The following is a 50822-nucleotide window of genomic DNA, read 5'->3' on the forward strand; positions in this document are numbered from 1 at the left end:
AGATTTCAAAGATTGACTTTAAGATTTAAAATAACAATACTAAATTATAAAGAACGAAAACAAAAAATTGTTTTTATTAAATTTGCAAAAAATCATTATTTAAAAGAAAAGTTTAAATTAAAAAACAAGATTTATAACAAGCTTTTAGCTTTTAAATTAATTTTAAGCTAAAAAGCCAAGTTTATAAAATCTACTAGACTGGTGAAACTTTATAATTTAAAAGATTTTAAGTCCTTTTTTAGAAAAAGGAAATGAAAGTATAACTAATTAAACTTAAATGGGGATTAAAGTGGGGGATTTTTTAATTTCTCTCATACTTGATCTATAGATTTTAATGCTAAAAAATATTAATATTTTAGAAAATATTCTTGAATTTTTTTAGGATCTTTAGTTTTTGTAAGCGCTAACATCAACAATACCCTAGCTTTTTGCGGATTTAAATCTTCAGCACTAATAAAGCCTAATTTTTGATCTGCTTCACTTATAGCAACGCGTCCTGCCATAACTCTTGAGCTTACTACTACATCTAGTCCTTTTTGCATAAGTTCTTTTAAAACATTTTTTTGATCTTGATGTATGCTTCCTGCACCGCTTCCTGCGACAACTATGCCTTTAGTTCCATTTTCAAATAAAGCTTTTGCTGCAATGCCACTGCCATCGTTAGAATAAGTATATAGTATGTCTACTTTTGGCAAATTTGTAAGTTTTGTCACATCAAAAGGAACATTTTTTGTATGTGTTTTAATAATCTTATTATAGAAAAATACTTTTCCATCCACAATATAACCTAAATCTCCAAAATCAGGAGAAGAAAAAGCATCAACATTTAAACTATGAGTTTTCACTACACCCCTAGCACTTAAAATTTTATCGTTCATCGCTACCATAACGCCTTTAGCTTTAGCTTCTTTACTCGCAGCTAATGCTACAGCATTATAAAGATTTTTTGGACCATCAGCGCTTATAGCACTTGAAGGACGCATAGCACCTACTAAAACAACAGGCTTATCACTTTTAATGGTTAGATTTAAAAAATAAGCAGTTTCTTCCATAGTATCTGTTCCATGAGTGATAACTACTGCATCTATTCCATTAGCAAAAAGTCTATTGATTTCTTTAGCAAGTTTTAACCAAATTTCATCATTCATGTTTGAACTATCGATATTGGCAATTTGTTCTCCAGTAATATTTGCCAAATCTTGGATTTGTGGAACTGCTTTTATTAAAGCTTCTACACCAACAACCCCCGCTTGATAACCCGTTGTAGCAAGGGCACTGTCAATAGAACCTGCTATAGTTCCTCCTGTTGCTAAAATAGCAATTTTTGGTTTAGCTTGCACCATACATGCTCCTATAGATAAAAATGCAAATATACATAATAATAACTTTCTCATGATCCCTCTTATATTGAATTGAGTTTCATAATGAAACTTATATATTATATAAATAAATAATAAATATTTATAAAATCTCTTTAATGATAAACTGTGGAGTTAACAATCCTCTAAATTCATTTTTAGAAATGCTTCCAAGTAGATTGATATTTTCGTTTAATTGCGGTTCTTTATCAAAATTAAAAAATAAAGCTTCTATAGTTTTATTATCTTTAATGAGTATAAGCTTTAAATGTTTTTCATCCTTGCCTAAAAGCTTTTTATTTTTAACACAAAGATCTTCTAAAACAAAAAAAGGGCGTGGATTTTTATGCCCAAAAGGTTCGAAAGATTCCAAAATTTCAAGCATTTCAAAATCAATTTCACTAGGTTCTAAAATACCTAAAATTTCATCTGTATCCAAAAATTCACTTTGAGAAATCTGAGAACATTCTTGCTTGATTTTATCTTTAAACTGTTCAAAATTTTCAAGTTTTAAACTGATTCCAGCAGCACCTTTATGACCCCCATAATTACCCAATAAAGAATTTGCCTTAGAAATTAAAGCTAAAATATCTATTTTGCCTACACTTCTAGCACTACCTTTTAAATGATCTTCATTTTGGGAAAATACAAAACTAGGCTTATTAAAATGTTTTGCTAAGCGACTTGCCACTATCCCTAAAACTCCTTCATGCCAATTTAATCCAGATACTATAACACAAGAATCTTTTTCATCGATTTGGCTTAAACTGTATTCAAAAAGTTGTTTTTCTTCATCCTTTCTGTTTTCGTTAAAACTGACAATTTGTTCTAAATATTCTAAAGCTTTATTAAAATCTTTAGCATGCAAAAACTCATAAGAAACACTCGCATCATGCATTCTACCAGCACTGTTAATAAGAGGAGCAATTAAAAAACCTATATTATCAAGTGCGAATTTATCTTTTTGATAATAATGCTTAATAGCCTTAAAAGCAGCTCGTTTGGATTTATTAATACATTCTATTCCACGCCTTACTAAAGCACGGTTTAAATCTCTAAGCTCCATCATATCAGCCACAATAGCAATGGCTAATAGTTCTAAAAATTTACTCATATCGTATTTTAATTTGCAAACTTCTTTTAAAGCTGCAAGCAAATACCAAGCTACTTGTGCTCCACAAATTTCAATTTCTGGAAAATCACAATCTTTTTGCTTAGGATTAACAATAGCAAAAGCATTAGGTAAAATATCCTGGGGTGTATGATGATCTGTAATGATTAAATCAATGCCTTTTTCTTTGCAAAGTTTAGCAGCTTCAACCGCTACTATGCCATTATCCACTGTAATGATTAAATCCACATCAAGCTCATTAATAATCTCTGTATTTAAGCCGTAGCCATCTTTAAAACGATTGGGAATTTTTACTATATAGTCAAAACCAATATCATCAAAAAATTCTGCCATAATTACACAAGAAACAATACCATCAACATCATAATCACCTACTATGGCAAGCTTTTGATTTTTTTCTATAGCCTCTTTAATACGATTTGCTGCCTTATAAGCATCTTTTAAACAACACGGCAAAGGCAAATCACAAAGCTTTGTATGCAAATCTTTCTCAAAACGTAAAGCTAAAATTCTCTTAATTTCATTTTTATCAACTTTTTTCATATCCGCACGCTGCCTTTATAAAATCGCAAATTACAGGATTTACACATTCAAGACGGGAAGTAAACTCAGGATGAAATTGAACGGCTAGAAAAAATGGATGAGTATGTAACTCAATGGCTTCTATAAGTCCTTGCGACTCTCCTGAAACAATCAATCCTTTATCTTCAAAGTCTTTTCTGTATTTTGGATTTGCTTCATAGCGATGACGATGTCTTTCTTTAACACTTTTTGCACCCTTATAAACCCTGGCTAAAAGCGAATTTTCTTTAATATCGCATTGATATGATCCTAAACGCATAGTGCCTCCAAGTGGGGTTTTTGCGGTGCGAATTTGCTTTTGGCCATTAGTATCCATAAATTCATCGATTAAATAAACCACAGGGTTTTTGCACTTATTATCAAATTCAGTTGAGTTAGCATCTTCTAATTTTAATACATTTCTAGCAAATTCTATTAAAGCTAGCTGCATACCTAAACAAATTCCTAAAAAAGGAATTTTATTTTCTCTTGCATAATTAATGGCTTTAATTTTACCTTCTACACCACGATGTCCAAAGCCTCCTGCAACCAAAATTCCACTCACGTCCTTAAATACCTCATCGCTTTGCATATCTTCAAGTTTTTGACTGTCTATCCATTTAAGCTCTATTTTGGTATCTAGCACCGCACCTGCGTGGATGATAGCTTCTGTAAGGCTTTTATAGCTTTCTTTTAAATCCACATACTTACCCACAAAAGCGATTTTTACTTCATTGCTTGGATCAATTACTCTTTTTACCAAACTATTCCAATTTTCCATATTTGGTTTTAAATTTTTTAAATCTAAAATTTCAGCAATAGGATTTAAAATATCTTGTTTTAATAAATTAAGTGGGATTTGATAAATACTTTGTGCATCAATACTTTCTATAACGCAATTTTTCTCTACTCCACAAGAAACTGATATTTTATCTTTTAACTCTCTATCTAAGGCCTTTTCACTACGACAAATTATCATATCAGGACTAATCCCTATGCGTCTTAATTCTCCTACACTGTGCTGAGTTGGTTTAGTTTTTAACTCTCCTGCAGCTTTAATAAAAGGCACTAGAGTTAAATGGATATTCATAGCATTGTTTTTACCTACTTCCAAACGCAAAGCACGTATAGCTTCTAAAAATGGTAAACCTTCTATATCTCCAACTGTTCCACCTATTTCTACAATCAAAACATCCTGACCCTCTCCTGCTTTTTGAATGCGATCTTTTATCTCACCTACAATATGAGGAATCACTTGTATGGTTTTTCCCAGATATTCTCCACGCCTTTCTTTTTCAATAACACTTTGATAAACACGTCCTGTGGTAAAGTTATTATCTTGAGACAAACTTTCATCCAAGAAACGCTCATAATGACCCAAATCAAGATCTGTTTCAGCACCATCATCAGTAACAAAAACCTCTCCATGTTCAAAAGGACTCATAGTACCAGGATCAACATTAATATAAGGATCTGCTTTTAAAATGCTTACTTTAACCCCTGAGTTTTTCAAAAGCGCTGCAATCGAAGCAGCCGCTATGCCTTTACCCAAAGAACTCAAAACCCCGCCTGTTACAAATATATATTTTGTTCGTTTCATTTAATAATAAGCCTTATTTTTTCTAAATTATAACTCAACAAAACTTTTTATTTCATTAGAATTTTAAGTAAAAAAATGCAATAATTATAAAAATATTTCATTAACATAAGGAATAACTATGCAAATCACTTTACTCTTTCACACTCCAATTTCGGTTTGCTCTCATGCTATAAGAACTTGTTGGCAAAGCTTTGATAAAGGCGATTGCGGTGGAGAAAAAGATAAAGAACTCATCGATCGCGTAGGGAACAAATTCAAACACGCTTCTACTCTAGAACACTTAAGCTATACCTTTTACATACAAGGCATTTCAAGAGCTTGTCTGCAAGAAGTTTCTAGACATCGCCACACAAGCCCTAGCGTAAAAAGCACGCGTTATACCTTAAAAGAATTGCGCAAAGAAAATGAATTTAAAACCGAAGACTTTGAAAATGCAAAACGCTATCTTGTTCTTTGCGGGAATAAAGAAGTAGACAATGCAAGCATTAAAGCTTTAGAAAATCTACGATCCATTTTGCAAAAAAATATAAGCTTAGATATAGCAAAATACTGTCTGCCTGAAAGCTATAAAACCGAACTCACCCTTACAATCAATGCAAGAAGTTTACAAAATTTTATTTCTTTACGCAGCTCAAAATCTGCCCTTTGGGAAATTAGAAAGTTGGCAAATGCTTTATTTGAAGCTTTGCCTCAAGATCATAAATTTATCTTTGAACACTGTTTACATATAGAATAAACATAGTTTTTCTGTCTTGATTAAATATTTTTATGCTATTATTTAAAAACCAAGCTTAAATACAAATATATTTTCATATATTTCGTGCTTGATTATAGTTTCTTACTAAGGACTTATTATGAATAAACAATTTTTTCAAGACTTTCTAATGCTATCGCAAATTCAAACTGCGATTATCTTATTTATACTTTTAGTTGTTTTTTATATGTTAAAAAAAATGCGAGATATTAAAATCAACTTTTCTTTTAGAATGCTTTTTGCTCTTTTCTTAGGTTTAGGTTTTGGTTTTGTTTTGCAATATCTTGCTAATTTTCCAGATAGCAAAGAAATTAACTCTATTGTTTGGTATAATGAAACAAAACATTGGTTGGGTTTTATAAGTTCTATTTTCGTTGGATTTATAAAAATGTTAATTGTTCCTCTTATTAGCGTATGTATTATTAAAGTACTTATAGAAATTGATAAAAATATCAAAATTTCTTCTTTGCTCAGCATTAGTTTATTTTGGATACTTTTAAGCACAACCATAGCAGCAAGTTTAGGTATATTCTTAGCATACAGTTTTCATTTAGGAAGCGATTTTGCCATGCTTAAAGGAAAAGCAAGCGAACGTGAAATTCAAACCTTTTCAAATATAATATTAGATTTAATACCTAGCAATATTGTCACAGCCATAAATCAAGAAAATATCATAGCCGTTGTTATTTTTTCTTTTTTTGTAGGAATTAGTGCTAAAAAAATTGCAAAAAAAGAAGAATATGAACAAGCTTTTAAAAGCTTTGAAAACTTCATTATGACTTTTTATAATATTATGATGAATATGACAGCCACAGTGATTAGATTTATGCCCTATGCTGTAGTATGTATGATGAGTAATGTAATATTAAGCAATGGCTTTGAGGCCATTAAAACAGCTGGGCTTTTTATCATGCTTATTTATATGGCTATGTTTATAATGTTTGGAGTACACTTTTTGCTTCTTGCTTCTCAAGGATTAAATCCTATAAAATACGCAAAAAAAGCCTTTCCTGTATGGCTGTTTGCATTTAGTTCAAGATCTTCTTTAAGTACCCTACCTATGACAACTTCAACTTTAGAAAATCAATTTGGAGTAAATTCAGCTGTTGCTAATTTTGTAGCTTCTATAGGCACAACAGTAGGACTTAATGGTTGTGCAGGATATTTTCCTGCTATGGCAGCAGTCTTTGTAGCCTTTGCTACACATACGCCCATAGATTTTAGCTTTGCTTTGATGATAGTTTTAATAGCTGTGATTGGATCTTTGGGTATTGCTGGAGTGCCTGGGAGTGCAACTATGGCTACTTCTATCATGCTAGCAGGAATTGGATTTGGCAATAATTTTGTTATGCTAAGTTTGATTTTAGCCATTGATCCTATTATCGATATGGCAAGAACAGCAAGCAATGTTTCAGGAAGCATGACTTCAGCACTTTGTAGTGCAAAAAATTTAAAAGCCTTAAATAAGAAAATTTATAATTCTTAAATCTAAAAAACCTAATGATTTTACATTAGGTTTTTAGCACGATTATTGACAACCTTCACATTCTACACTGCGGTCTGCGACATTAACCTTCTCACTATCAGGGCTTTCACTTCTTAAATAATAGGTTGATTTAACCCCAAGCTCCCAAGCAAGCTGGTAAATTTCATTTAAATATCCTCCACTTGCTTTATCAAGTGATAAAAAGATATTTAAACTTTGTCCTTGATCTATCCATTTTCCACGTACAGCTGCAGCTTTTACTAAAATTCTTTGATCAAGTTCATAAGCTGGGGTATAATACTGCCAAGTTTCAAGACTTAAATTAGGCACAACTACAGGAATCATTCCACTTAAATTTTGTTCAAACCATTTGCGTTTATAAACAGGTTCTATAGTCTGGGTAGTTCCAACCAAAATAGAAATAGAAGAAGTAGGTGCAATGGCCATTAAATAACCATTTCTCATACCGTCTTTTTTAACTTTTTCTCTAAGTTTAGCCCAATCACACTCGCTTTGATCAAACAAACCCTCTCTTAAAGTCAAGGCTTTAGCTTTAGGATTTGCCACATCAATAGGAAAAATTCCTTTACTCCAATTTGATCCTTGAAAATCCTCATAAGATCCTTTCTCAAGTGCTAAATTAGAACTCGCATTGATAGCCTCATAGCTAATTTGTTCCATAATTTCATCAATTTTATACAAGTGTTCATCACTTCCCCAATGAATTTTTGCTTCAGCTAACATTTGTGCTTCACCCATAACACCAAGTCCTATGGAACGCGATTTTAAATTCGTATCTTTGACCTTTCTGTGTGGGTAGAAATTCAAATCAATCACATTATCAAGCATACGAATAGCCGTTGGCACGACACGTTTTATATCTTCTTTTAAATACACCTTGCTAAGATTGATACTTGCAAGATTACAAACTGCAGTGCTTCCGTCGTTTTTGTATTTTTCCACTATATAAACTTTATTGCCATTAATGCTGTCTAAAGTGGAAATTTTTTTAGCTGGTTTTTCATAACCTCCATCAACTACTATTTTTTGCTCTTCATCAAAATGCATTTCATCGCCATTTTGAAAAACCACTTTAATTTGATAATAATTTGGCTGTGTATTTTGAAAAATTTCTGTGCATAAATTCGAACTCCTAATAATACCTGCATGGGCATTAGGATTTGCTCTATTAGCACTATCTTTAAAACACAAAAATGGTAAACCTGTTTCAAAATAATTAAGCAATATTTTTTTCCAAATTTCTTTAGCTTCTACGATTTCTTTGACAATGCTTTCATCTTTTTCATATTCTTCATAACGTTTTTCAAAGGCTTCACCATATAAATCACATAAATCAGCCGTATCTGCCGGATCAAAAAGAGTCCATTTATCATTTGATCTAACTCTTTTCATAAAAAGATCATTAACCCATAAAGCAGGAAAAAGTTCATGCGCACGGCGTCTTTCTTCCCCTGAATTTTTACGCAAATCAATAAAATCGCCTATATCCATATGCCAAGGCTCTATATAAACTGCAATGGCTCCTTTTCTAGTGCCAAGCTGATCTACAGCCACAGCAATATCATTAGTGATTTTTAAAAAAGGTATAATACCTCCAGCAGCATTTTTATGTCCATCTATACTCCCGCCCATTGCACGTACTTTAGACCAATCCCAGCCTATACCGCCACCAAATTTAGAAAGCAAAGCCATTTCTTGATAAGAATCAAAAATGCCTTCTATATTATCAGGAGTTGATCCTATATAACAAGAACTCAGCTGATGGCGTGTTGTTCTTGCATTAGACAAGGTTGGTGTTGCAAGCATGAGTTCGAATTTAGAAATAAGATCATAAAACTTCTTTGCCCATTCTTGAGGATTAAACTCATTTTGTGCTAAAAACATAGCAATAGCCATAAACATTTGTTGAGGAAGTTCTATAGGCATTCCTTTACTATCCTTAATCAAATATCGATCATATAGGGTTTTAATTCCTAGATAAGTAAATTGCATATCGCGTTCAGGTTTAATATAAGCATTTAAATCCTCTAAATCGTACTTGTCTTTAAGACCGAGTAAAATCCTGCCTTCTTTTTCACCTTTATCAAAATACTCACGCAAATGATTATAACGGTTTATGCCATTGACTTTTTTATACAAATCAAATAAAAAAAGTCTAGCCGCAACAAAAGTCCAATTAGGACAGTCAATGTCAATCTTATCAACTGCGGTCTTAATTAAAGTCTTTTGAATTTCTTCGGTTGAAATTCCATCACGGAATTGAATTTTTGCATCCAACTCAAGCTCGCTTAGACTGACTCCTTCTAAGTCTTTGACAGCATCAAAGGTACATTTTTTAATTTTAGAAATATCTAATTCTTCCGTGCGACCATTTCTTTTAATAACTTTCATTGACTTCCTTGCCTCTTATTGAAATACTCTTGCAAAAATTGCATCAATGTTTTTAGTAAAATAACTATAATCAAAACATCTTCTTATATCTTCTTCACTTAAACTCTTTCTTAATTCTTCATCATTTAAAAGAGCAAGTAAGAACAAACTTTCATCTTTTTCATTCATAGCAGCTTTGCCTTTTTGTAAATCTGCCCAAACTTTCATTGCATTCCTTTGGACTATCTTATAAGCATTTTCACGACTAATCCCTTTAAATGGAAGCTCTAAAAGCACTCTTTGAGAAAATACAAGCCCTCCAGTAAGATTTAAATTTTTCATCATATTTTGAGGATAAACCAAAAGCTTATCAATCAAATCAGTAAGACGGGTTAACATAAAATCAGCTGTGATAAAAGCATCTGGCAATATAAATCTTTCTACACTTGAATGGCTAATATCTCTTTCATGCCAAAGTGCTACATTTTCTAAAGCAGGAGTCACAAAAGATCTTAGCACGCGACACAACCCTGTAATATTTTCACTCAAAATAGGATTTCTTTTATGGGGCATAGCCGAACTTCCTTTTTGTCCCTCGCTAAAATACTCCTCTGCTTCATACACTTCTGTCCTTTGAAAATGCCTTATTGCCACAGCAATTTGTTCACAACTTGAAGCTAAAATAGCTATGGCAGAAATAACTTGTGCATAACGATCTCTTTGGATGATTTGATTTGAAATAGGAGCGAATTTAAGATTTAAATTTTTACAAACTTCTTCTTCAAATTCTAAAGGAGCATGGGCGAAATTCCCCATAGCACCACTAAGCTTTCCATATGCTATGAGTTCCTTTGCATGCATTAAAAGTTCCTTTGCATGTAAGATTTCATCATACCAAAGAGCTAAAACCAAACCAAAAGTGATAGGTTCTCCATGAATCCCATGACTTCGACCTACCATTAAAGTATTTTTATGCTCTAAAGCACGTTTTTTAATAGTTTCTAAAAGCAAAAAAAGATCTTCTAAAATTAAGTCCAAACTTTCTTTTATTTGCAAAGCTACAGCAGTATCGATACAATCAGAACTTGTCATAGCATAATGCACAAAACGACTTTCTTCACCTAAGTTTTCACTTAAATTTGTAAGAAAAGCAATAACGTCATGTTTGGTAGTTTTTTCTATTTCATGTATTCTTGATATATCAAATTTCGCATTTTTAAGAATTTTTTCACAATCTGCATCATTAATAAGACCTAATTTATTCCAAGCTTTTACAGCAGCTAATTCTACTTTTAGCCATGCATCGTATTTTGCTTGCATGTCCCATTTTTTAGCCATGATTTCTCTGCTATATCTTTGAACCATCTTTGAAGCCTTTTTAGCTATAATTTTAAATTAATGATTGAAATTCTATCCAAAAATTCTAAAAAGGAGTTAAAATGGCTTATATAAAAATAAAACTTTCAAATAATGAAAAAAAGGCATTTCAAGTCCTTATGGATGATTTAAAAATCACTATAAATGAAGCACAAAAACTCATAGACAAAAAAAGACTTTTTTGCAATGGGGAAGTAGTAAAAGAAAAAAATAAAATTTTAAAAGGTTTAGTAGAACTCATTGTTTATCAAAACAATCCTAAAGGAGTGAAAATTGTTTTTGAAAATGAAGATTTTGCCGTGCTTGAAAAAGAAAGTGGGGTTTTAACCCACCCTAATGGTAGGCATTGTAATTATAGTCTGAGTGATGAAATTGGACACCTTTGGGGAAGGCAAGCGTGCGTAGCACACCGGCTTGATAAAGAAACAAGCGGAGTTATACTCGTAGCAAAACACAAAAAAGCCCAAATTGAGCTTAAAGCCCTATTTGAAAAAAAACTCATACAAAAAGAATATTTAGCTTTAGTAAAAGGAGAAATTAAAGAAAATTTTAGAGTAGATAAGGCTATGGATTTAGTAAAAAATTATGATGATGTGAAAACTAGAATGCAAATTTGCGAACAAGGTAAAAAAGCTATCACAGATTTTGAAGTTTTAAAATATTTCCCTCTATTTAATACCACTCTTTTGCTTTGTAAGCCCCTCACAGGAAGACAACACCAAATCAGAGTGCATTTACACCACAAAAACCACCCCATTTTAGGCGATCCTCTCTATGGACTTTCAAAAGATCAAATCAAAAGCATACTCGATCAAACTCTAAGTCCAAATCAACGCCTAGAACTTACCAAGGCCAAGCGCTTATGCTTACACTCTTATAGCCTAAAATTCCAATACAAAGGCGAAAATTTCAATATCATTTCTAAAACAAATATAAAAAATGATTTCATTAAAGCATTAAAAAAATAAAATTCCTACAACAATACCTGCAAACAAGTCATATAATATACATCATAAAATTCTAATATCTAAAACTAATTGATCTTTTGTAAATTAAAATGTTTAAAATTAATAAAAGTTATATGAAAAAATAATTAAAGATAAAAAATAAAATAATCATTATTAAAAATTTATTATGACTTAAAAGAATAAATATACAAATATTGTCACTAAAAATAATAATACTTATCAAAATTTACGAAAAATAAGGCTTGTATTTTATAAAAAAATTAAGTAGCTTTCAGTAACCTTTTCCCTAAACAATATAAATTAATATAAAAATTATATAAAAAATTTATTTTCAATTTATATTTTTAAGGTAAAATTGAAAGTTTTTATTTCATAAGGAGATACTATGGAGTTTCTTGAGCTTTTATTAGTTTTAATCGCCTTGATATTAATTATCAAAAAACCAGAAAAAGAAAACCTCGCTTTTGGTTTGGTAATGATAGCTTGGCTTTTAATGGTTTTTTTCTATGTTGGCCACAAAACAGGCGCGCTTTTAACAATAATGAATCTGTAAGAAAGGGCTAAAATGAACGAAATCAACAAAGCAAAAAATTTTTACACACTAATGTGTTTAGCAGGCTTTTTAATCATACTTTTGCCTGTGGGTATTGCAAATTTTATATTTGGGTATATGTTGGGTGATAGCCCTTGCGTACTTTGCTGGGGACAAAGAGAAGCTATGATTTTTATCGGAGTGATAGCACTTTTTATTGTTCGTTATGGTATAAAAGGCAAATATCTTGCAGCCCTTTTAATCATGACAGCCTTAGGCCTTTATCAGTCTTTTGCACATTATGGTAATCATGCTCACAGAGACTTAGATCAAGGTTTTGGTTTAGCAATATTTGGCATTCATACTTATTTTTGGGCCGAAATAATATTTTGGAGTGTGGTATTGCTTTTAGGCGTGATTTTTGTATTCGCTCCTAAATTTAATGCTTTTGAAATGGAATTAAACGGTCAAAAATTTAGACAATATACTAAATTTTCTTTTACAGCAGTAATTATTAGCACTATTATAGTAGCTTCAAACGTTTTTCAAGCTTTAGTTAGTACAGGCTTTCCTCCTTATGTAGGACAAAGCGATCCTGCAAGATTTAGCCTAAATCCAAAATACATCATTTGGAGTACACAAGGCTGGAATGGTCTATGGCAAAATATCTCTTTCTTAGGCAAACGCGATGTGAAAGCTCCTGATTATGCTTTTGCACCTGCTAGCGAGGCATTAAACATAAAATTTGACAATGATGTTAACAATGCTCCTTTTGCAAAAATTAATGAAGATCTTAAAATCACAAATGAACAAGACATTAATTTTGATAAAGCTATCAATACTATTGATTTTATAAATGGAGAATTTGTAGTAAGCTCTCAATGGGATGTGGCTTTCTTAGATGATAATTTTAATGTTAAAGAAAGCTTTGTATTAGATCCTTATTTTTCAGCTACTATTGATCCTATTATTGGAATCATTCCTTATATGGATGATAAATTCCTTCTCATGGGCTCTAACAAATCCTTTTTAAGATTTGAAAAAAATCCTAATCCTACTGAAGAAGATATCGCTAAACAATACGCTGATTTTATCAAAGGCAATGATAAATTCAAAGGCCAAGGCGAAGGCTTAGGTAGAGGAAGATTAGACACAATAAGATCTAAATTCAATCATGTAGCTAGTATAACTACAGATGGAAATTATTTTTATCTTGCAACCGTTCCTAACAATAAAGACACTAAAAATTTTGTAATTTCTAAATTTCCTTTAACAGATCGCATTCTTTCAAGTGAATTCACTCCAAAAGCAAATCTTAAAGAAGGCAAAACTTTAGGAGATCTTTATATAACTTCTATGGCTTTTAAAGACGGGGAAATTTATGCTTTAAGCAAAAATCACAATGTAATCATGGTCATTGATCCGCTTAAAGAAGAAGTGATAAAAACCATGTCTTTTCCAAGTTCTATCACTAATGCAAGAAGTATATTCTTCAAAGATGGAAAAATCAACATACTTTCTTATCAAGATGGAGTTAATAAACTTTACACTTTAGATTGATTAAAGTCCTAGTTCATACTAGGACTTTAATTGTTTATATTTAATCTTATCTTTAAATCCTGCTTTTTCAAAACCCTTCAAACGCAACAAGCAACTATCACATTCCCCACAAGCTTCATGTTCATCTTCATAACAAGACCAAGTTAATTCTAAAGGTATTTTTTCCTCTAAAGCAAGGGCAACGATTTGAGTCTTATTCAATCTTATAAGTGGGGTTTTTAATTCTACTTTAAATTGCTTGCTTGTGCCTTCATTGATAAATTCTTGTGCCTTTTGTATAAATGCACTTTTACAATCAGGATAACCGCTGCTATCTTCTTCTACCACACCTATAAAAATACTTTGGCAATTTTCTTTTTCAGCCAAGGCTCCTGCTATGCTTAAAAAAATCCCATTACGAAAAGGTACATAGGTAATAGGTACATCACTTAGATGCAATTGATTTTTGGGGATATTGATGCTTTTATCTGTTAAAGCACTGCCTCCTATATTTTTAATAAAACTCACATCTAAAATATAAGATTTTTTTACCTCCAAAGCTTTGCAAATTTGTTCAAAACACTTTCTTTCTTTGTTTTGAGTGCGTTGTTCATAATCAAAATGCAAGGCAATAATTTCATAGTTTTGTTTTTTAGCTAAATAAGTACACACCGTACTATCCATACCACCGCTAAGAATACAAAGTGCTTTTTTATTCATCTTTATCCTTAAAATTTGCTATAATTTAGCAATTTTAACGAATTTTTTTAAATTTAAATTACAAAGAAGGTAAAACATGATAAACATAAAACTTATAGAACATATTTTCAAAGCTGCTTCCATCAGCCGTTGGAATGATTACCCAAGAATGGCAAATTTAGTCGAGCTTGATAAACAAGCGCATAAATTCATCATAGCATATTTTATTGCGAAGATAGAAAAAGATGTCAATATGAAAGTCATTATTGAAGGAGGAATTTTCGAGTTTTTAAGCCGTGTAGTAGTCACTGATATACGCCCTGATGTGTACCATGAAATCGTGCGTCAAAAAAAATCTCAAATAAATGCTTGGGTATTAAGCAAAATTGAACCCATGATAGAAGATATAGAAAATGGGGCTTTTTTAAAGCGCTTTGAAGAATATCTAAAAGGCAATAGCTATGCTAAAGAAAGACTTATATTAAAAGCGGCATCTTATTTTGCAACCAAATGGGAATTTAATATAGTCTATCAAACCTCAGCTTTTTTAAATGATATTGAAGAGATAAAAAATAAGGTTGAAGAAGAATTAGAAGATTACTATGAACTTGTAGGAGCTAGAAAAATAGCATTAAATCAAAAAATAGCTAAAATCATTGATTTAAGCGGGAGATTGCGTTTTCAAAAGCGTTGGGCACAAACTCCACGCATACCTGAGACTGCGGTTTTAGGACACATGCTTGTAGTGGCAATCTTGGCATATTTTTATTCTTTAAAAATCAAAGCTTGCGATAAAAGACTTGAAAATAATTTTTATTGTGCTTTGTTTCATGATTTGCCAGAGTCTTTAACGCGTGATATCATAAGCCCTGTAAAATACGGCATAGATGGACTTCATGATATTATTAATGATTATGAAATGAAACTTATCAATGAAAGAATTTTGCCTTTTGTACCAGAGGGTTTAAGACCCGAATTTTCTTATATATTAGGCATTAGAGAAGGCAGGAATGAAGAAGCGAGTTTTGTTAAAAATGAATTTGAAAACCGTACTTATAAGAATGCTAAAATAGAACTTTGTAGCGGAAGTTTGAGTTCTTTTAATGAAGATGAATTTAATGCTATTGATGGTAAGGCTTTAAAATATTGTGATAAAATTGCTGCCTTTATAGAAGCAGGGCTTAGTATAAGTTATGGAGTAAAGTCTAAAGAACTTGAAAGCGGCTTTTTAGGAATGTATGATTTTTTCAAAGAAAATCCTACTATAGATGGGGTAAATTTCTTTGAAATTTGTAAAGAATTTAAAGAATACTTTACAATATAAAATAAGATTTATATTGTTTTTAATATATTTTAAATAAAAATATTATAAAGTCTGATTTTATTTTTATAAAACATAAAGGAATTGCTATGAATCAAAGTTCTCAAAAGCATTATACTCTAGCCTTTTTTATAGGCATATTAGCAGGTATTTTTGGAGCTATTGTTAAATGGGGTTGGGAAGTGCCTTTTCCTCCTAGGAATCCTAATATTTTTTGGCCAATAGATGCATTAGAGCGCCTTACTCCGCCTAAAATTTTCCTAGACCAACTCCATTTGCCTAGTGATTGTACCTATATATTTTCAGGCATGCAGCTGCCTTTATCGATTTTTATTGTGCATGTGGGTTTTTCTATTATTTTTGGCATAATTTATTGCATGATGGCAGAAAAATGGCATAGCATTACTATGTGGCAAGGTGCGGTTTTTGGCTTTTTCGTTTATCTTTTTGCTCATGTTATTTTAATGCCTTTAATAGGACAGTTGCCCCCGCTTTCTGAAATTCCTTTTGATGAACATTTATCTGAATTTTTTGGCCACATTATCTGGCTTTGGAGTATAGAAATAATCCGCCATGACATAAGAAATCGTATCACTAAAGAAATACAAGAATGAAAGAAAAATCTTTCATTGCATGTCTAAAACTGCACCTTTGCTAGCATTGGTGACAAGTTTTTGATACATTTTAAGCCATCTTGAAGGCACTTCTTTTTTAACCAAACTAAATTCCTTTTGACGCTTAGCAATTTCTTCTTCACTTAAAAGTGCTTTAATAGTATAAGCATCCACATCAATTTCTATTTCATCCCCATCTTTTAAAAGCGCTATTAATCCTCCTTCAGCCGCTTCAGGTGAAATATGACCTACGCTTAAACCCCTTGTAGCACCGCTAAAACGCCCATCGGTAATCAAAGCCACATCAGCACCCAAGCCCATTCCCACTAAAAGCGAAGTAGGACTTAGCATTTCTTGCATGCCTGGACCACCTTTTGGACCTTCATAGCGTATGACACATACATTTCCTTTTTGCACCTTGCCTTTGATAATACCTTTAATAGCTTCATCTTGAGAATTAAAACAAACTGCCTTACCTTTAAATTTCCTTTCTCCAATAATACCTGCAGTTTTTATAACACAGCCTTGCTCAGCTAAATTTCCAAATAAAATAGCAAGTCCACCTACTTGTGAGTAAGCATTGCTGACTTTGCGAATGATGTGCTCGTCTTTGATTTTGATATTTTTTAAACGCTCTTTTAAACTTTCGCCTGTAATAGTAAGCGCATCAAGCTCTAAAATATGCCCTTTTACACTTGCAATTTCAGCCATTACCGCACTAACCCCACCGGCTTTATGGATATCTTCCATATAAACTGTGTTTAACGAAGGTGCGATCTTAGCAATATGCGCAACCTTACTTGAAATAAAATTAAGCTCTTTAATATCAAGTTCCACTCCTGCTTCACGTGAAATAGCAAGCATATGAAGAACAGTATTTGTACTTCCTCCCATAGCCATATCCACTACCATAGCATTATGAAGGGCTTTTTTAGTAATGATATTGCGAATTTTAAATCTTTCATCTAAAGCAATTTCACAAATACGCCTTGCAGCCTTTTTTAAAAGCTCTTCTCTTTCCTTGCTTAAAGCCAAAATAGTTCCATTGCCTTCTAAAGCTATGCCCATAGCCTCACATAAAGTATTCATAGAATTTGCTGTAAACATTCCCGAACAAGATCCCCCACTAGGACAGGCTGAACATTCTATATCTTTAAATTCTTCTTTAGTGATTTTATTAGCTTCATAAGCCCCCACAGCTTCAAATACAGAACTAAGGCTGATTTTTTCACCCTTTTTACTTATACCCGAACGCATAGGTCCACCACTTACAAATACAGTTGGAACATTTACCCTTAAAGCTCCCATAAGCATACCAGGAGTGATTTTATCACAATTAGGAATGCAAATTAAAGCATCAAGTTGATGAGCATTCATGACAGTTTCAACAGAATTAGCAATAAGCTCACGGCTTGGCAAAGAATAAAGCATACCATCATGTCCCATGGCTATACCATCATCCACACCTATGGTATTAAACTCAAAAGGAATGCAGCCGTTTTTACGGATTTCATCTTTGATGATTTTAGCGTATTTATTTAAAAAATAATGCCCTGGAATTATATCTATATAGCTATTTGCTACACCTATAAAAGGTTTATTAAAATCCTCATCTTTTAAACCACAAGCCCTAAGCAAAGAACGATTAGGCGCTTTTAAATGCCCTTTTTTTATGGCATCGCTTCTCATTGTAACTCCTGATAATAATTTTTTAATATTATATTTAGCAAAACTTAATTTTTGTACAAGTTATTTTAATATATCTTGCAAGAAATAATGAAATATTTTTAGACTTAATTTTAAAAAATATTGATTTTTTTAAGATATTATTTTATTTTAATATAATATATAAATACTAGACAATGGCTTTTTATAAAAATCATGAAAACTTTATTTAACACAGATGAACTTTTAAACGAATTTGATATGACTTTAATAGGAATTGATGAAGCAGGACGAGGTGCCTTAGCAGGACCTATGACAATGGCAGCTTGCAAACTTCATAAAAGACTTAACAAACTGTGTGATTCTAAAAAACTCAATGAAAAAAAACGCGAAGAACTCTATGAACTCATCTTAAAAAACTCTACTTATCTTATACTTGCTTTTTCTTCAGAACAAATTGACAAATTAGGACTTAGTGCTTGTTTAAAAACAGGTTTGATACTCATTAAAAAACATTTTCAAAAAGAAAACAACTTTTTATACGATGGCAATACGAACTTTAGCATCAGCACAATTAAAACACAAATTAAAGCCGATGCAAACATCATGCAAGTTAGCGCAGCTAGCATACTTGCAAAAGTGAGCAAAGATAGGATAATGAATTTTTTAGCCACAGACTTTCCTGATTATGAATTTGAAAAAAACAAAGGCTATGGCACTAAAACTCACAAAGAATTAATAAAAAAACTAGGAAGCTGCAAACTTCATCGCAAAAGCTTCAAACTTTTATAATTCTTTTTCTAAATTTTGATGCAAGTTTAAAGCGCATTCTATGCCATCTTTTATAGCCCAAACGACCAAAGATTGTCCTTTTCTAGCATCACCGCAAGCAAAGATTTTTTCATGTGTGGTTTGGAAATTTTTTGTACTTATATTGTTGTTTTCATCCAATGTAACCCCAAAATTTTTAGCAATATTATCTTCACTACCACTAAAACCCATGGCTAAAAGTACCAAATCAGCTTTATAACTTTTTGTAGAATTTGCAACCTCAACATTTATGGCTTTTGTTCCTTGAAATTCACGTTTTAAATCATTTAGCTCAACGCCTTCTACATGAGTTTTGCCTAGGAATTTCTTTGTCATTTTTTGATATTGCCTAGGATCTTTACCATATACAGCAAAGGCTTCTTCTATGCCATAATCAGTTGTAAAAACATCTGCTTTTAAAGGCCAAGGATTGCTTTGACTTCTTTGTAAGGGTCTTTTTGGACTTCTTTCTAAACGTATTATGGATTTAGCCCCTTGCCTTGTTGCTACAGCAATACAATCAACGCTTGTATCCCCACTTCCTATAACCAAAACATTCTTGCCCTTAGCCGTATTTGCACCTTGATGCGTTTTTAACAAGCTCTTAGTATTTTGGGTTAAAAAATCAAGTGCAAATTCAATGCCTTTTAATTTCCTTCCCTCTATATCCAAATCTATAGGCTTGCTAGCCCCAGTACAAAGGACTAAAGCATTAAATTCTTTAAGAAGTTTTAAAACCTTATCTTTGCTATCTATATTTTCATTCACCTTAAATTCTATCCCGGCTTTTTTAAGCAAATCAACACGTCTATTTACTATACTTTTATCAAGCTTCATATCAGGAATTCCATACATCAAAAGCCCGCCTATTTTATCGCTTCTTTCAAAAACACTTACTTTATAGCCCATAGAATTTAAAGTATTTGCACAAGCAAGCCCAGAAGGTCCACTTCCTATAATAGCAATTTTTTTTCCATTATATTTTTTAGGCTTATTAACGTTTACTAAATTTTCTTTAAAAGCATTTTCTATAATGGCTAGTTCATTATTTTTAATACTCACGCTATTGCCATTGATCGCACACACACAAGAATCTTCACAAGGTGCAGGACAAACACGGCCTGTAAATTCAGGAAAAGGATTAGTAAGTTCAAGCCTTTCATAGGCTTCTTTCCATAAAGATCGGTAAATTAAATCATTCCATTCTGGGATGAGATTATTTAAAGGACAGCCCACATCCTTGCCTTGAGTTAACACACCAGTATGACAAAAAGCCACCCCACAATCCATGCAACGCCCACCTTGAATTTCTTGTTCTTTTTTATCTAAAAATCTTATAAATTCTTTGAAATTCAAAACCCTTTCTTTAGGATCAAGCTTTTTAAAATCTACCCTCTTAAAATCTAAAAAACCTCTTGGATTTCCCATATTCTACTCCTTATTTTTGTGTAATTTTTAAAAAAGCTGCTAAATTTGGATCTTTTTCATTTTTACAAAGTTCAAGCATTTTTAGCATCTTTTCATAATCCCTTGGCATGACTTTAAAAAAGTCTTTTTTGTCAAATTTTTCTAATATATCTTTAGCCTTTTTAGAATTAGTATAAACTATATGCTTTTCTATCATACTTTTTAATTCTTTTTCATCTTTAGCATTAAGATCTTTTATATCAACAAGTTCAGTATTAACATGGGTTTGATTATGCCTTCCAAAAATATAAACAACACCCCCACTCATACCTGCAGCAAAATTCGCACCCACATCGCCAAGCACCACAACAAGTCCTCCTGTCATATACTCACAACCATGCACACCCGTACCTAAAACCACAGCATTAGCTCCTGAATTCCTTACACAAAATCTTTCTCCAGCTATACCATCTAAATACACCTCGCCCTCAGTAGCCCCATACAAACAAGCATTTCCTGCAATGATATTTTCTTCAGGCGAAAAAGTGATTTCATTTGAAATTTTAGCAATGATCTTACCCCCACTTAAACCCTTGCCTAAATAATCATTACTATCTCCTATGATTTCAAGTTTAATACCCTTTATCAAAAACGCTCCAAAACTATTGCCCGCATTGCCTATGGCTTTTATATGGATGCTATCAGGTTTTAAAGCGTCTTTACCATAAGTTTTTAAAATTTCACTTGAAAGCATGGTTGCAAAAGTTCGGCTTTGATTTCCTACCTCTAAAGAAAGCTTAATAGGCTCTTTTTTCTCTACAGCATTTTTACAAAGTGGAAGTAAAATCCTATAATCAATTGTTTTTTCTAATTTATTGTCTTTGTAATCTTTAAAATGCACAGCAGTTTTATTATAAGTTGGCAAGGATTTTAAAATTTTATCCAAATTAAGTTTTCGTGCTTTACCTTCAACACTTTTTTGAGAGAGTTTATCCACGCGTCCTATCATATCATCAAGACGTTCAAAACCAAGTCTTGCCATGTATTCTCTAAGCTCTTGGGCTATAAAATACATGAAATTAATCACATCATCTACCTTAGCTTTAAAACGACCTCTAAGCTGGGTATCTTGAGTAGCTATACCAAAAGGACAAGTATTAAGATGACATACTCTCATCATCGTACAACCCATAGCGATTAAAGGTGCTGTAGCAAAACCAAATTCTTCAGCTCCTAAAAGTGCTGCTATAGCTAAATCACGGCCTGTCATTAGTTTTCCATCTGTTTCTAATCTCACCCTATCTCTTAATCTATTTAAAATCAAAGTTTGATGTGCCTCAGCCAAGCCTAGTTCCCAAGGAATTCCCGCATGCGGTATAGAGGTTCTAGGACTTGCTCCTGTCCCTCCATCATATCCTGAAATAAGTATAGAATTTGCCCCTGCCTTAGCCACACCAGCAGCAACTGTACCTATGCCATTTTCACTTACAAGTTTTACTGAAATTTTGGCATCTTTATTAGCATTTTTTAAATCATAAATAAGCTGAGATAAATCCTCTATAGAATAAATATCATGATGAGGAGGTGGAGAAATAAGCGTCACACCCGCTGTAGAATGCCTAGCCTTAGCTATCCAAGGATAGACTTTAAAACCCATTAATTGCCCACCCTCACCAGGCTTTGCACCTTGTGCAACTTTGATTTGGATCTCTTTTGCATGGATTAAATAATTTAAATCCACACCAAAACGCCCACTTGCAATTTGCTTAATGGCTGAGTTTTTATCCACTCCATCTTTTATTTCATAACGCTCTTCATCTTCCCCGCCTTCTCCTGAATTTGATTTAGCTCCTATTTTGTTCATAGCTTGTGCTAAACACTCATGGGCCTCTTTAGAAATGGATCCATAGCTCATAGCCCCACTTCTAAAGCGTTTAACTATGCTTTGAACACTTTCAACCTGATCAATACTAATAGCCTCACTAAAATCAAATTCCATTAAAGAACGCAAATTCACTTGTTTTTCTTCTATTAAAGCAGAGTATTTTTTAAAACTTTTATAATCTTTATTACGACAGGCTTTTTGAAGATAAAAAATCGCAAGCGGATCGATTAAATGCTCTTCTTTAGCACTTCTAAAACTATGAATTCCTTTAGAATCTAAAGCCTTATGTGTATCATTAAAAGCATGTTTGTGTAAAGCAATGAGTTCTTTTTCAAAATCCTCTAAATCCATACCTTCAATACGCGAGATGGTAGAAGTAAAGTACTTATCAACCACTTTAGAATTTAAACCCAAACACTCAAAAAGGGCAGATCCATTATAACTTTGCAAGGTAGAAACTCCCATTTTTGAAGCGATTTTTACTATACCGCTTGAAGCAGCTTTGATAAAATTTTCTACTGCTTTTTTATAGCTTAGATTAAGTTCTTTATTAACTATAAGTTTTTGTATGCTTTCATAAACTAAATAAGGATTGATCACCGTAGCCCCATAACCTAAAAGACATGCAAAATGATGGATTTCTCTAGGCTCACCGCTTTGAATGATAATACTTGTATGTGTTCTTAAATTTTTTCTTACTAAATGATTATGCACCCCAGAAACCGCAAGCAAGGCAGGAATATAAGCTTTTTTCTCATTGACTCCTTTATCGCTTAAAATAATAATAGAAGCACCTTTTTTAACTTCTTCTTCTACTTTAATACAAAGTTCATCTAAGGCCTTTTGCAAAGAATTTTTAGCATAATTATAAAGTATAGAAAATTCTTTAACTTGAAATTCTTTTAAAGCTTTCACTTCAAAAAGCTCTTCATTGCTTATCACAGGTAGGGCTATTTTGACACGTTTTGCATTATTTTCATCTGGCTTTAATAAATTCCCTTCACTTCCTAGATAAATCCTTGTAGAAGTAACTATCTCTTCTCTTATAGCATCAAGGGGAGGATTGGTTACTTGTGCGAAAAGCTGCTTAAAATAATTGTATAAAGGTTGATAGCTTTTACAAAGTATAGCCAAAGGCGTATCAACACCCATAGCCGCTATAGCTTCTTTGCCATTTTGTGCCATGTATCTAACACTCATTGTAAGCTCATCATAGCTCCAAGCAAAAGCCTTTTGAAGTCTTAAAACCTCATCTTCTTTCAAAAACTCATGTTTATAAACCCCGCTGTGTTGCTTTTCAAGCTCTACTAAATTTTTAAGCCAAGTTTTATAAGGTTTAGCATTAGCATAATGCTCTTTGATTTCATTATCAGCTATAAGCCTTCCTCTTGCAGTATCGACAAGCAAAAGCTTTCCAGGTTCTAAACGTTTTTTAGCTTTGATATTTTTTTCATCTAGTTTTAAAACCCCTGTTTCACTTGAAAGTATAAGCATATCATCTTTTGTAAGATAATATCTTGAAGGACGAAAACCATTCCTATCTAAACTCGCCCCCATAATTACCCCATCAGTAAAAATTACAGCTGCAGGGCCATCCCAAGGCTCCATTAATAAAGAATGGTATTCATAAAAAGCACGTTTTTTGCCTTCCATATTTTTATTTTTATGCCAAGGCTCAGGCACCATCATCATAAAGGCTTCTTCTAAAGTACGACCATTAAGGGCTAAAAATTCCAAAGTATTATCAAACATAGCAGAATCACTACTAGGCTTTGCTATAATAGGGAAAATTTCATCTAAATTTTCAAAATACTCACTTTTCATCAAACCTTCTCTAGCCCTTATGTTATCAACATTTCCGCGTATGGTATTGATTTCTCCATTGTGCACCATATAACGATTTGGATGGGCTCTTTCCCAACTTGGAAAGGTATTAGTTGAAAAACGAGAATGCACTAAGGCTATGGCTGATTTCATATTAACATCTTTAAAATCAAGATAAAAATCACTCAATTGAGTTGAAAGAAGCATTCCTTTATAAACTATAGTACGCGAAGAAAAACTCGAAAAATAGAATTTTGGCACTTTTAAAGCTCTTTTTTCTATAAGACGACGCGTACTATAAAGCACCCTTTCAAATTCTAAGCCAGGATTTATTTTGCTTGGTCTTTTTACAAAAGCTTGCAAAAAATAAGGCATGGTTTTTAAAGCACTAGCACCTATATCACTAGCATTAAAAGGCACCTCTCTAAAACCTAAAAATTCAAGTTTTTTATCTTTTAATCCTTGTAAAAATATAGCTTTTGCTTGTTCTTTTGCATCTTTATTAAGTGATAAAAACATTTGTGCTACAGCATAATCACCCTTTTTAGGAAGTTTAAAGCCTAATTCTTGAGTCATAAAAAATTCATGCGGAATTTGCATTAAAATCCCTGCTCCATCACCTGAATTTTCTTCAGCCCCTGCACCGCCTCGGTGTTCAAGATTCATCAAAATTTCTAAAGCATCACAAATAACCTTATAAGAAGCTATACCGCGTATATTTACAACTGCTGCAATACCACAAGAATCATGCTCATTTTGTGGATGGTATAAAGCTATGCTTTGATTATTTTCTAAGATATTTTCTAAATCCATTTTATCTCCTTATAAAATTGATTTTAATTAGCTTATGAAGCTTAAAATATATTTTTAAAATTGATATAATTTTTATCTTAAAAATAAATAAATTAAAAAATATTTTAATACATTTTTATAAATTATATAAAAATTATAAAAACATAGCAATAGCACTTCCTAAAATCAATAAAGATCCATTATAAAAAATAAAAGTTGGGATACAAGTGTCTTTAATATGATCGTGTTGTTTATCAGCATTTAAACCTACACTCGTTCCTATGGTGGTTTCGCTTGCTGGACTTCCTGCATCTCCTAAAGCCCCTGCTACGCCTAAAATAAATATAATAAGCCCTGTACTAAAACCAAGTTCTAAACAAATAGGACAAAAAAGTGCGGCTATAATAGGTATGGTTCCAAAAGAACTTCCTATACCCATAGTAATAATCAATCCTATTAAAAGCATTAAAAATACTGTTAAAAATTTACTTTTTTCTACATAAGGGAGGATGAAAATAATAAGCTCTTTTACCGAAGCACTTTGTTTTAAAACCTCAGCATACCCAGCAGCAACAAGCATAACAAAAGCTATAAAACCCATCATTTTAAATCCCTCATCAAAAACTGTGTTGATTTTAGAAAATTCAACCCCACCTAAAACCACCATCAAAATAAAACCTAAAAGTCCTGATAAAGGCAAATTCGAAGTTATAATTTGCAAAAGCAAGGTCAAAACAAGCCCGGCTAAAACACCCCATTCTTTAGAACTCATTTTAAGATTTTCCAAATCAGGCTTGATCAATTTTATTTCTTGATATTCCCTTGGCTTACGATAAAAAACAAAAAGGGCTAAAATAAGTCCGCTTAACATACAAATAGCAGCCAAATACATAGTATTTGTGATATCATTTAAAGACACATTCAAACCATTAGCATTTAAATTGTCTTTTAAAAGATCTTGAAAAGTAAGTCCAAATCCTACAGGCAAAACCATATAAGGAGTAATAAGGCCAAAAGTCAAAGCACAAGCTACAGCCCTACGATCGATTTTAAGCTGATTAAAAAGACTTAAAAGAGGCGGAATTAATAAAGGTATAAAAGCTACATGGATAGGAATTAAATTTTGAGAAAAACAAGAAATCAAGGCCAAAGATAAAAGCAATAAATATTTTTTATGTGAGATAAAACCCCTTACTATTTTAATCAAATATGCTGTTAAATGGGTCTTTGAAATTGCTATTGCAATAGCACCTAAAAGTATATAACTAAGAGAGGTTTTTAAATTTTCTTTCATTCCACTTATGAGTATATTCATAGTATCTACAAGACTAAGATGAGAAAATATGCCTGCAACAAGAGCTGCAATTAAAAGACTTAAAAGCACATTAAAACGAAATAAACAAAGCAAGGTCATTAAAACAACACTAATAATAATGGGATTTGTCAACAAACTCAAGGATTTTCCTTATAAATTAATAAAACTTAATTCTAGAGAAATTTTTGTTAAAATGTAATAAAATATTAAATGCTTAAATATGTAAATTTTAGTAACATTTTATAATATATGTTACTTTTATACATATTTCAAAGAAAAATTCTTCCATTATTCAAGACTCAATATTTTTAAACTCTAAAATTATGGAATTTTTGTTATATTTTTAATAAAAATCGAAAGGAATATCCATGGAACTCGATACCGAACAAAAAAAATACTATTTTAAAATTTAAAAATTTTGTTTCTTTTAGAAACAAAATCTCTCTTAATCTGTCTTTAATAATAATCATTTGTTATTATATCTTTGTTTTAGGCATAGGACTTATGCCAGAAATTTTAGGATATAAACTTGGTCCTAGCGCTATAACTCTTGGTATTATAATAGGTATTGGCCTGATTTTATTATGCATTATTTCTACAGGAATTTATACTTTTATCGCAAATCATTTCTTAGATAAAGAACAAGAAGAAATGATTAAAAACTTAAAAAAACAAGGATTACTTGATGCATTAAAAAACGGAAAGATTGATTATAAGGAATTAATATGAGAATTTTAATATTAGCAATTTTATTTTTTGATTCGGCCTTTAGTGCTAGCTTTGATTTAGGAGAAATTCACCAAAAAGACATAAATATAACTGCTGTGAGCATGTTTTTGATCTTTGTTTTAGCGACTTTATTAATTACTTATTATTCTAATAAAAAATCTCAATCTAAAAAGCGGATTTTATACCGCTGGTGGGAATATCACACAGGCATGCAAAATGGTATGGCTATAGCAGGAGATTATATGAGTGCAGCAAGCTTTCTTGGAATTACTGCTTTAGTTTTTACAAACGGTTTTGATGGACTTATTTATTCTATAGGTTTTTTAGTAGGATGGCCTATTATTTTATTTTAATTGCAGAAAAATTCAGAAACCTTGGAAAATTTACTTTTGCAGACATTACTGCTTATCGTTTAGAAGCAAAACCTATACGCGTTATATCAGCTATTTCTGCTTTAAGCGTGATTATTTTTTACCTTATTGCCCAAATGGTAGGAGCAGGACAACTCATACAATTACTCTTTGGTTTGCCTTATACCTTTGCAGTGATTTTAGTAGGAATTTTAATGATTTGCTATGTGACTTTTGGAGGAATGCACGCAACCACTTGGGTACAAATTATAAAAGCTATTTTGCTTTTAGCAGGGGCTTCTTTTATGGCTTTTATGATATTATATCTTACTAAATTTGATTTAAAATACTATTTTGACTTAGCCATATCCCATCATCCAAAGGGTGAAAATATAATGAAACCTGGCACTTTCTTGCCTGATACTGTTTCAGCACTTTCTTTAGGATTGGCTTTGATGTTTGGAACTGCGGGATTGCCTCATATTTTAATGCGGTTTTTTACCGTAAAGGATGCTAAAGAAGCAAGAAAATCAGTATTTTATGCAACAGGATTTATAGGATATTTTTATATACTTACTTTCATTATAGGTTTTGGAGCTATAGCACTTTTATTTACAAATCCTCAATTTACTAATGCTGATGGAAGTTTTAATGGGGCTAGCAATATGATTGCTATAACCTTAGCTGAAGTTTTAGGTGGGGATATATTTTTAGGATTTATTTTAGCTGTTGCCTTTGCTACTATTTTAGCTGTGGTTGCAGGACTTGCAATTTCAGGTGCAGGGACAATAAGTCATGATTTATATGTTAATGTTATTAAAAACGGTAATGTTAATCATGAAAATGAAATGAAAGTTACAAAAATTGCAACTATAACTATAGGAATTTTTGCTATTTTATTACGCATTGTTTTTGAAAAACAAAATGTCGCTTTTACTGTAGGCCTTGCTTTTGCTATAGCTGCGAGTGTGAATTTTCCTATACTTTTGCTTTGCATTTATTGGAAAAATCTTACTACAAAAGGTGCTTTTTGGGGTGGGCTTATAGGACTTATTGTAGTTCTTGCTTTAGTGATTTTAAGCCCTAGTATATGGGTGAAAAGCTTTGGCTTTAATCAAGCAATTTTCCCTTATGATCACCCAGCTTTATTTTCCATGCCTTTGAGTTTTTTACTCATTTATATCATTTCAAAACTTGATAATTCTAAAAGATCCCAAAAAGACAAAGAAGGTTTTAAAGCACAAAGTGGCATAGGAATCAGTGAAGCTATAATGCATTAAGGGCTTTTAGCCCTTATTTATAAATAAAGGTATAAAAACGAAGCTAAAGTAGAACCAAAAATAGGCCCTAAAACAGGGATCCAAGCATAGGCCCAATCGCATTTTGCTTTCATAGGCAAAACACTTAAAACTATACGAGGAGATAAATCCCTACAAGGATTTATAGCATAGCCTGTAGTAGATCCAAGGCTTAAACCTATAGCCCATACTAAAATAGCAACAGGCAAAGCCCCTATACTTCCAAGCCCTATTTTAACATCCTTAATATCTGGAAAAACTATATTCGCACCTGTAATATATAAGATAACAAAAATTAAAACAAAACTGCCTAGAAATTCACTAAAAAAATTAATTTTATAATTTCTAATGGCAGGTTCAGTACAAAAACAAGCTCTTCTTAAAGCTTCATCTTCAGTTATTTTAAAATGATCATAATAAAAAATATATACAAGCAAAGCACCAAAAGCAGCTCCTAAAAATTGTCCAAGCAAATAAGAAGGAACCAAAGTTAAAGGTATATTTTTTGAGTAATGAGTAAACTTAAAGTAACAGCTGGATTTAAATGAGCTCCACTTATAGGTCCAGCTACAGTCACTCCAACAAAAACAGCAAAAGCCCAAGCAGTAGTGATGACAAGCCATTGTGCTGATTCACCAAAATCACATTTAGTATTTTTAAGCAAACAGCTTGCAACCACACCATTTCCTAAAAGTATAAGTAAAGTCTTTCCTATAAATTCAGCTAATATGATTCCCATAAACTACTCCATCCAATTTAAACTTCTCTTAACCGCTTTATGCCAATATTTAAACATAGTTTCTATTTCAAGACTATTTTTACTAGGAGTAAAAATCAGCTATTTGATATTGTTCTTTAAGAGTTTTAATATCCTTAAAATAACCCACAGCCAAGCCCGCTAAATAACCAGCACCTAAAGCCGTAGTTTCAACACTCTTTGGTCTTTTAATTTCAAAACCAAATAAATCAGCTTGAATTTGCATCAAATAATCACTCGCACTCGCACCTCCATCTACGCGAATTTCACTGCATTGAGATCCTAAATCTTTTTCCATTTCTTTGACTATATCATAAACTTGAAATGCTATTCCTTCTAAAACAGCTCTAGCAAGGTGTCCATCAGTAGTAGCCCTACTAATGCCAAAAATAGTCCCTCTAGCATACTGATCCCAATAAGGCGTGCCAAATCCAGCTAAAGCAGGCACAAAATACACCCCACCATTGTCTTTTTCTGTAGAAGCTAAAGTATTAATATCAGCTGAAGTTCTTATAAGTCTAAGTCCATCTCTTAGCCATTGTATGGCAGCACCACCTATAAAAACCCCTCCTTCTAAAGCATAAGTTATTTCATCATTAATCTGCCATGCAATAGTGCTTAAAAGATTATTTTTGCTTAAAACAGGACTTTTTCCACAATTCATAAGCAAAAAACACCCTGTCCCATAAGTATTTTTCATCATGCCTTTTTCAGTGTACATTTGCCCAAACAATGCTGCTTGTTGATCCCCAGCTATACCTACTATGGGGATTTGACTATCAACCCATCTAGTAGCTGTATAGCCATAAATTTCACTAGAACTTTTAACTTCAGAAAGAATTTGTCTTGGTATATCAAATATTTCAAGCAATTCATCATCCCATGATAAAGTATGGATATTATAAAGCATGGTTCTACTAGCATTACTCACATCAGTTACATGAACCTTTCCTTTAGTCAGATTAAAAATAAGCCAAGTATCTATAGTCCCAAAACATAATTCTCCTTTTTGAGCTTTTGATCTTGCACCCTCTACATTATCTAGAATCCATTTTATTTTAGTAGCTGAAAAATAAGCGTCTAAAACCAGGCCTGTTTTAGCTTGTATTAAATTTGATTTATCTTTTTTAAGTTCTTCACAAAAATCAGCCGTTCTTTTATCTTGCCAAACTATGGCATTATATATGGGTTCTAGTGTATTTTTATCCCAAATTACAGTAGTTTCTCTTTGATTTGTAATGCCTAATGCTGCTATGTCTTTAGCATTTAAATTAGCTCTTGCTAAAGATTCTGTAAGTGTGGCGATTTGAGAACTCCAAATTTCTTTGTTGTGGATAAATTTGGGTAAAATCTTTTTGTGCTATAGAAATAATATTTGAATTTTCATTAAAAATTAAAGCTCTTGAAAGAAGTTGTTCCCTGATCTAAAGACATGATATATTTTTCATTGTTTCTCCTTAAATTTGATATTGTCTAGCTAAAAGTATAAATTCATTGATTTCATCTTTTATTTTTTCTTCATCCCATTTAAAATAAGCACCTAAATACTCTCCAAGTTCTTTAGTGCATTCTTCACAAGCCTTTGCATCTAAAAACAATAAACGAATTCTTCGGGCTAAAACATCTTCTATTTTTTGTGCCATTTCATTTTCTAAAGCCCAAAAAACTTGAGCATAAGTATAAGGATAATTTTCATGTATTTTTTTATCCAAACCTTTAGCTTCTAAATTTAAAATTTCTTTAGCATCCAAGCCATAAACACTCAATTTTTCCCCAAATTTTAAATTCTCATCACAAGCACTAAGCTTAATTCTTACTTTTACATTTTTTATGATTTAATAAACCCAAGGCAATAGCTTTATTTATAGTTTGTTCAGCCATAATACGGCAAGTGGTCCATTTACCCCCATTAATTGATATTAAATTACTTTTTGAAACTTCTATTTTATGACTTCTTGAAAGATTTTTAGTGTCTTTATTTATATGGGTATTAATAAGAGGTCTTAAACCTGCAAAAATACTTTTAATATCTTTTCTCATAGGTTTTTTTATGAAATATTTGGCTATATTTTCTAAGATAAATTCTATTTCTTCTTCTAAAGCTCTTGGTTCGTAAGTGATTTTTTCTATTTTAGTATCAGTTGTTCCAATTAAAACTTTATTATACCAGGGAATAGCAAAAAGAACACGCCCATCAGATGTAGCAGGTATGATTAAAGCATTTTTATTTGGAAAAAATTCTTTATCCACTACTATGTGAATTCCTTGACTTGCCACTATATTACTAGGACTTAAATCCATATTGTAATTCTTCTTTTTTTATATTTTTGAGTGAATTTTTTGATTTTTCTTTATTTAAATATTTAGCCTTGCCTATATTAAATTTCCCTGCTAGAAAATCACAAAGTTTTAAACCTATAAAATAGTAAAAAGCCTTAAAAAACGACTTAGCTGGTATTATAAATTTTCGTTTTTTAGATAAATTGCAAGCATTTATTAATAATTGATTCCTTTCATGTAAGGCCTCATATACTAAAGAAAGATTTCCTTGAGCTAAATACCTTCCACCATGCAAGAGTTTAGTAGATCGGCTAGAAGTTCCTTTAGAAAAATCATATCTTTCTAAAAGTAAGGTTTCATAGCCCCTACTTGATGCATCAAGTGCTAAAGCAAGCCCGCTAGATCCACCACCTATAATGATAAGATCATAAAAATCTTTTAAATTCTTTATTTGTTCTTCTCTTTTCAATTTGTAACCTTTTTGAAATTAAGTATACTACAAATTGAAACATATTTTAAAGATATTGTTCTAAAAAAATGAGAATTTGTGTATTTAAGTAAAAATATTGGGAAAAATTAGTAATTCTTATGTGATTTTGAGAAAAATAGTAACATAAATATACTCTTTAATTTTATTAAGAATAATATAAAGTTATAAAAGCTTATTTGGCTTTATAACTTTATTAAATGTTTTAAACATCTAAGTGTTTAACATCCTTAGCATGTGCTTGGATATAATCACGTCTTGGTTCTACCTCATCACCCATAAAGAGATTAAAAGTATCATTAGCACTTTGGGCATCCTCTATAGTGATTTTTAAAAGCCTTCTTACACTTGGATCCATAGTTGTTTCCCAAAGTTGTTCAGGATTCATCTCTCCTAAACCCTTATAACGCTGTATGGTAGCACCTTTTTTAGCATTATTTTCAACCTCTTCAAGAACTTCTAAAATGTCTTTATTAAATTCTAAATTTCTATCTTTGATCTTATCAAAAATATAGCTTGCTTCTTCATATAAAGGATGAGTAAAAAGCTCTTCATTAATCACAAGTTCTTCTAAACCATTATGAGTTTGGATAAAGGCTCGAATTTCATTATCATTGACATTGAAATTTAAAATATTATCCCCTTTAGCTTCTAAAAATTGCTTAATATATTCAAATAATTCTTGATTATTTGTTTTGATTAAATTCGAATTTTCTATTAAATAACGTATCACGCAAATGACACTAAAACGTTTTTCAAGCTCTTTTAAAACAGCACGATACAGTGCAACAGTTTTTAAAAAATCTTTTAAATCATTAATACCTATTCCCTCATAATTTAAACCCTCTATACCCGTTTCTATAAGATACTCACTTAAAGCTTTTTCATCTTTTAAATAAATTTGTTTTTTAGCCTTTTTATAAAGATAAAGTGGAGGCTGGGCTAGGTAAATGTGCCCATTACTTATAAGCTCATTCATAAAACGGAAGAAAAAGGTTAAAAGCAAGGTTTGTATATGAGATCCATCCACATCAGCATCTGTCATGATGATGATTTTATGATATCTTAATTTTAAAAGATCAAAATCATCTCCAATCCCACAACCAAAAGCAGTGATCATGTTTTGAATTTGTTCAGATTTTAAAATTTTATCAAATCTTGCCTTTTCAACATTGAGAATTTTACCCCTTAGAGGTAAAATAGCTTGAAAAGATCTTTCTCTGCCCTGTTTAGCAGAACCACCTGCAGAATCTCCTTCAACAAGATAAATTTCACTTTCACTAGGATCTTTGCTTTGACAATCGGCTAATTTTCCTGGCAAGGTCCCCACACTCAAGCTTTCTTTTTTACGCGTTAATTCTCTTGCTTTTTTTGCTGCTTCTCTACCGCGTGCTGCCATTAAAGCTTTATTCATAATGGCTTTTGCTTCTATAGGATTTTCTTCAAAATATTTGCTTAAATAATCAAAACTTGCCTTTGAAACTATAGGACGTACATAGGTTGAACCAAGTTTTCCTTTAGTTTGACCTTCAAATTGAGGTTCAGGGACTTTAACACTCACAATGGCAATTAAACCCTCACGTATATCTTCACCTGTGATTTTATTATCTTTTTCTCTAGCACTTGCATTAACTTCTATATAATTGCTAATAACACGTGTTAAACCCATTCTAAAACCCGCTTCGTGTGTTCCCCCATCTGGAGTTTTAATATTATTTACAAAAGAAAGTAGATTTTCACTATAAGTATCATTGTAAAGTAAAGCTATTTCTACATTTACATCTTCTTCATCCACACTAAAAAAGATAGCTTTGCTTAAGGCTTCTTTTTTATTTAAATCCATAACAAATTGTGAAAGTCCCCCTTCAAAATGAAAGCTTTCTTGTTTTCCTGTGCGATTATCTTTAAAATTTATAGTGATTTTTGGATTTAAATATGCAAGTTCTTTAAATCTTTTAGCTAAAATTTCATAATCAAATTCTGTCACTTCAAAAATTTTATCATCAGGCCAAAATTCTATAGTTGTTCCTGTTTTTTTACTTTTGCCTATGATATTAAATTCACTTGTGACTTTGCCTTCTGAGAATTCTTGACGATAAATTTCTCCATTTCTTTCAACTGTAGCTACAAGTTTTTTAGAAAGGGCATTTACAACAGATACTCCAACCCCATGCAAACCGCCTGAAACTTTATAAGTATCTTTATCAAATTTTCCTCCTGCATGAAGTACAGTTAAAACAACAGTTAAAGTCGGCATATTTTCACTAGGATGCATATCAACAGGAATGCCTCTACCATTGTCACTAACAATACAACTTCCTTGATCTGTGATTTCTACTTCTATAGTATCACAATATCCTGCCATAGCTTCATCTATAGAATTATCTACAACTTCATAGATCATATGATGAAGTCCATTTATATTAGTATCTCCTATATACATGCCTGGGCGTTTTCTAACAGCTTCTAAACCCTTTAAAACTTTAATATTACTTGCGCTGTAATTTTCTTGCATGTCTTTTCCTTATTTATTTTATAAAATTATAGGCATAATGACTACTGATAGCCCTTGGGATTTGACTATGAAAGCAGAACTAGGTTCATTAACACTAAGGGTGAATTTTTCTTCTTCTATGGAAGTTAAAAAATCAAGTAAATATTTGATTTTTATAATAAGATTAAATTCTTCATTTACCCCTGTTTGGATCTCAAGTTCTGTTTTTGCTTCCATATTATCTAAACTTATGCCTTCAAAAATGATTTTATCTTTATTAAAATGCAATTTCATTTTTTCTGTCACAACACTGATTTTTTTAAGACTATCTATAAAGTCTTCTGTTGAAAGATTAAGTTCTTGTTTAAAACTTTTTGGGACTACTTTTTCATAATCAGGGAATTTATCATTTATAAGTTTTGTGAAAAATTCGAAATTTTCATTTTTAGCAATAAGCATATTTTCATCATAAAAAATCTCTATTTTTTCATAGAAAAGTTTTTGCATTTCCATGATAGCTTTTTTAGGGATGCTAAAATTAAATTCTTGATTGTTTGTTTTTTCTAGAGTGTAAATTGCAAGGCGTTTTGTATCAGTTCCTACGAAATTAATTTTATCTGTTTTTATGTCTAAAAATGCACCATTTAAAGAATATTTTGGATTATTTGTATCAATACTTGGTAATATTTTTTTAAGAGATCTGCTTAAATCATTAGAATCGATGTTAAATTGGTTTTTTCCTTCTGTATTTGGGAATTTAGGAAAGTCTTCATAATTAAACATAGGAAGCTTGTATTTAGTGCTTTTTTGTCTGATGAATAAGAAATTATCTATGGTTTCTAAAATAACTTCTTCATTATTTAAATTTTTAATCACATCACTAATGCTTTTTGCATTTGCAGTTGCAAAGCCGCTTGATTCTACGCGGATTTTTCTTATCTTATAGTCAATTCCTATTTCATAATCACTAGCTCTTATAGTGAGTTTATCTTCATCAGCATGAAAAAAAAGATGAGAAGTAATAGTGCTTGAGTCTTTCTTCTCCACGTAGGCATTACATAAAATTACTGCAGATTCTAAAGTATTTTTATTGATACTTAATTTCATTTTTTCTCCTTGGTTTATTTTAATTTTAAATTTCGTTATAATAATAAGCTTATTGAAATTGTGAAATTCTTCAAAGCAAAATAATCAAATTTGTATTTTATCACACTTTGCTTAATTATATTTTTTCACATAAGCTTTTACATTTTTTCACATCCTTTCACTCAACTTTGACTTTTTATAAGAATTTTGTTTTTTAATTCTTCGATTTTTGTCTTTAAAGGGAGATCATTTTCTATCATTTCTGTGATTTTTTTAACATTATGTGAAATGGCAGTGTGATCTTTCATTTCAAAATAATTAGCAAGTTGAGGCATTGTTAAAGCAGTAAGGGCTCTAGCTAGGTAAATGATGATGCGTCTTGCTACGACTATATTTTGAGTTTTTTTATTTGATTTCACATCGCTTGGTTTGATGTTAAATTCTTTGCAAACTAAGGATAAAATATCATCGATAGTGATATTTTCTCTTTTCTCTTTGATATGATCTTTCATTACGCTTTTGGCAAGTTCTAGTGTGATTTCTTGTCCTAGTATGCTTGCATAAGCATTTAGGCTTATTATAATGCCTTCAATTTCTCTTATATTATCTCCTAAAGAAGTGGCGATATAATTGATAATGTCATTAGAAAGGTTGATATCATTAAATTCGCATTTTTTTCTTATGATAGCTATTTTTGTATCAAGTTGAGGTGGGGTGATATCTGCTATTATCCCATGAGCAAAGCGGCTTTTTAAACGTTCTGTTATGCCCTTTAGCATATTAGGTGGGTTGTCTGAAGTCATGATGATTTGCCCATCGTTGTTTTTAATTTCATTAAAGATGAAGAAAAATTCTTCTTGAATTTTATCTGTTTTTCCTAAAAATTGCACATCATCTATAAGCAAAACATCACAATTTCTGTATTTTTCATGGAATTTATCTAAAGATCCATTTTTTAAATTTGAAGTAAAATCATTGATAAAATTTTCACTTGTAGCATAAATGACTTTTTTTCCCATTTCTAAGCTTGCATTTCCAACTGCTTGAAGCAAATGTGTTTTTCCAAGTCCTGTGGTACCATAGATAAAAATAGGATTATAAAGTTTTCCAAGTTTGTCTTTATGCGTTATGGCTTTGCAAGCTCCATAGGCGTATTTGTTAGAATCTCCCACAACAAAACTTTCAAAAGTAAAAGATGGATTTAAAATAGTACTTTGAGCTTTGATATGAGCTATGTCGATTTTGGAGTTTTTATTGCTTTGTTTTTGGCTTTGTGCTTGTATGCTTATGATGGCTTTATTGCCACTTTGTACTTCATAAAAATGTGCGATTTTTTTGCCATATTTTGTTTGTATGAATTTAGCTAATAATTCATTGGGTGCATTAAAGACTAAAAAATCTGCCTTGCTTTGCTTTTCACTGAATTTTAAAGTGGATATATAATTTTCGTATTCGTTTTGGTTTAATTCTTTTTTAAAATTTTCAAGTATTTGGCTTGGATTCATACTCTCTCTTTGAATTTTTACATTAATGTATAAATTTTATCTTAAATTTTATAAAAAAAGGTTAAAATTTGCCTTTAGATCTTATCAATTTTAAGAGGTATAAAATTTGAAAATTCTAGGTATAGATCCAGGTTCGAGAAATTGTGGTTATGCTATTATAGAAGCTAATAGGGGTAAAAATACTCTTATAGAAGCAGGCCTTATAAAAATAAAGCCAAATACTTTACAATACCAAATCACAGAGCTTTGCGAGGGTTTGGATTTGATTTTTAAAAACCATTCTTTTGATGAGGTAGCTATAGAAGATATATTTTTTGCTTATAATCCTAAGACTGTTTTAAAACTTGCACAATTTCGCGGGGCTTTGTCTTTAAAGATTTTACAAATTCATGGAGATTTTGCAGAATATACTCCCTTGCAAATTAAAAAAGCTGTCACAGGCAAAGCCAAAGCAAGCAAAGAACAAGTAGCTTTCATGGTAAAAAGACTTTTAGGGTTTAGTAAAGATATCAAGCCTTTAGACATTACAGATGCTATTGCTATTGCTTTAACCCATGCGGCCAATTTAAGATAAATTTGCTTTAAAAATTTATTAGATTTTTTCATTTTGATTTATAAAGTTGGAACAGAACTTGCTTTTGAAATTTCTCATAAACGTTAAAAGTTTTTTCAAACCTTAAAGCGTGAATAAAAAGCGATATTTTATAAAGGATTTAAAATGATGAGATCACTTTGGTCTGGTGTAAGCGGATTGCAAGCGCACCAAGTTGCAATGGATGTTGAAGGTAATAATATTTCAAATGTCAATACAACAGGTTTTAAATATTCTCGTGCAGATTTTGGAACCATGTTTAGTCAAACTGTGAAAATCGCTACTGCTCCAACAGATGGAAGAGGCGGACAAAATCCACTTCAAATCGGGCTTGGGGTTTCAGTTAACTCAACCACAAGAATCCATTCTCAAGGTTCGGTTCAAACTACGGATAAAAATACTGATGTGGCTATTAATGGTGATGGTTTTTTCATGGTAAGTGATGATGGGGGTCTTACGAATTATCTTACTCGCTCGGGAGATTTTAAACTTGATGCTTATGGGAATTTTGTCAATAATGCAGGCTTTGTTGTGCAAGGATGGAATATTAATTGGGATGATCAAAGCATAGACAGTTCAAGAAGTCCTCAAAATATTTTTATAGATCCTGGCATGCATATTCCTGCAGCAAAGTCAACTGAAGTGGCTATTAAAGCAAATTTAAATAGTGGGTTAAATATAGGCACTTCAAGCAGGAATCTTTACGCACTAGATTCTGTTCATGGATATAATGTTAAAACAAATAAGGCTGAGGATGAAAATGATACAGGAATCACTCAATTTTACACCACTTCTAAGAATTCTGTAGAAGTAACAGAAAAAGGTGTGGATGCAGGATCTCTTTTTAATGCTAAAGGACAAGGGCTTAATCTTAGAGATGGTCAAGGCATTTGGGTGAGTTATGCGGATGCAAAATTCACTACACAAGGCGGGAATACTTTTGATGAAAATAGTAAGCAAAACCAAAATAATGTGATTTTTTGGGGTAATAAAGATATAGCTGTTAATTTAGATATTACTATTAATGGGGTTCATATACAAAATGCAAATATTAGAAGTTTAGATGAAGCTATAGCTTATATTAATACTTTCACCACTCCAACCGATACTAGGGATGGAACAGGAGTAAAAGCGGTTAAAAAAGCTGATGGTTCAGGCATAGAATTTATCAATGATAATAGTAATGGCACTACAGACAATATGAAAAATATTGATTTAACTGTTAATACAGGAAATCAAGCAGGAGAGCTTCAGACTATTACTTATAATCAGGGAAATGACTCTTTTAATTCTGTTTTAACTCAAACAAACCAAACTAGTCATTGGCTTAATGATAATTTAGCTAATGGCGGTGTTAAAAATCATGTACAGGTAATTACAGCACATAAATATATTTACAGTTCAAGTCCTGTAAGCTTGCCTCCTATGTACAATCCTGATGGGGGTCCAAATTTTATAGCTAATAACAATCAAAAACCTAATGATCCTGCTTCTGCTAATTATTGGGATGCTATACAAGGAAGTTTAAGAAATACTAATGCAAGAACCTTTAGAACCACAGAAGATTTAAGAGAGCTTTTACAAAGGGATGCTAGATATGGGGTGGACTATGATGGAGATGGATTAAAAACTTACGATGCAGATGATATCAATCAAGGTGTTAAAGTAGTAGTGAATGAAAGTGGGCATTTTGCCATCTCTAATGCTAAGGAAGACTCAACTATACCAGCTAATGCTGGTGCTGGAAATCAAGCTGTTAAAACTTCACCAAAAAACATGAGTTTTAACGTCACTGCTTATTCTAATAAAGAAGGCACTGTAAGCACTAATGATGCTTTTACAGCTATTTTTAAAGCTTGGGATGGCCCTTTAGTTACAGGTGCAGCTATAAAAGAAAGCGAACAACTCAAGCTTTCTGCTTTTTCAGCCGGACTTGAAATTTATGATTCTTTAGGATCAAAACATACTTTAGAAGTGCAATTTGTTAAACAAAACACAACTCAAGATGGGGGTAATGAATGGCAAATGATCATTCGTGTTCCAGAGCCTGCAGAAATAAACACTACAGGAGAGGGCCCAAATAATATTGTCGTTGGAACAGCAAGATTTAACAATGATGGATCTTTAGCTAGCTACACCCCAAAAACTATTAATTTTTCACCAAATAACGGTGCAGCACCAAATCAGCAAATCAAACTTTCCTTTGGGACAAGCGGAAGCAATGATGGGCTTGTAAGTTCGAATTCTTCTTCAACTTTAACAGGTCAAGCCACTGATGGCTATCCTTCAGGGAATTTAAAACCTGATGCTATACGTGTGGATGATAAGGGGAATATCTTGGGTGAGTTTACTAATGGTAAAACCTTTGCTGTAGCTAAAATAGCCATGGCTTCAGTAGCAAATAATTCCGGTCTTGAAGAAATAGGCGGAAATCTTTTTAAAGTGACTGCAAACAGTGGTGCCATAGTAGTAGGCGAAGCAGGAACAGGCGGTAGAGGTGAGATGAAAACTGCAGCCCTTGAGATGTCAAATGTCGATTTAAGCCGTTCTTTAACAGAGCTTATCATTATCCAAAGAGGTTATCAAGCTAATTCTAAAACCATTTCAACAAGCGATCAAATGCTTCAAACCTTGATACAACTTAAACAATAGTTTAAGCAAAAAAATCTTATAAAATATTCTTTTACTCCCTTAATGGGAGTGCCTTGTTTTACAAGCCTATCTTGGTAGTTTTGTAATACTAGGCTTAGGCTTGAACTGCCTTCAATTTATTGCTAACTCGCTCTTATGAGAGTGAGTTGCGATAAAATTTTAATTATCCTCATAAATTTTTCAAATTAATTTTACTTTTATTTTTTAAAGATAAAATAATCGATATTTTTATAGAAAGGAGAAAAAATGTCTTATATCAATTTTATGCTTTCTTCTTTCTATATGCGTGCTTAAGCACGCTTAATCTACTTAATCTTTAATAATTTAGTCTTCATATTTTAGTTAAAGCACAAAGCTTTTTAGGATTTTAATTTATAAATAAGGATAAAAAATGGATTTTAGTAAAGAAACTTTAGCATTACATGGGGCATATCATTTTGACACTCAAAGAAGCATTAGTGTGCCTATATATCAAAACACTGCTTATAATTTTGAAAACCTAGATCAAGCAGCAGCACGGTTTAATCTTAAAGAACTTGGCAATATTTACTCAAGAATAGGCAATCCTACAAGTGATGTTTTAGGACAAAGGCTTGCTAATATTGAAGGAGGGGCTTTTGGAATTACTGTATCTAGTGGTATGGCAGCTTGTTTTTATGCTCTTGTTAATTTAGCAAAAGTTGGGGATAATATAGCTTATTCAAATAAACTTTATGGCGGAACGCAAACTTTAATTTCTCATACTCTTAAGAATTTTGGCATAGAAGCTAGGGAATTTGATATTGATGATATAAATACTTTGGAAAAAATTATAGATAAAAATACAAAGGCGATTTTTTTTGAAAGTCTTTCAAATCCGCAAATTGCTATAGCTGATATAGAGAAAATAAGCCATGTGGCAAAAAAACATAAGATCATTAGTATATGTGATAATACTGTTGCTACTCCTTTTTTACTACAGCCTTTTAAATTTGGAGTGGATATAATAGTACATAGTTTATCCAAATACGTAAATGGCCAAGGCAGTACTTTAGGAGGGGTGCTTATAGAAAGAAAGGGTTTAAATGATTTGCTTAAAAATAATGATAAATATCAAGCCTTTAATACCCCTGATCCTAGCTATCATGGACTGAATTTAAATACGCTTGATTTACCTATTTTTAGTGTTAGAATCATGATCACTTGGCTTAGAGATTTAGGAGCTAGTTTAGCACCGCAAAATGCATGGTTGCTTTTACAAGGGCTTGAAAGCTTAGCAGTACGTATAGAAAGACACAGTCAAAATGCTTATAAAATTGCTAGTTTTTTAAATTCTCATCCTGATATTAAAGGTGTAAACTATCCTGCCTTAGAAAATAGTGCTTATTATTATTTATTTAAAAAATATTTTGATAAAAATTTAGCCAGCGGTCTTTTGAGTTTTGAAGCTAAAGACTACGAACATGCTAGAAAGATTTGTGATAAAACCCGCCTTTTTTTGCTTGCTGCGAATTTAGGCGATAGTAAATCTTTGATCATACACCCTGCTTCAACCACTCATTCACAACTTAGCGAAGAAGAGCTTAAAAAAGCAGGTATAAGCAAAGCCACTTTACGTTTGAGTATAGGACTTGAAAATAGTGATGATCTTATAAAAGATTTAAAGCAAGCCATACAAAGTTAAGAATATTTAAGCTTATTATTTTTGTTTGATAAAGGAGAAAAAATGCCACTTATTATTCCAGAAAATATGCCAGCTTATGAACTTTTAAAAGATCATGCTTTTATCATGGGATCAAAAAGAGCAAAGCATCAAGATATACGTCCACAAGAGATTTTAATCATCAATCTTATGCCAAAGAAGATCGAAACAGAAAATCAAATTTTAAGTTTACTTGCAAATTCTGCTTTGCAAGTAAATATCACACTTTTAGCTACTGCTACTTATGTGGGTAAAAATACTTCTATCACTCATTTGGAAAAATTTTATAAAAGCATTAAAGAGTGTAAAAAGCATAGATTTGATGGGGCTATTGTTACTGGAGCACCTGTGGAGCAAATGGATTTTGAAAAAGTTGCTTATTGGGAAGAATTATTAGAAATTTTTGATTTTTTAAGATTAAATGTTACTAGTACTGTGTATATTTGTTGGGGTGCTATGGCGGCTTTGAAACATTTTTATGGTGTAGATAAGATCTGTTTAAATGAGAAAATTTTTGGAGTTTATAAACATGATAAAATCATGCCTGATTTGCTTTTAACTAATTTAGATGAAAAAGTTTTAATGCCTCATTCAAGACATTCTAGTGTGGATGAAAAACAAATTCTATGCTTAGAAAAGCAAGGAAGATTAAAGATTTTACTTAAAAATAAAAAAATCGGCCCAGCCTTACTAAGAGATGAAAAGGATATTTTTATCTTAGGGCATTTAGAGTATTTTAAAGATACTTTGCATGAAGAATACTTAAGGGATAATTGCATGCAAAAAGCTAAAAATTATTATGATAAAAATGGCAATATAAAATACAATTGGCGTTCTAATGCTAATACTATTTTTTCAAATTGGCTTAATTACGATGTTTATCAAAGTACGCCTTTTGTGCTTTGATAAAATGTCATTATACTAAGATTTTAAGTAGAATTTATTTGATCTTATAGGGGAGTTTTAAAATAAAAGCTTATTTTTCAATTATTCTAAAAGTAATTTTTATATAATTTTATAAAAATTCTAATTTCAAGGAAAACTCATGCTTTATGGTGAGAAACAAATCAAAGAATTTGATGTAAATACTATGGAAATTTGGCCCAATGATGCTAAGAATGATTATATTATAAAAATCACTTTGCCTGAATTTATGTGTCATTGTCCGCGTTCGGGTTATCCTGATTTTGCAACGATTTATCTTGAGTATATACCTGATAAATTTGTGGTTGAATTAAAGGCAATAAAACTTTATATTAATACTTTTATATATAAAAATGTTTCACATGAAGCAAGTATTAATGAGATTTATACAACCTTAAAGGATAAATTAAAACCAAAATGGATTAAGGTTGTAGGGGATTTTAACCCACGTGGGAATGTCCATACTATCATAGAATGCCGTAGCGATATGGTAGTTCCAAAATGATATTGATTAAAATATTTGTATTTATTTACAAAAAATTTAATTTTTTTGTAAATAAATATGGTATTATGCTTTTGAAATTACGCAATGTTAAAAAGTTTAATTTTTTTAGATTGTAAACTTAATTTTTAAGGAGAAATTTATGAATAGAAAATTATTAAGTGTTGCTACTGGGATGTGTTTATTTTCAACTCTAGCTTTGGCCGATGAAAATTCAGGATTTTTTATAGGAACTGATGCGATTTGGATGCATTCTGAAGTAAGAAGTAATATTGAGCATAAAAATTCAAGTAATGTTAAAATTTTTAGTGGAGATATGTCAGGAAATATGCCTGCATTTGGTCTAAGAGCAGGGTATCGTTTAAATGATACTCATAGGATTTATTCTGCTTATAGTTATTCTGATGAATTTAGTGATTTAGTTACGATTTCAAAATATCAAATAGAAGGGGATTTTACTACGCATAAATTTTTATTAGGATATGATTTTACTCCTAGGCTTTTTGAAAAAATAAGAGCGCTTTTAGGCGTGTATTCTGGCTATGCAAAAACCAATATCGATTTAAAGGCTTTTCGTTCATCTTTAGGGCGTAATTTTGATGGTTTTGTATACGGAGCTAAGGCAGGAGCTGTGTATGAGTTAACTCAGCATAATGAAATAGAACTAGGCTTTAAAGCAGAGCAAATCAGCTATAATTCTAAAAATTTTGACAAAAACGGACTAGGATCTAATCTTTATAATCCTACGCAAAGAAATTATGGTGTGTATTTAGGGTATAATTATAAATTCTAAAATCAATTAATGTGAGTTTTACTTGCATTATTGATCAACCCCCACCTATGAAGTATTTTTCTACATCATCGAGCAATTTTTCACAGATTTGAGAATCTGTGTTTTTATCTACTACAAGATTGATTTGAGTTTTAGTGTCTCTAAAACTTCCTGCTGATTTTGAATTTTCGCGAGTGAGTTTTTGATTGTCTTTGGTATATTCTATGGTGATGTTGAATTTTAATGCCGCACTTGTTTCGCCTAAATTGGTTTTAATTAAAACATTCATTTTAGAGGCTTTAGCTAGGGTGGCTTGGGTTTTGTTTATGATTTCTTTAAAGCGTTGGCAAGATCTTATAAGAGTGGCGATAAATTTATTATCAAGCCCTTCATAAGCGACTTTGAGTTTATTTTTAATATCTTTTGCGCTTTCTTTTTCTGGAGCGACAAAGACCATATAAAAACCATTTTTAATTTGTACATTGTCGCTTTTTGCATCGCGTCCGCTTGCCATGACTTTGACATAAATGGCATTATCAATATAAACACGATCTATCATAGGACCATAAATTTCATATTCTTTTTTACGGACTATTACTTCACGAGCTAGGACATTTAATTTTACATTGGCTTCATGGATGATAGGTTCCATTTCTTTTTTGATTTCTAAAAGTTCTTTTAACATCAAATATCCTTTTTTGTTACTTAACATTACAATTATATCAATAATTTTTTAATTTAAGAACTTTTTGTAGATACATTTACTAAAATATGATAGATTGCCATTATAAAGGAAATATTTTTATGAAACAAAAGGAGGAAAAGATGAAAGAAATTTCAAAATTTAAAATTTCAAATTCAATTTATATCAAAGATCAACAAAGCAAAAACCATACTTTCAATCTGCTACTGCAACTCTCCTTTACTCTAAACTAAATTTTACTCAATTTTTTATTATTGTTTTTAAGTTTTTGAATTTTTAAATTCATTTGGATTTATTTTTACTAAAAGGATTAAATATATGAAAGATAATAAAATTATCATTTTTGATACTACTTTACGTGATGGCGAGCAAGCTTTAGGCACTTCTTTAAATATCAATCAAAAATTACAAATTGCCTTAGCACTTGAAAATTTGGGTGTAGATGTCATAGAAGCAGGTTTTCCTGTGTCTTCTCAGGGTGATTTTAAAGCCGTGCAAAATATCGCTTTGAATGTAAAAAACTCTACAGTTTGCGCACTTTGTAGGGCTTTAGATAAAGATATAGATGCAGCTTATGAGGCTTTAAAAGTGGCTTCTCATTTTAGAATCCATACTTTTATTGCTACTTCGAATTTACATATACAAGATAAATTGAAAAAAGATTTTAATGAAATTTTAGCCATGGCAACAAAGGCTATAACCAGAGCAAGATCTTATACTGATGATGTGGAGTTTTCATGTGAAGATGCTGGAAGAACCCCTATAGATAATCTTTGCTTTATGGTTGAAAATGCTATAAAAGCAGGAGCTAAAACCATAAATATCCCTGATACAGTAGGCTATACTTTACCAGGTGAGTTTGCTAATATTATCAAAACTTTATTTAATAGGGTCCCAAATATAGATAAGGCTGTTATTTCTGTGCATTGTCACAATGATTTAGGTATGGCAACAGGCAATAGTTTAAGTGCTATTTTAGAGGGTGCAAGACAGATAGAAGGGACTATAAACGGGCTTGGAGAAAGGGCAGGCAATTGTGCTTTAGAAGAAGTTATAATGGCTATAAAGATTAGAAAAGATTATTTAAAGGGCTTTTATACTGATATTAAATGCGAAAATATTGCTAAAACTTCAAAATTGGTTGCAGCCATTACTAATGAAAGCATACCAACGCACAAAGCTATAGTTGGAAGCAATGCTTTTTCACACAGTTCAGGCATCCATCAAGATGGAGTGCTTAAAAACAGAGAAACTTATGAGATTATCAATCCTAAGAGCATAGGATTTTATGACAATCGTATGCTAATGACAGCAAGAAGCGGTAGAGCCATGATAAAAGCTTGCCTTGAAAATTTAGGTTATCATGAAAATACTTATGATTTAGATGATGTTTATGAGAATTTTTTAAAGCTTGCGGATAAAAAAGGGCAAGTGTATGATTATGATTTAGAAGCTTTGATGTTTTTAAGCTATGAAAATGCACAAGAACATGAATTAAAACTTGAAAAATTAAATGTCATTAGCGGAAGCATTCCGACAGCTTGTGTTTGTTTGAATATGCAAGGAGAGTTAAAAACCGAATCTTGCACAGGAAATGGACCTATTGAAGCGGTGTTTAATTGTATAGTGAGAATCACTGCTTTAGAATGCGTTTTAAAAGCTTATAGTATTAATGCAAAAAGTTCAGGCGTAGATGCGCAAGGGCAAGTGGATGTGGATTTAGAATTTCAAGGGAGAAAATTCCATGGAAAAGGACTTTCAACAGATGTCATAGAAGCTTCAGCCCAAGCTTTTATAAACGCTTATAATGCTATTTATCGATCTTTAAAGGTACAAGAGAGGAAAATGGCGTGAAAATTTATAAAATAGCAGTTTTACCAGGCGATGGCATAGGGCCTTCTATCATGCAAGAAGCTTTGAAAATTTTAACTTTTATCGCACAAAAATATGATTTTAAATTAGAATTAAACGAAGCAAAGATAGGCGGTGCAAGCATAGATGCTTGTGGAGAAGCTTTAAGCGATGAGACTTTAAGGCTTTGCGAGAGAAGTGATGCGATTTTGTTTGGGAGTGTGGGTGGCCCTAAATGGGATGATTTGCCTGTAGATAAAAGGCCTGAGAGGGCTTCGCTTTTGCCTTTGAGAAAGCATTTTAATTTATTTGCAAACCTACGTCCTTGTAAAATCCACCCTAGTTTAAAACACGCTTCGCCTTTAAAAGAGCAAATCATCCAAAAAGGCATAGATATTTTATGCGTTAGAGAGCTTACAGGGGGGATTTATTTTGGTAAGCAAGAATTAGGCAAAGAAAGTGCATATGATACAGAGATTTATTCTAAAAAAGAGATAGAAAGAATAGCTCACATTGCTTTTCAAAGTGCACAAACAAGAAATAAAAAGGTGCATTTAATCGATAAGGCTAATGTTTTAGCAAGTTCTATTTTATGGCGTGAAGTCGTAGCAAAAATAAGCAAACAGTATCAAGATGTAAGCTTAGAATACATGTATGTAGATAATGCAGCCATGCAAATTATAAAAAATCCTAGTATTTTTGATGTGATGCTTTGTTCTAATCTTTTTGGCGATATTTTAAGCGATGAATTAGCCGCTATTAATGGATCTTTGGGTTTGCTTTGTTCCGCTAGCTTAAATGATAAAGGCTTTGGCCTTTATGAACCAGCAGGTGGGAGTGCGCCTGATATAGCGGATTTAAATATAGCCAATCCTATAGCACAGATTTTAAGCACAGCTTTGATGCTAAGGCATAGTTTTAAAGAAAATCAGGCCGCACAGGATATAGAAGATGCTGTATTTTTGGCTTTAGAACGTGGAAAAATGACTAAAGATTTAAACGTTAAGTCTTATTTAAATACCGATCAAATGGGCACTTGTATATTAGAAATTTTAAAGGAGAATAAAAATGGCTAAAACTTTATATGAAAAGGTGTTTGATTCTCATGTGGTTTATCAAGGTGAAAATGAGCTTCCCACACTCTATATCGATAGGCATTTAATCCATGAGGTGACAAGCCCACAAGCATTTTGGGGTCTTAAATCAAGCAAGCGTAAAATGGCAAGATCGGATTTGACTTTAGCCACCATAGATCATGATGTTTCGACTAAAAGCACGGATTTAAATGCTTGTTCTGATATGGCAAAAGAGCAAATTCTCACTTTGATGGAAAATACTAAGGAATTTGGAGTGAGGCTTTTAGGACTTGGAGATAAGCATCAAGGCATAGTCCATATAGTAAGTCCTGAACTAGGCTTTACTTTACCAGGGCATACTTTAGTTTGTGGAGATTCTCATACTGCAACACATGGTGCTTTTGGGGCTTTAGCCTTTGGTATAGGTACGAGTGAGGTAGAGCATGTCATGGCAACGCAAACTTTAAAGCAAGCCAAGCTTAAAACCATGAAAATAGAATGCAAAGGACAGTTTCAAAAAGGAGTTTATGCTAAAGATTTGATCTTGTATCTAATAGCAAAATACGGCACAGCAAAAGGCACAGGCTATGCCATAGAATTTTGTGGAGAGCTTATAGATACATTAAGCATGGAGGCTAGAATGACGCTTTGCAATATGGCTATAGAATTTGGAGCTAAGGTTGGTATGATAGCCCCTGATGAAATTACTTTTGAGTATATTAAAGGCAGAGAATTCGCGCCTAAAGCACAAGAGTTTGATAAATACCTTGAGTATTGGAAGAGTTTAAAAAGCGATGAAGGAGCAAAATATGATCAAACCCTCATTCTTGATGCCAGCAAAATCAAGCCTCAAATCAGCTATGGTACCAATCCTTCTCAAGTCATTTCTATAGATGAGAGGATACCAAAAACCAGTGATTTTGAAAAACAAAGCGATCAAAAATCCTTACTAGATGCTTTAGCTTATGTGAATTTAGAACAAAACCAAAGCCTAGAAGGGGTGAAAATCGATATAGTCTTTATAGGATCTTGTACAAATGGGCGTTTAGAAGATCTTAAAATCGCTGCAGAGATTTTAAAAGGGCGTAAAATTCACAAAGATATCAAGGTCTTAATAGTACCAGGGTCTATGCAGGTAAGAAAACAAGCCCAGGATTTAGGTCTTGATAAAATTTTTATTGATGCGGGTTGTGAGTGGAGGTATGCAGGCTGTTCTATGTGTCTTGGCATGAATGATGATAAGGCAAAGGCAGGCCAAAGAGTAGCCTCAACTTCAAATCGTAATTTTGTAGGCAGACAAGGCAAGGGTTCTATCACTCATTTAATGAGTCCTGCAAGTGCGGCTGCATGTGCTATAGAAGGCGTTATTTGTGATAATAGAAAATATTTAGGAGCGTAATATGCAAAAATTCACTCTACACAAAGGCATAGCATGTCCTTTAGAATATGCTAATATAGACACTGATCAAATCATCCCTAAGCAGTTTTTGCTTGCTGTGTCAAAGCAAGGTTTTGGCAAGCATTTATTTCATGATTTGCGTTATTTAGATGATAAAGAAAGTGTTTTAAATCCTGATTTTAATCTTAATAAAAAAGAATACCAAAATGCCTCTATATTAGTGAGTTTTGAAAATTTTGGTAGCGGTTCTTCAAGAGAGCATGCGCCTTGGGCTTTGGTTGATTATGGTATTAGAGCTATTATTGCACCTTCTTTTGCAGATATTTTTAAAAACAATGCTTTGGGCAATGGTTTGCTTACTATAGAGCTTGCTAAAGATGATGTTGATACCATCATAGCTAGCTTGAAAAATTCCAAAGATAAAAATATGGAAATTTCTTTGCTTGAGAAAAAGGTGTTTTTCAAGGATCAAATTTTTTCCTTTGATTTGGATGAATTCCGTAGAACTTGTCTTTTAAAAGGCCTTGATCATATAGCTTTAACCTTGCAGCATGAAGATCAAATCAAAACCTATGAGAAAAATTCAAAAAGTTTTTTGGTTTAAAATTTTACAATTTTATTAAAAACACTTTGTGATTTTTGTACTATTATGGATTAGTAAGATTTTTAAAAACTAAAGAAGTTAAAATGGTGGTTCCGATTGGACTTGAACCAACGACCACTACCATGTCAAGGTAGCACTCTAACCAACTGAGTTACGGAACCCATGGTGGAGCATAGCGGGTTCGAACCGCTGACCCCAACGCTGCCAGCGTTGTGCTCTCCCGGCTGAGCTAATGCCCCAAATCACGAACGACATTATAGCTTATTTGGCTTAAAAATTATTTTATGGCAGACAGGAAGGGATTTGAACCCTCGAAAGCTTACACTTTACACGCGTTCCAGGCGTGCTCCTTCAACCACTCGGACACCTGTCTACAAAAGTGCTTTTATTATATCTAAAAAGTTTTAAAAATGAAGCAAATTTTGTAAGTTTATTTTTTGCATTAAAAACAAGATTTTTTTAAATCAGAAAAATTTTAGTAAATTGTAGTATAATTATATCTTACTTAATTATTCTTACAAGTCAGGGTAGCTCAGCTGGTTAGAGCGCTGGTCTCATAAGCCGGAGGTCGGGAGTTCAAGTCTCCCCCTTGACACCATATACTTTGATTTTTATATAACCATCCATAATTAAAAAATTAAAAAAATAAGATTTTAAGATACAAATCTTCCTAACCCTTTTAACCTTTTAACTCTTTTCTTTACTTCCTAGCCTTCAATCTTCCTATAAGCTCTCTTACTCTTTTAACTTACTCTCCTACCACAAATAATTAAACTGTGCAAAGGCTGTATGACTCGTTCCTTCTTTAGAAGATATAGTATTATAATTAATACTCATATGAAAGCTAGGGTTTAAAGGAAGTATTAAAGCTGTACTTAAATACCTTTGTATTCTAGCTAATTCAAACTCATCTTCTACCTTTACACTTCCAAAGCGTGCTTTAGAAGCTATACTAGGATTGGCATAAAACTTAGCACCTAATTCTAAAGAAGTCTTTAAATGAGGCAACCAATCTTCAAACCAAGTAAAGCTAGCCTTAGTGCTTAAAAG

General features: G+C 32.0%; 39 protein-coding genes, 4 tRNA genes and 2 pseudogenes. 21 read left to right on the forward strand and 24 right to left on the reverse strand.

Features of this window, described 5'->3' with window-relative positions; genetic code table 11:
• Positions 1–347 precede the first annotated feature (347 nt).
• The 3 genes from GRQ01_RS06050 to pyrG form a co-directional block, all read right to left on the reverse strand.
• A complete protein-coding gene (locus GRQ01_RS06050) occupies positions 348–1394 on the reverse strand; it encodes a type II asparaginase (protein ID WP_158334893.1) in 1047 nt (348 codons plus the stop codon).
• 67 nt (positions 1395–1461) lie between these two features.
• Complete coding sequence (gene recJ / locus GRQ01_RS06055) at positions 1462–3033, reverse strand: single-stranded-DNA-specific exonuclease RecJ (RefSeq protein ID WP_158334894.1); 1572 nt, start codon at positions 3031–3033, stop codon at positions 1462–1464.
• On the reverse strand, positions 3020–4651 hold the full coding sequence (pyrG, locus tag GRQ01_RS06060) for a CTP synthase (protein WP_158334895.1): 1632 nt from the start codon (positions 4649–4651) through the stop codon (positions 3020–3022). The genes recJ and pyrG overlap by 14 nt, the downstream gene beginning before the upstream one ends.
• A gap of 118 nt (positions 4652–4769) precedes the next feature.
• On the opposite strand from pyrG, the gene thyX reads away from it, so the two are divergent.
• Both thyX and GRQ01_RS06070 read left to right on the forward strand, forming a co-directional pair.
• The gene (gene thyX / locus GRQ01_RS06065) at positions 4770–5387 is read left to right on the forward strand and encodes an FAD-dependent thymidylate synthase (protein WP_158334896.1); all 618 of its coding nucleotides are present in this window, start codon (positions 4770–4772) and stop codon (positions 5385–5387) included.
• 118 nt (positions 5388–5505) lie between these two features.
• Entirely contained in the window at positions 5506–6891 is a 1386-nt protein-coding gene (locus tag GRQ01_RS06070) for a cation:dicarboxylate symporter family transporter (protein WP_158334897.1), read from the forward strand.
• 42 nt (positions 6892–6933) lie between these two features.
• Here GRQ01_RS06070 and GRQ01_RS06075 read toward each other — a convergent pair whose 3' ends face one another.
• Positions 6934–9303 (reverse strand): ribonucleoside-diphosphate reductase subunit alpha, encoded by a 2370-nt coding sequence (locus GRQ01_RS06075; protein WP_158334898.1) that lies wholly within the window; start codon positions 9301–9303, stop codon positions 6934–6936.
• A gap of 15 nt (positions 9304–9318) precedes the next feature.
• The gene (gene purB, locus GRQ01_RS06080) at positions 9319–10647 is read right to left on the reverse strand and encodes an adenylosuccinate lyase (RefSeq protein ID WP_158334899.1); all 1329 of its coding nucleotides are present in this window, start codon (positions 10645–10647) and stop codon (positions 9319–9321) included.
• A 74-nt stretch (positions 10648–10721) separates the two neighbouring features.
• On the opposite strand from purB, the gene GRQ01_RS06085 reads away from it, so the two are divergent.
• From GRQ01_RS06085 to dsbI, 3 genes are all read left to right on the forward strand, one after another.
• Complete coding sequence (locus GRQ01_RS06085) at positions 10722–11627, forward strand: RluA family pseudouridine synthase (RefSeq protein WP_158334900.1); 906 nt, start codon at positions 10722–10724, stop codon at positions 11625–11627.
• A gap of 385 nt (positions 11628–12012) precedes the next feature.
• Entirely contained in the window at positions 12013–12180 is a 168-nt protein-coding gene (gene dba / locus GRQ01_RS06090) for a disulfide bond formation protein Dba (RefSeq protein WP_126229066.1), read from the forward strand.
• Between the two features lie 12 nt (positions 12181–12192).
• A complete protein-coding gene (dsbI, locus tag GRQ01_RS06095) occupies positions 12193–13719 on the forward strand; it encodes a disulfide bond formation protein DsbI (protein WP_158334901.1) in 1527 nt (508 codons plus the stop codon).
• 18 nt (positions 13720–13737) lie between these two features.
• Here dsbI and queC read toward each other — a convergent pair whose 3' ends face one another.
• Complete coding sequence (gene queC, locus GRQ01_RS06100; protein WP_158334902.1) at positions 13738–14418, reverse strand: 7-cyano-7-deazaguanine synthase QueC; 681 nt, start codon at positions 14416–14418, stop codon at positions 13738–13740.
• A gap of 76 nt (positions 14419–14494) precedes the next feature.
• Between queC and GRQ01_RS06105 the strand changes: the two genes are divergently transcribed.
• Both GRQ01_RS06105 and GRQ01_RS06110 read left to right on the forward strand, forming a co-directional pair.
• On the forward strand, positions 14495–15721 hold the full coding sequence (locus GRQ01_RS06105; RefSeq protein ID WP_158334903.1) for an HD domain-containing protein: 1227 nt from the start codon (positions 14495–14497) through the stop codon (positions 15719–15721).
• Between the two features lie 86 nt (positions 15722–15807).
• Positions 15808–16332 carry a YagU family protein gene (locus GRQ01_RS06110; RefSeq protein ID WP_158334904.1) on the forward strand — a complete coding sequence of 175 codons (525 nt, stop codon included), beginning with the start codon at positions 15808–15810 and terminating at the stop codon, positions 16330–16332.
• A gap of 12 nt (positions 16333–16344) precedes the next feature.
• Here GRQ01_RS06110 and ilvD read toward each other — a convergent pair whose 3' ends face one another.
• Complete coding sequence (gene ilvD, locus GRQ01_RS06115) at positions 16345–18021, reverse strand: dihydroxy-acid dehydratase (protein WP_158334905.1); 1677 nt, start codon at positions 18019–18021, stop codon at positions 16345–16347.
• Positions 18022–18213: 192 nt separating this feature from the next.
• Here ilvD and GRQ01_RS06120 point away from each other — a divergent pair, with 192 nt between their 5' ends.
• On the forward strand, positions 18214–18789 hold the full coding sequence (locus GRQ01_RS06120; RefSeq protein ID WP_158334906.1) for a ribonuclease HII: 576 nt from the start codon (positions 18214–18216) through the stop codon (positions 18787–18789).
• On the opposite strand, the gene GRQ01_RS06125 is transcribed toward GRQ01_RS06120, so the two are convergent.
• The 3 genes from GRQ01_RS06125 to GRQ01_RS06135 all read right to left on the reverse strand — a co-directional run bounded on the left by GRQ01_RS06125 (position 18784) and on the right by GRQ01_RS06135 (position 26171).
• On the reverse strand, positions 18784–20235 hold the full coding sequence (locus tag GRQ01_RS06125) for a glutamate synthase subunit beta (RefSeq protein WP_158334907.1): 1452 nt from the start codon (positions 20233–20235) through the stop codon (positions 18784–18786). The genes GRQ01_RS06120 and GRQ01_RS06125 overlap by 6 nt on opposite strands.
• Before the next feature lie 10 nt (positions 20236–20245).
• The gene (gltB, locus tag GRQ01_RS06130; RefSeq protein WP_158334908.1) at positions 20246–24736 is read right to left on the reverse strand and encodes a glutamate synthase large subunit; all 4491 of its coding nucleotides are present in this window, start codon (positions 24734–24736) and stop codon (positions 20246–20248) included.
• Positions 24737–24869: 133 nt separating this feature from the next.
• The gene (locus GRQ01_RS06135; protein ID WP_158334909.1) at positions 24870–26171 is read right to left on the reverse strand and encodes a Na+/H+ antiporter NhaC family protein; all 1302 of its coding nucleotides are present in this window, start codon (positions 26169–26171) and stop codon (positions 24870–24872) included.
• Between the two features lie 237 nt (positions 26172–26408).
• Here GRQ01_RS06135 and GRQ01_RS06140 point away from each other — a divergent pair, with 237 nt between their 5' ends.
• Together GRQ01_RS06140 and GRQ01_RS06145 are read left to right on the forward strand one after the other, a co-directional pair.
• Positions 26409–26759: a DUF485 domain-containing protein gene (locus GRQ01_RS06140; RefSeq protein ID WP_203121275.1), complete on the forward strand. Its 351-nt coding sequence runs from the start codon at positions 26409–26411 to the stop codon at positions 26757–26759.
• Positions 26756–28389, forward strand: a pseudogene (locus tag GRQ01_RS06145) (cation acetate symporter). The gene GRQ01_RS06140 and the pseudogene GRQ01_RS06145 overlap by 4 nt, the downstream one beginning before the upstream one ends.
• 17 nt (positions 28390–28406) lie before the next feature.
• Here GRQ01_RS06145 and GRQ01_RS07695 read toward each other — a convergent pair.
• The 9 genes from GRQ01_RS07695 to dnaA form a co-directional block, all read right to left on the reverse strand.
• A complete protein-coding gene (locus GRQ01_RS07695) occupies positions 28407–28880 on the reverse strand; it encodes an MIP/aquaporin family protein (protein ID WP_229042128.1) in 474 nt (157 codons plus the stop codon).
• Positions 28881–28897: 17 nt separating this feature from the next.
• On the reverse strand, positions 28898–29146 hold the full coding sequence (locus GRQ01_RS07700) for an aquaporin (RefSeq protein ID WP_228892832.1): 249 nt from the start codon (positions 29144–29146) through the stop codon (positions 28898–28900).
• A gap of 82 nt (positions 29147–29228) precedes the next feature.
• A complete protein-coding gene (gene glpK / locus GRQ01_RS06155; RefSeq protein WP_324250700.1) occupies positions 29229–30515 on the reverse strand; it encodes a glycerol kinase GlpK in 1287 nt (428 codons plus the stop codon).
• Positions 30516–30621: 106 nt separating this feature from the next.
• The gene (locus tag GRQ01_RS07705) at positions 30622–30930 is read right to left on the reverse strand and encodes a glycerol-3-phosphate dehydrogenase C-terminal domain-containing protein (RefSeq protein ID WP_227656243.1); all 309 of its coding nucleotides are present in this window, start codon (positions 30928–30930) and stop codon (positions 30622–30624) included.
• A gap of 40 nt (positions 30931–30970) precedes the next feature.
• The gene (locus tag GRQ01_RS07710) at positions 30971–31465 is read right to left on the reverse strand and encodes an FAD-dependent oxidoreductase (RefSeq protein ID WP_227656244.1); all 495 of its coding nucleotides are present in this window, start codon (positions 31463–31465) and stop codon (positions 30971–30973) included.
• Entirely contained in the window at positions 31449–31913 is a 465-nt protein-coding gene (locus GRQ01_RS07715) for an FAD-dependent oxidoreductase (RefSeq protein WP_227656245.1), read from the reverse strand. The genes GRQ01_RS07710 and GRQ01_RS07715 overlap by 17 nt, the downstream gene beginning before the upstream one ends.
• Positions 31914–32136: 223 nt before the next feature.
• On the reverse strand, positions 32137–34446 hold the full coding sequence (gyrB, locus tag GRQ01_RS06165; RefSeq protein WP_158334911.1) for a DNA topoisomerase (ATP-hydrolyzing) subunit B: 2310 nt from the start codon (positions 34444–34446) through the stop codon (positions 32137–32139).
• Between the two features lie 18 nt (positions 34447–34464).
• The gene (gene dnaN, locus GRQ01_RS06170) at positions 34465–35532 is read right to left on the reverse strand and encodes a DNA polymerase III subunit beta (protein ID WP_158334912.1); all 1068 of its coding nucleotides are present in this window, start codon (positions 35530–35532) and stop codon (positions 34465–34467) included.
• Between the two features lie 161 nt (positions 35533–35693).
• Positions 35694–37016, reverse strand: a complete 1323-nt coding sequence (gene dnaA, locus GRQ01_RS06175) for a chromosomal replication initiator protein DnaA (RefSeq protein ID WP_158334913.1) — start codon at positions 37014–37016, stop codon at positions 35694–35696.
• A gap of 106 nt (positions 37017–37122) precedes the next feature.
• Between dnaA and ruvC the strand changes: the two genes are divergently transcribed.
• The 6 genes from ruvC to GRQ01_RS06205 all read left to right on the forward strand — a co-directional run bounded on the left by ruvC (position 37123) and on the right by GRQ01_RS06205 (position 44160).
• Positions 37123–37590 carry a crossover junction endodeoxyribonuclease RuvC gene (gene ruvC, locus GRQ01_RS06180; RefSeq protein ID WP_158334914.1) on the forward strand — a complete coding sequence of 156 codons (468 nt, stop codon included), beginning with the start codon at positions 37123–37125 and terminating at the stop codon, positions 37588–37590.
• Positions 37591–37734: 144 nt separating this feature from the next.
• Positions 37735–40260, forward strand: a complete 2526-nt coding sequence (gene flgE / locus GRQ01_RS06185) for a flagellar hook protein FlgE (RefSeq protein ID WP_158334915.1) — start codon at positions 37735–37737, stop codon at positions 40258–40260.
• Between the two features lie 391 nt (positions 40261–40651).
• Positions 40652–41923: an aminotransferase class I/II-fold pyridoxal phosphate-dependent enzyme gene (locus tag GRQ01_RS06190; protein WP_158334916.1), complete on the forward strand. Its 1272-nt coding sequence runs from the start codon at positions 40652–40654 to the stop codon at positions 41921–41923.
• A 42-nt stretch (positions 41924–41965) separates the two neighbouring features.
• Entirely contained in the window at positions 41966–42847 is an 882-nt protein-coding gene (locus tag GRQ01_RS06195) for a homoserine O-acetyltransferase/O-succinyltransferase family protein (RefSeq protein WP_158334917.1), read from the forward strand.
• A gap of 139 nt (positions 42848–42986) precedes the next feature.
• Positions 42987–43370: a preQ(1) synthase gene (gene queF / locus GRQ01_RS06200; protein ID WP_158334918.1), complete on the forward strand. Its 384-nt coding sequence runs from the start codon at positions 42987–42989 to the stop codon at positions 43368–43370.
• Between the two features lie 139 nt (positions 43371–43509).
• Positions 43510–44160 (forward strand): outer membrane beta-barrel protein, encoded by a 651-nt coding sequence (locus GRQ01_RS06205; protein WP_158334919.1) that lies wholly within the window; start codon positions 43510–43512, stop codon positions 44158–44160.
• A gap of 34 nt (positions 44161–44194) precedes the next feature.
• Here GRQ01_RS06205 and GRQ01_RS06210 read toward each other — a convergent pair whose 3' ends face one another.
• Positions 44195–44824 (reverse strand): hypothetical protein, encoded by a 630-nt coding sequence (locus tag GRQ01_RS06210; protein WP_158334920.1) that lies wholly within the window; start codon positions 44822–44824, stop codon positions 44195–44197.
• A 336-nt stretch (positions 44825–45160) separates the two neighbouring features.
• Between GRQ01_RS06210 and leuA the strand changes: the two genes are divergently transcribed.
• From leuA to leuD, 4 genes are read left to right on the forward strand one after another with little or no spacing between them, the layout of a single operon-like run.
• A complete protein-coding gene (gene leuA / locus GRQ01_RS06215) occupies positions 45161–46696 on the forward strand; it encodes a 2-isopropylmalate synthase (RefSeq protein WP_158334921.1) in 1536 nt (511 codons plus the stop codon).
• Positions 46693–47769 (forward strand): 3-isopropylmalate dehydrogenase, encoded by a 1077-nt coding sequence (gene leuB / locus GRQ01_RS06220; protein ID WP_203121272.1) that lies wholly within the window; start codon positions 46693–46695, stop codon positions 47767–47769. Before leuA ends, leuB begins: the two co-directional genes overlap by 4 nt.
• On the forward strand, positions 47756–49168 hold the full coding sequence (gene leuC, locus GRQ01_RS06225; protein WP_203121277.1) for a 3-isopropylmalate dehydratase large subunit: 1413 nt from the start codon (positions 47756–47758) through the stop codon (positions 49166–49168). Before leuB ends, leuC begins: the two co-directional genes overlap by 14 nt.
• A gap of 1 nt (position 49169) precedes the next feature.
• A complete protein-coding gene (gene leuD, locus GRQ01_RS06230; RefSeq protein WP_158334923.1) occupies positions 49170–49772 on the forward strand; it encodes a 3-isopropylmalate dehydratase small subunit in 603 nt (200 codons plus the stop codon).
• 84 nt (positions 49773–49856) lie between these two features.
• Here the strand turns inward: leuD and GRQ01_RS06235 are convergent.
• The 3 genes from GRQ01_RS06235 to GRQ01_RS06245 all read right to left on the reverse strand — a co-directional run bounded on the left by GRQ01_RS06235 (position 49857) and on the right by GRQ01_RS06245 (position 50145).
• Positions 49857–49933, reverse strand: a tRNA-Val gene (locus GRQ01_RS06235).
• A gap of 2 nt (positions 49934–49935) precedes the next feature.
• A tRNA-Ala gene (locus GRQ01_RS06240) sits at positions 49936–50011 on the reverse strand.
• 46 nt (positions 50012–50057) lie between these two features.
• A tRNA-Ser gene (locus GRQ01_RS06245) sits at positions 50058–50145 on the reverse strand.
• A 148-nt stretch (positions 50146–50293) separates the two neighbouring features.
• Between GRQ01_RS06245 and GRQ01_RS06250 the strand changes: the two genes are divergently transcribed.
• A tRNA-Met gene (locus tag GRQ01_RS06250) sits at positions 50294–50370 on the forward strand.
• Positions 50371–50528: 158 nt separating this feature from the next.
• On the opposite strand, the pseudogene GRQ01_RS06255 reads toward GRQ01_RS06250, so the two are convergent.
• A pseudogene (locus GRQ01_RS06255) lies at positions 50529–50822 on the reverse strand (autotransporter outer membrane beta-barrel domain-containing protein); the annotation flags it as partial.

This window comes from Campylobacter bilis (assembly GCF_016806695.1).
Lineage (GTDB): Bacteria > Campylobacterota > Campylobacteria > Campylobacterales > Campylobacteraceae > Campylobacter_D > Campylobacter_D bilis.

Excerpts from the sequence above, each read along its gene's own strand:
- leuD (WP_158334923.1), top strand. The coding sequence starts at position 49,170 with ATGCAAAAATTCACTCTACACAAAGGCATAGCATGTCCTTTAGAATAT.
- thyX (WP_158334896.1), top strand. The coding sequence starts at position 4,770 with ATGCAAATCACTTTACTCTTTCACACTCCAATTTCGGTTTGCTCTCAT.
- GRQ01_RS06075 (WP_158334898.1), bottom strand. The coding sequence starts at position 9,303 with ATGAAAGTTATTAAAAGAAATGGTCGCACGGAAGAATTAGATATTTCT.
- dnaA (WP_158334913.1), bottom strand. The coding sequence starts at position 37,016 with ATGAATCCAAGCCAAATACTTGAAAATTTTAAAAAAGAATTAAACCAA.
- GRQ01_RS06110 (WP_158334904.1), top strand. The coding sequence starts at position 15,808 with ATGAATCAAAGTTCTCAAAAGCATTATACTCTAGCCTTTTTTATAGGC.
- GRQ01_RS06085 (WP_158334900.1), top strand. The coding sequence starts at position 10,722 with ATGGCTTATATAAAAATAAAACTTTCAAATAATGAAAAAAAGGCATTT.
- queC (WP_158334902.1), bottom strand. The coding sequence starts at position 14,418 with ATGAATAAAAAAGCACTTTGTATTCTTAGCGGTGGTATGGATAGTACG.
- GRQ01_RS06050 (WP_158334893.1), bottom strand. The coding sequence starts at position 1,394 with ATGAGAAAGTTATTATTATGTATATTTGCATTTTTATCTATAGGAGCA.
- GRQ01_RS06105 (WP_158334903.1), top strand. The coding sequence starts at position 14,495 with ATGATAAACATAAAACTTATAGAACATATTTTCAAAGCTGCTTCCATC.
- leuA (WP_158334921.1), top strand. The coding sequence starts at position 45,161 with ATGAAAGATAATAAAATTATCATTTTTGATACTACTTTACGTGATGGC.
- GRQ01_RS06190 (WP_158334916.1), top strand. The coding sequence starts at position 40,652 with ATGGATTTTAGTAAAGAAACTTTAGCATTACATGGGGCATATCATTTT.
- GRQ01_RS06205 (WP_158334919.1), top strand. The coding sequence starts at position 43,510 with ATGAATAGAAAATTATTAAGTGTTGCTACTGGGATGTGTTTATTTTCA.
- dba (WP_126229066.1), top strand. The coding sequence starts at position 12,013 with ATGGAGTTTCTTGAGCTTTTATTAGTTTTAATCGCCTTGATATTAATT.
- purB (WP_158334899.1), bottom strand. The coding sequence starts at position 10,647 with ATGGTTCAAAGATATAGCAGAGAAATCATGGCTAAAAAATGGGACATG.
- GRQ01_RS06070 (WP_158334897.1), top strand. The coding sequence starts at position 5,506 with ATGAATAAACAATTTTTTCAAGACTTTCTAATGCTATCGCAAATTCAA.
- GRQ01_RS06210 (WP_158334920.1), bottom strand. The coding sequence starts at position 44,824 with ATGTTAAAAGAACTTTTAGAAATCAAAAAAGAAATGGAACCTATCATC.
- GRQ01_RS07700 (WP_228892832.1), bottom strand. The coding sequence starts at position 29,146 with ATGGGAATCATATTAGCTGAATTTATAGGAAAGACTTTACTTATACTT.
- dsbI (WP_158334901.1), top strand. The coding sequence starts at position 12,193 with ATGAACGAAATCAACAAAGCAAAAAATTTTTACACACTAATGTGTTTA.
- GRQ01_RS07710 (WP_227656244.1), bottom strand. The coding sequence starts at position 31,465 with ATGGATTTAAGTCCTAGTAATATAGTGGCAAGTCAAGGAATTCACATA.
- recJ (WP_158334894.1), bottom strand. The coding sequence starts at position 3,033 with ATGAAAAAAGTTGATAAAAATGAAATTAAGAGAATTTTAGCTTTACGT.
- pyrG (WP_158334895.1), bottom strand. The coding sequence starts at position 4,651 with ATGAAACGAACAAAATATATATTTGTAACAGGCGGGGTTTTGAGTTCT.
- GRQ01_RS06120 (WP_158334906.1), top strand. The coding sequence starts at position 18,214 with ATGAAAACTTTATTTAACACAGATGAACTTTTAAACGAATTTGATATG.
- gltB (WP_158334908.1), bottom strand. The coding sequence starts at position 24,736 with ATGGATTTAGAAAATATCTTAGAAAATAATCAAAGCATAGCTTTATAC.
- dnaN (WP_158334912.1), bottom strand. The coding sequence starts at position 35,532 with ATGAAATTAAGTATCAATAAAAATACTTTAGAATCTGCAGTAATTTTA.
- GRQ01_RS06125 (WP_158334907.1), bottom strand. The coding sequence starts at position 20,235 with ATGGGAAATCCAAGAGGTTTTTTAGATTTTAAGAGGGTAGATTTTAAA.
- ilvD (WP_158334905.1), bottom strand. The coding sequence starts at position 18,021 with ATGAGAAGCGATGCCATAAAAAAAGGGCATTTAAAAGCGCCTAATCGT.
- gyrB (WP_158334911.1), bottom strand. The coding sequence starts at position 34,446 with ATGCAAGAAAATTACAGCGCAAGTAATATTAAAGTTTTAAAGGGTTTA.
- GRQ01_RS06195 (WP_158334917.1), top strand. The coding sequence starts at position 41,966 with ATGCCACTTATTATTCCAGAAAATATGCCAGCTTATGAACTTTTAAAA.
- flgE (WP_158334915.1), top strand. The coding sequence starts at position 37,735 with ATGATGAGATCACTTTGGTCTGGTGTAAGCGGATTGCAAGCGCACCAA.
- queF (WP_158334918.1), top strand. The coding sequence starts at position 42,987 with ATGCTTTATGGTGAGAAACAAATCAAAGAATTTGATGTAAATACTATG.